A 57,671-nucleotide genomic window follows, 5' to 3' on the forward strand; every position below is an offset into this window, starting at 1 on the left:
ACACGACGACTAAATGGACACTACAGACAAGGAAAAACAATTTCAATCCACGCACTCACATGGAGTGCGACGATCAATGATGGACTTTTCTCTCCATTCTTGGTTCGTATTTCAATCCACGCACTCACATGGAGTGCGACATCGTACTCTGGCCGACCTCTAATGTTTCCCGACATTTCAATCCACGCACTCATATGGAGTGCGACGCTGTACGCGCTGTACGCCTCGCTTTTCTCTGCTCCAATTTCAATCCACGCACTCATATGGAGTGCGACAGCGAAAATGCAGTGATTTATACCCTAATGGTATCAATATCATACATTTTCGCAATAAACGATGCCGAAAAGGCTTGAATCAAGCATTGACATTCACCCATCACAACCCATCCAAGCCTTTTTCGACAAATTTCGAGGTGCGAAGGAACCGGGGTTTTTATGTGAGCTTCACATTCGCACTTTATAAAATGTGGTAACTGTTGTCTATCCAGTTGCATCCAACATACATTTAAAGTACGAAGTTTCGCAACCTTTTCCATCCTTTTACCGCCTTCTCTTTCCACCGTACAAGACAAGCTAGACAATCGAAGACCGTTCATCCAGAAACTCGGATGGGGAGCAGCCTGTAAGCCGTTTGAATATCCGATGAAAATAGGAAACATCACTATACCCCACATACTCTGAAATTTCACGAATCGTCAGTCGGGACTCGGTCAGCATGTAGATGGCGGTTTTAATACGTTGCGTATGTACATGCTCGCTGATCGTTTGGCGTGTTACCTCGCGCAGCAGTGTGGCTGCGTAGTTGGGCGTTTTACGGATGGCGTCGCCAAGCTCCTCCTTCGTCACCTTTTCCCGATAATGATTCTGAATATACTGCTTCATATGCTCTACATGTTTCTCTTTATCGCAAGAAACGGCACCCTTGTCCCATTCCTGATTGATATAAATCATCGCTTCGGTCAGCAAGCAGTCAGCCATCAATGCATAGTAGCTCGGACGCTCCGTCCATTGGTAGTACACCGACTTGATCCGTTCATGCAGCATATCGTAGCATCCCAGCTTGATCAGCAACGGCTGGCCTGTATTCAGTAGGGGAAGTGCGTGGTTCGTACATGTTTTGTGGCAATGTATCACATACTTGGTATGAAAAAGTGTAGGAATGCTCTTGCCGTAGTAAGGCAAATGTCCGGGCAGAATCAGCGCTTCTCCCTTGCCGAGAATAAACTTGCAACCGTTCACCCAATATACACATTTTCCAAAGGTAACCAAAATGAACAGTAAGTCATCGTCGCTGCTATTCGGGCCAGCCTTTTCGTACCAGTCTATACCATGGTCCTGTCGCATGTCCGTCATTGTAATCACGAGGCCCACTCTCCGATGTCTTAAAAATGTATTGTACTGTAGTACATTCATCATACTATAGTTCATAGTCTTGGCGCACGGGTGCAAGTAAAATAGAACCATAGAAGTTTAATAGATAGAGAACTGAGGATTTTGCAAAAATTCTGAAGTGAAAGTGGATAGAAACCAAACAGTAAAGACATTCAGGAGGATGACATTACTATGCTTAAAACGAAAATTATCTGTACTATGGGACCTGCCTGCGACTCCATTCATTTGTTAAAAGAAATGATCCAGGCCGGTATGACAGTAGCCCGCTTGAACATGGCTCACGGGGAGCTGGAAGATCACGTTAAACGTATTGAAAATGTGCGGCAGGCTGCGAAGGAACTGAACACCTTTATTCCCGTCATGATGGATATCAAGGGACCGGAAATTCGGATTGGCAAGCTGAAAGAAGCGTCCTGTCTGCTGAAGCCAGGTAGCCAGCTTATTTTGACCACGGAAGAAATTTTGGGGGACGAGCATCGTATTTCGGTCAACTACCCGGATATGCCAAAGGATATCAAAGCTGGCGACCGTATTCTCATTGATGATGGCTTGGTCGATCTGACTGTAGCCTCTATTGAGGGAACCGAAATGATCTGTACCATTGTAAGCGGCGGAATTTTGAAACCGAGAAAAGGTGTGAACCTGCCAGGGATTCATACGACCCTTCCGGGCGTAACAGAGCGCGATGTGAAGCACATCCAATTCGGAGTGGAGCAGCGTATCGAGCTTATTGCGGCTTCTTTTGTGCGTAAAGGCGATGATATCCGTGAGATCCGTGAGATTTTGAAGGGCCACAACGCCGAGCATGTACAAATTTATTCTAAAATTGAAAATGCCGAAGGTATGGAAAACCTCGATGATATTATCAAGGCTTCGGACGGTATTATGGTAGCCCGTGGTGATCTGGGCGTCGAAGTGCCGATTCAAGACGTACCTGTGATGCAAAAGGAAATGATCGACAAGTGCAACCTGGTTGGCAAGCCGGTGATCGTGGCTACACACATGCTGGAATCCATGCAGGTAAACCCGCGTCCGACGAGAGCCGAAGTTAGTGACGTGTTTAACGCTGTTATGCAAGGAGCCGATGTGGTTATGCTGTCGGGCGAATCCGCTGCGGGTAAATACCCTGTCGAGTCCGTGCGGACGATGGCTGCCGTAGCTGCCAGAGCTGAATCTCAATTTGATTATCAAGAGCAGTTCGATAAGCGCAGAGCACGCCAAAGCACGAACATTACCGAGGTCATCAGTCAAGGTGCGGTTAGTTCGTCCCTGGAGCTGGATGCCAAAGCGATTATTACTTCTACGGCCAGCGGCTTCACGGCCCGTATGGTGTCCAAATATCGTCCAAAGGCTCCAATTATTGCAGTTACCCCGAACAATACGGTGTTCGCTAAAATTTGTCTGTTATCCGGGGTATTCCCTGTCAAAGGCGATAAAGTAGTGACGACGGATGAAATGTTCGAATCCTCCATACGCAACGCCCTGAATGCAGGGTATATTCAAAAAGGAGACACCGTTGTCGTGTCGGCAGGCGTTCCTGTTGCCGAGGCCGGTGCCACCAACCTGATTCGAGTACATCAAGTGTAAGCGTAGATACAGACAGCAGAAAGGCGCTGATCCCCAACGGGCTCAGCGCCTTTTTACATGGACTTATTTTTACAGTCCAAACACACTCTTGGCAACGACCTGCGTCAACTCTGCCTTATGGGCTTGGTACTGTTCAGGCGTAATGCTCTTGCTGGCCAGCCGTTGATCCAGCTGCTCTGTCAACTGAGCCACCTGTAAATCAACGACAGCTTGAGCGTCCCGTTCATTATATTGTGCAATATCTGCCAAGGTTTGACCGTTATATAACGCATCATACAATTGCTCATCCGAGGATACACCCAGTGTTTCCAGCAACTCATCATCCTTGGAAGCCTCACTATCCTGTAGCTGAAGGGCTCTCTCTGGAGCCAGTGCAGAAGCATTGGCCCGACTTCCCCATGTAGAGGACTGCCCAATAGACAACGCCAGTAACAAGGTGCAGATAACCATGATTCGTTTTCGATTCATAAGAGTAAAGTCTCCTTTTGATTTCTTTAAAATTCTGACAGGGTGGAACGGTATATGGATATCCAACGGGAGTAATATTCATGCTTTTAGCCCATCTGGCTTTTATGTAGTTACCAGATTCTTAAATACATCATACACGCCCAATCTTAGCGCCAGCTTAATACTCGTTTAAAATAAACTAAAAGTTCACATTGTAAACAGGTAACAGCAAAAAAATTTCACAGATGCTCGTAGGATGGCTCGTACGATGAATAAGGTCTATCCTTCGGACCCTGTTTTTTTTCTGGACCAGAGTTTACGTATCCCGTGAATACAGAGCAGCAGCAGAGGCAGAAAGAGGCCTATAGATAAGACATAAGGTGTCCATATTTTTGCATCCCAGGATTGCTGGTACGGGACATTCGGGTAAATGATCACCGACATAACGATCAGGATCATCCCGATAGGGAAGATCAGCGGACGCTCATCTTTCAGATTAAAGATTTGGCTTATCGCGATCATAATCGAGTGCATATACAGAGCCAGCCTGAAAAAGAGCGAAATAAACCACATGGCGGCCATGATCGCTTCAATACGCTGAAGAAAATTTCCAATGTTTATTTTTTTGGCTAATGAATAGCTCGGATATATATTTCTTGCTGTTAAATCAGGGCCAAAAACCAAAACGGCCAATACAATGAGTACAACAAGCACCAACCCGCCAATCAGGCCTCCTGTTAAAAAAGCTCTACGGGCTTGAACGGGGCGATCTACAAACGGAAAAATCATGAGCAAAACAATATGGCTCAGAAATGCAATACTAATAAAGGACAAGGCAGCAGACCAAATGGGTCCAACTCCCTTCTCCAGCACCGGTTGGACGTTCTCCAGCTTGATATTGGACACGACTAAAACGACAAAAGCCGTATACAGCAGAATGAACAACGGAAACAATAGTTCAGCAGAACGGGCTAACGTTTCCAGTCCAAGGCGTACGCCCATTAATACAATGAGCGCAAAAAGGATGTTGACCGCTTGAATCGGCGTTTCCGGCATCATTTGAGTAGTCAAAAAATTCCCCAAATCATACAACACCGCAGCAGGGCCACCGATAAAAAACGTAATCATAAACAGCAGAGCAATGGATTTCCCCAACCACTTGCCCAAAAGGGTCTCCATGATTTCGATCAGGGTCATCTGCGGATACAGGATGGTGATCGTGTTGTACAGCCATATCAACAGCAGCCCGGCACCCACTCCGACGAGTGCAGCGATCCATGCATCCTGTTTAGCTGTAGCGGCCATAACGGAAGGGATGACGAGAATTGCAGTGCCGATTGTAAATAATATTGTTAAGATCAACAATTGACGTGTGGAGATTTTGACTTGCTTATGCACCATCCTCACCTCTATTTTCACGTTTATCATCCGGCTTGTTATTCTTGTTTGTCCCCAGCCTTTTCAGGGCATGTATACTGAGCAGCAGTAAGGGAAAAAACAACCCCAACGATAATATATAAGGAATCCACGTCTTGGTATCATAGGCTTGTTGATAAGGCACATTGGGATATACGATGGTCGACAAGGCGACTAAAAGAATGCCGAGAGGAAGCACTAGCTGGCGGTCATTTTTCAAGCGAAAGATTTGGGTTATGGCTGTCACAATGGAGTGCATATACAACGTGATCCTGAAAAAGAGCGAAATAAACCACATGGTAGCCATGATCGCTTCGATACGCTGTAGAAAATTTCCAATACTAATTTTTTTGGCTAACGCATAGCTTGGATATATATTTCTTGAGGTTAGATCAGGACCTAGTACCAAAATAGCCAATGAAACGACCACGACCAACATCAATCCGCCAATCAGGCTTCCTGTGAAAATAGCTTTACGGGCTTGGTCGAAACGATTGACAGAAGCCGGGAAGATCATGAGCAGAATGATGTGAGGCAGAAACGCTGTGCTGACAAAGGACAGGGCAGCAGACCCAATAGGCCCGACTCCAGCCTCCAGTACAGGTTGAACATTTTCCAATTTAATATTGGACACTATCAAACCCGTAAAAGAAATATAAAGCAGAATAAATAACGGAAACATCAGTTCGGCAGAACGAGCTATCACTTCCAGTCCCAGGCGGACAGCCAACAATATAATAAGCGCAAAAAGGATGTTGACCGCTTGTATTGGTGTTTCCGGGATCATTTGAGTGGTCATAAAATTCCCCAGATAAAATAAAACGGGAACAGGAGCATTGATGAAAAATGTGGCGAAAAACAGAAGACCGACAGCTTTGCCTAGCCACTTTCCGAGCAGGGCTTCCATAATTCCAATCAGGGTCTTCTGCGGATACAGCGACGCAAGCTTGATGTACAAATACAAGATGAGGAGCCCGGCCACGACCCCGACAAGCGCGGCCATCCACGCATCCTGCTTGGCTACCTCCGCCATGCCTGACGGGATGATGAGGATTGCGCTCCCGACCGTATATAAAGTCGTCAAGATCATAAGTTGACGTGCTGAGATTTTGATCTGCCCGGGCACCAATTTCACCTCGCCTTATTTTATTAAACCGATATGGGTCAGGAAATCGCTGAACGGTCTATACACGGCTGCGATCCAATCCAGAGGAGTAGGAATAAACCCACTTAATGCCTTGGCGCTGCTGATTCCGACCCCAAGAAATAGCAGGATGTAAAACAGCCAAAGCTCTTTTTTTAACCCCTTCTTACGCATATACGGGACCTCAAACAGACTGATTGCAACAGCGACCAGCAGTATGCCCAGCACGTTCATTATTTTAGGCAGCATCTTTTAACACCTTCTTTGGTAGGTTACTCCTTCATATCATTCAGGAATGAGCTGCCAATCGTGCCCAAGCGCCGAATTTTGAAATCGACCTTGATATCTACAGGCAATTCTGCAAAATGCTCACGATCCCAATTTTTTTTCAGTGCATTCCAGGTCTTCGGATCAGCACGGTGAATGGCTTCGCCGAATCCGAAAATGTCAGCTTTGTACGATTTTTGAGCTTTTCTGACGGCTGATTTCATAATCTCTTCGATCTTTTCTTCCAATTTCTTCTCCAGCTCATAAATCGTGCTCACTTTGGTTAGATCCAGGGCCTGACACTCAACTTCTCCCACGTTGGCCTCAACATGCATTTTAATATTGATCCGGGGCTCTCCCCTATGCACGCTTCCTTTTATGGCAGTTTGGGTTCGAATGATCTCTGTAACGACTTTTCCGCCTTCGGGGCAGGCCACAAAGCCGACAGAGCTTTGCACTTTGCCGAGAATGTAGTTGTAGCCCCTGCTTTCCGTTTCGTCTAACCATCCGATTAATTTGTCTTTTCTGAACACTGCAAGTCCCGAGTACTGTAAACGGACAGGTGGGTCGATTTTTTGGACATTGCTGTTCGATTCTCCCATTTCGGTATTGCCAACGATCCGAAGTCCTGTCAAGACAGGCTGCATTCCTTCGCTCGTGAGAGCTGCAATCAATTCATCCAGGGTTACCGTCATACTGGGCGACCAGTTTTTCTCTGATGTTTCCAGGGCGGAGAAAAGATCATTCGCCGGAATCGGGTCCAGGGGTGTCATAATTTTCAATGTGTCCTCCGCACTGGTGCCCTTTGACACCACAATATAAAAGTCGGTGCGGAACTCATGATCTCTGGAGAGTAAATCCAGAGCTTTTGCCATCCCTTCGGTCGCTATCGACTCACCGACTACGCATATGCGCAGGTGAGAAAAATACATTTTTCGGGGACTAAGCGTCGTAATTTTCCGAATGGCTTCAAGCACAGTATCCGCTTCCGTGGTGTACAACGTGGCTGGAGCCCTACTGCCTGATCCTTTTTTGGATGCTGCTTCTCCGGGGTCCACAACCTGGACGGAGACACGGAATTGATCTCCATGTTTATCGATCCCCATACCGACGGCGATAGCAAGCTCATTCAGCTCCCTGCGGTTCCAACAGCCCGTCAGAAGCAAGACGAGTGTAAGCATCAGGAACAGAAATGCCGTCTTCTGTTTCATGCTTGTCTACTCCTTTCCGTCTGTTCCTGTCTTCTCCGCTTTATTCCCGTGGTTTCCGGGGCGGGGTGCTGTTTCGGCGATTCACATTCTTCTGATTAATTAGCCGGGGACGTGTAATCATCATCCAGTGAGGAAGCCGAAAGATGGTATCCTTGGTGTCCGACGGTATTAAAGGGGCAAAAGGAGCCATATAGGGAATGCCAAACGAACGAAGGCTGCACATATGCAGGATGAGAGCAATGCCACCGACGATAATCCCGAATAGTCCAAATGAAGCGGCAAGCCCCATCAAAGGGAATCGCAGCATACGGAAAGCAATGGACATATTATAGGCAGGCAGAACGAAGCTGGAAATCGCAGTAATGGATACGACAATGACCATCGCCGCTGATATGATCCCAGCCTGGACTGCCGCTTGTCCGATGACGAGCGTGCCTACGATGGAGACAGCTGCCCCGATATACTTCGGCATGCGGACGCCGGCTTCCCGTAATATTTCAAAAGTCAATTCCATCATGAGCGCTTCGATAAAGGCGGGAAAAGGAACGGACTCCCGCTGTGCCGCCAGACCGATCAGCAGTGAGGTTGGCAGCATTTCCTGATGAAACGTAGTGATGGCAACATATAAGGACGGACCAAGCAGGGAAATAAAGACTCCGGTGTAACGAAGAACCCGAATGAAGCTACTGATATCGGCACGCTGATAATAATCCTCCGCCGCATGCAGGAAGGAAACAAACAGCGCGGGTACGACAAGCACAAACGGGGTTCCATCCACCAGGATCGCTATCTTTCCTTCCAACAGCTCGGCGGCGATGACATCCGGGCGTTCGGAGTTGTATACTGTTGGAAAAGGGGTAAATGTTTCGTCCTGAATTAACTCCTCGATATACCCGCTTTCAAGAATGCCGTCTACATCAATGCGATTCAGTCGTTCATGCACTTCTTCGACCAATTTATGGTCCACGATTCCCTTGATATACATGACTGCGACATCGGTTTGGGTCACGCGGCCAATTTGTTTTGTTTCCAGCCACAGGTTCGGATCTTTAATCTTACGTCGGATCAAGGCCGTATTCGTGCGCAGTGTTTCAGAAAATCCCTCTCGCGGCCCACGGACGACATTTTCCGAAGCGGGCTCGGTGACCCCGCGATCTTTCCATCCTCGTGCGCTGGCCACGATTCCCTGCGTCTCACCGTCAACCAAAATGATCGCATCCCCGGACAACAGAGCATTATATAAGGTTTCAAAGTTGGTAACATCCCGGATGTCACCGATGGTCAGCGCGTAATCTTTTAAAATCTGAAATACATGGGAGGAGGTTTGGATACTACTCTCCACGTCGCTGGACAAGCTGCTATCCAGCATCATCGACTCCATAATGAAGTCGGAGACTACGTTTTTATCCGCCAAACCGTCGGTATAGAGGATCGCAATGATTTGTTCACCATCCTTGCCGATACGAACTTCTCTTATGATGATGTCGGTGCTGTTACCGAGTGCTTGTCTGATCCGCTGAAGATTTGACCCGATATTTGGACTGAGCTGCGCCTCTGAATGTGCAGGCTTATTCTCGGTGTGCTGGACAGGTGGCTTTTTAAACTTGTTGTGGCTGCTTCTTTTCCGAAAACGCATGAATGTTGCCCTCTCCTTGCGGATGCTTTTTAATCCAGTATGGACGCAGTGGGCTTCTCATAAACTTACTATTGGAATTTCGATGATTGGAGGGGGAATATGAAAAAACCTCTTTCACAAGAGTGAAAGAGGTTCTCAGGCATCTGCACCAATTACAATTTAGGATTTTTTCCATATTTGTTCTCAGCGGGTTGACTGTCTTGGCATAAGAATACAATCAGGATAATAGAACCGACAAGAGGGATTAAACCGATCAAAATCCACCATCCGGTTCTGCCCGTGTCGTGCAGTCTACGGGCTATAACGGCCAGAGACGGCAACAGGACAGCCAAAGAATAAAGGTACGTCAAGATCGGAGTTAAGCCCACAAGACCATCGATCAAACTGATTATAAAAGTCGCGATCATACTGAACAGAACAAACATCCAGTATTCTGTACGTCGTGCTCTACCTTGGAATCCTACATAGTTTTGTAACACTTTTAAATACCATTGCATATATTTTCACCTCCCCATAAAAGTTAAAGGTTTACTTTAAAGTAATTCAAAATTGTTCTTTTAAGTATATCGGCAGGAAGGATATAGAATTTTACTTGTAAAATTATGGTTATGAAAAAGGTGTATACGCAACTAGTTTATTAATGTTAATAATTTAATGAATAAATTTATAAAAATATAAAATTACATATTGAATTTTCCACATTCATTGAATAATATAGAGGTATGGTTAATCGTCAGGTTTGAATCCGCCTTCTTAACGGAAGGTACTTTTATTTTCCGAATGAATTGAAAGCGCTTTAATGAAAGATGGGGGGGATGAACGACATTTAATTCGAGGGTGAAGAAGCTAATAAAAACATAATCCTGACCGCCTTACTTAATATCGTCTTATGTTTAACAATCAGGTATGTTCAAAAACGAGAGGAGATTAGTTTATGAAGCCATTATTTTTTCGCAAGGTAACGGCAGCTTCTCTGGCGGGTGCGCTGCTGCTGCCTGCCTCTTTTGCAGGCGCCGAACAAATGCTCAATCCGGATACAGATGGGATTCAAGCTGCGGGGCAGATTACCCTTCAAGATCAAAACCAAGAGAACATTTCCATTCAAAGCAAAAAGACCGTTTCTTTCAAGGAAACTTCCGTACATGATCCATCCATTCTGAAAGTGAAAGATACATTTTACATTTTTGGTTCCCATCTTGCGGCTGCCAAGTCCAAGGACTTCATGAATTGGGATACGATTGCCACGGGAGTAGCGAATGGTAATGTATTGATCCCCAACGTCAAAGAGGAATTAAAAGAAGCGCTGGATTGGGCCCAGACAGACACGCTGTGGGCAGCGGATGTCATTCAACTGGCCGATGGAAAGTTTTACATGTACTATAACGCCTGCAAGGGTGACTCCCCGCGTTCAGCAATGGGTCTAGCAGTTGCTGATAAAATTGAAGGGCCTTATAAGAATAAAGGCATTTTCCTGAAATCTGGCATGTGGGGTCAACCGGGTGAGGATGGGACGATCTATGACGCAACCAAGCATCCGAATGTCGTGGACCCGGACACTTTTTACGATAAGAGCGGCAAGCTGTGGATGGTATACGGCTCCTACTCAGGAGGCATTTTCATTCTGGAAATGGATGAAAAAACAGGGAAGCCGCTGCCCGGACAAGGCTACGGGAAAAAGCTGACAGGCGGTAACCATGCCCGTATGGAAGGGCCGTACATACAGTACAGTCCGCAAACGGACTATTATTACTTGTTCCTGTCTTATGGGGGCTTATCGGCAGATGGAGGATACAACCTTCGTGTGGCTCGATCCAAAACACCGGATGGTCCTTTTTACGATGCTGAGGGCAACGATATGATCAAGGTCAAGGCGAACCCTGACAAGCCTCTTTTTGATGACGCTTCCATTGAGCCGTACGGTGTCAAGCTGATAGGGAACTATCTGATTCCAAGAGAAATTGGGGACTCGGGTACTGGACTGGGTACAGGCTATGTTTCACCTGGACATAACTCGGCTTATTACGATCCCAAAACGAAAAAGCATTTTCTGATTTTTCACTCCCGTTTCCCGGGCAGAGGCGAACAGTTTGAAGTGCGGGTGCATGAAATGTTCATGAACGCTGACGGTTGGCCCGTAGTTGCTCCTTATCGTTATTCTGGGGATGAGGATTCACTGAAGAAGTTGTCGGAAAAGGATGTCCTCGGTCAATACTCGTATGTAAATCACGGGAAAGAAATCTCGGCCAATATTAAGCAAGCCGTGACCGTCAGTTTGGAAAGCGGCGGCAAACTGTCCGGCGGCGCGAGCGGTACATGGAAGCTTGGTACAGGTAATCAGTTGGAGATTACGGCGGATGGCACGAAGTACAAAGGTGTATTCCTGCGGCATCTTGATCCAGATACGGGCACCAAGACGCTTGCCTTCACTGCTCTGTCCTCCAAGGGTGTTGCGGTCTGGGGCACGTTGAAGCCTGAGCAGAAGGCCAGCAAAATTGTAGCCGCGGTGCAGAAGGATTTGAGCTTGGGCGATACGAGCAACGTTTTTTATAATCTGACGCTTCCTACTCAGGGAACACAAGATACCACCATTTCGTGGGAGTCCTCACGTCCCGGGAACATTTCCGTGACAGGTGAAGTGTACCGTCCAGAAGCGGGCTCCCAGCCTGCAACGGTCACATTGACCGCGACCATAAAAAAAGACAAAGCAACAGCGATGAAAAGCTTTATAGCCACGGTTCCCGAGCAGGCTCAGGGTCCGCAACTCGCGCACTATTCATGGAGTGAGGATCAAGGGACAACGGTCGTGGACAGCACATACAACAACTATGATGGCAAGGCATTTGGGGGAGCCACATGGGACAAGGATGGGAAGTCCGGCGGAGCTCTTGTTTTGAACGGCAAGGATGGTTACGTGCAGCTGCCAGGTATGGTAACGGATGCCGAGGACTTTACTTTTTCCGCGTGGGTAAACTGGAAGGGCGGCGCAGCCTGGCAGCGGATTTTTGACTTTGGAAATGGACAGAGCCGCCATATGTTTCTGACCCCATCCCAAGGAAGCGGTGTGCTACAGTTTACGATCCATGAAGGTACAGATCAAAGCTTGCTTTCCAAAGCACCGCTGCCCTTGAACCAGTGGACGCATGTAGCGGTTACACTGGAGGGGAACACCGGAAAGCTGTATGTAAACGGTGAAGAGGTAGCTGTTAATGACAGCGTTACCTTTAACCCGAGAGAGCTGCTGACAAGCGAGGCTTATATCGGCAAAAGCCGCTTTGCCGCCGATGCCAACTTTAATGGCAGTCTGGATGAGGTTCAATTGTATAACAAAGCGCTGACAACAGATGAAATTAAGGCATTGGCAGGTCTTTGATGCTGGTTAAAAGGTAACGCAACAGAGTGGATGCAGAAGACGGGCATATTTTAGAAAAAAGTTCGTCTTCTGTATAATGTTTTGTATATTTATTTTTCATTTGCTGGTATAATAAGAAGCAGTTGCGGATATACTGTTTTAAGTAGGCGTTGATGATTGACTTTCGCCTGATGAATACAGCTTGGACACATAAATAGAGGACAAGAGCACTCTGCATAATTTAAATTCACCAGTGCTTGCGTTTTCAATACACTTATGGTAATATGAGTATATTGAAATTGTGACCTGAGATTCGCATATTGTAGAGGGCTATTGTTTTAGGTTGAAATAACCTTGTGCAATATGTGAATTTTTATTTGTAAAAAATAAAGGTCATATAAATACATTTTGGAGGTAATTCCATGCAAACAGGTACAGTAAAATGGTTTAACGCAGAAAAAGGTTTTGGTTTCATCGAGGTTGAAGGTGGAAGCGACGTATTCGTACACTTCTCCGCAATCCAAGGCGACGGCTTCAAATCTTTGGACGAAGGCCAACGCGTAGAATTCAACGTAGTTGAAGGAAACCGTGGACCACAAGCTGAGAACGTTGTAAAACTGTAATTTAAAATTACAGCCTACTTCAGATGCCCCGAACATAGCGTTTGGGGCATTTGTTTTTATCTGTTCACAAGGCCGTTTTTGAACTGATTACATCTTATCGCTTTATAAATCATGAAGAAAGAGGGATGTTTATGTACAATTCACGGAAAAAGCCAATGGATGAGATTCCTGAGGAAATTACAACTGTCTGGAATTGCGCCAGCGATACGTGCAACGGATGGATGCGGGATAACTTCGCTTTTTCTGTCGAGCCGACATGCCCCATTTGCGGTTCTGCCATGGTGAAGGGCGAGAAAAAGCTGTCCGTTTTGAATAATACGAGCTTTAATCATACCAAACAATCCTAATTGGATATATGTTTGTAGTGAAGGATGCCCCATAGCCGCTAACGGCGCTGAGGCGTCTTTTTTGTTTTTTTGGAGAACGCACCGCAAGGTGCTATTTTTTTGTACATCAGGATTTTTGAAAAATTCGATTCCAGTCGCTCCAAGGTACAATATATAGACGAATAAAATCATTTCGATCTATATATTCCTGATTACACGTCGCTTTGTGGATTTTTGTAAAATCCTCACATATGAATGTCCTGGGTCTCCGATTATGGCATGGGGGAAGGTTAAGATAGTATGCTCAGTAAGGTGGAATTAAATTCGGGGAGCGCGTCGTAGAATACAGCATGACCGCTTCGTTCAAAAGGAATAAGCCTCGATCCGGCAATTCCTTTTTGGGTTTCGATTGCCAGTGGGAAAGGGCAGACCTGATCAAGCTTCCCGTGTAAAATCCAGGTAGGTACACGGATATATGGCAGATCCGGACGTAAATCAGAATCACGCAGTGAATATAAAGTGAAGGCCATGCTGTGGACAGAGGATGCAAAGCCTTGGTCACGTATCCAATCGCGTAAGCTCTGGCTGACGGGGTTGGCAAACAATAGTTCGCCAAATGAAGTGACCAGTTGCGGTCGATCTGTATAGGCTTGCTTGATGAGCTTATCCACCTCCGTGACCGGAGTGCCTTGAGGAAAGTCGCTGGATGGAGTGAAACGGGGCGTAGCTGCTCCAAGAAGAATAAGCTGAGTGACTCCAAATCCCCGGTGCCTGCTCATATAGCGTACGACAACAGCCCCTCCCATGGAAAAACCAATCAGCCGCACCTGTCTTAGCTGGAGCGACTGAATGACAGCCAGCAGATCGTCCGCAAGCCGATCATAGGTATAGCTTTGCCACGGTCGATCTGACCTGCCGAATCCCCGAAGATCCACCTGAATACAGCGGTACCCGTAAGAAGGCAGCAGGGCCGCCTGATATTCGTACATTCGATGATCCAGCGGCCAGCCGTGCACCATCAGAATGGGGATACCTTCTCCTGTATCTTCTACATACAACTTGACGCCGCGTTCTACCTCAACATAATATCCCATTGCGCTCACCCCTTTAGAGTCACGAAAATTCGTTCTTTCTCACATATATGTACCCGGGGCTTAGCTCATTCGAAAAAGGGATGACAGTAGTCACGATTTGAATGTATTGATTGTTAAAAAATGTATGTCATCCCGCATAGCGATAAGATATAATGATGGGATGAAATAGCAACGGGAGAGTGGAACCATGGCACCATCGAAAACTTTAAAATGGATTACAGGCGGTTTAGAGCTATTTTTAGCTATTCCTGTTTTGGGCGGACTCATCGTCGTAAACTCCGTGTATACCGTGTTGTTTTTTATGATGATTTTCCATATCGTTACATTAGTGCTGTCGGTGATAAACAAGGAGGCCTATTATGGATCTATCTTAGGGATCGTGACCTCTGTTGTCGGATGGATTCCGTTCGTGGGATGGTTAATGCATTTGCTTTCAGGTATATTTTTGATGATTACCGCAGCACAGCAGCCGCGTGATCCGTATCGTCATCGTAATTATTATGATAATTATCGCTACTAGGTTTAATGTGGTGATCCAAAGATAAAAGATCCTGATGAACAGGATCTTTTTTATTATGCACACCCTGTTATTGGAACCGAATCTCACTCCCTAAATCTCCCCATGATGATGGTGTTGTAGTATTTACCGTCAGCAAGAAATTTATCGTTTTTTAATATTCCTTCGATTTCGAAGCCAAACCTTTTATAGAGTTCAATAGCTTTATCATTGGTTTCTAAAACATGTAAGCTTATTTTCTTGATGTCGTTGGAGTCAGCCCAAGCTATAGATTTCTTTAAAAGATTTCTCCCAATCCCGTAACCCCAATAATCCTTTAGAACGCATACTCCAAATTCTACTTTATGAGAGGTTCTGCTCAGAGAATGTCCTTCACATCTTGAAAATCCAACGATTTTATCATGAACTACAGCGACTAAAAAAAGATTTCGGCTATTCCGGGTATCTGTTTCAATGAGCCGTTCAAAACCGGGTGTATCTATGAAGGCCTCGCCTTGTTCTCTGTCTAAATTTTCAGTCTCTCCATCAATCTGCAACCGGATTTCAGACAAACTCTTCGCATCTTTATCCATGGCAGATCTAATAATATAGCTTATTCCCTTCACATCAAATTCCTGTTGGTTGGTTTTCATTACATACTCCTTTGGTTTGAAATTGGATTTAGAAATGCTACCTCTTGACCAAGCTAGTCTACCACATATTGTCTTGGTAAAAGAAAAATAAGCCTGTCCCCTTCTGCCGCAAAGCAGCAGGGGGACAGGCTTATCTACTCCTCTATCCGTACATGGAAGCCGGATGGAGATTTATTTAACATGGGGGTGGCTATGTTTGATTAATAAATAGTTCTATAAATGTGAATTAATGAGCTAAAGTTTTTTAGAAAACTGGAGCCTTGTTAGCTTCAGCCTTAACAGGAGCTTTAGCCGCATCTGTTTTACTTCCGTCTACTGGTGGCTTGGACGGTTTAACGCCGTTCACCATATCTGTAATCATCTGCTTCAGATTAGAGACACGCTGGTTATATTCGGCGGTTGTAATCTTGCCGTTTTGTTTTTCCGTAGACAGCTTTGCTTTCATATCAGAAACCACCACATCAATAACGGAATTCACGCTCACGCCTTGTGCTTTGGCAATCGTTGCAAGGGATTTCCCTGCTTTCAACTGTGTTTCCAACTGGCTGGAGGACAATTTCAATAATTTCAGGAGAGCTTTGTTTTCGGCAAAGTTTCCTCCTGCGATTTTAGGGCCGTTAGCATCGCCGGGATTTCCCTTAGGTGCCTGTGCTTTGTCTGCGGTGGGAGCCTTCTCAGGTGTAGTTGGAGCAGCATGGGCTGCGCCTGTGGAGTACAGTGCACTGCCTCCTAAAAATGCCAATGCCATCGTTCCAGCCAAAATTGCTTTCCTGGTGTTCTTCATCTTCATTTTCCACCTTTCGGTTAGGGTGTGTTTGGTACGAGATTTATCATAAGATATGAACTTGAATGCTGTCTGAGTGCAAGCTGAGCATTTGCTGAATAGGTTTTTTTGGGCGGCATGACTAAAATTTTAACTGAACATTTACTTGTATTATGTGTATTAAGTGATATAATACACTATATGCACGATAGATGCAGCGGATTAGGGGGGGAAACCCATGGAAGAGCAAAGGGTTGGCTCGCTTCGGTTTTTAATTGATTTTAGCCAGCCATTATATGAACAAATATTAAATCAGGTACGAAGCTCCATTGCCAAAGGGGAGATTGAAATGGGAAGCAAAATGCCGTCCGTTCGTGATCTGGCACAGGAATTGCGTATGAATCCGAATACTGTGATGCGGGCGTATCAGGAGCTGGAGCGGGACGGACTGACTGAGAAGCGGCGCGGCTTGGGAACCTATGTTACATCGTCCAGTGAGCGGGTAGACAGCTTTCGGGAACAACTGGCCCTGACGTATATAGATCAGTTCCTGGGACAGATGAGCAGTCTGGGGCTGTCATGGGAGGATGTACAGCGGTATATAGGAAGCAAACAGAACGGGAAAGATGAGGAAGGAGGCGAAGGGGCATGACGGAATCTATTGTGGTTGCGAGTCATCTGACGAAGCAATATGAAAGTAAAAAAGCGCTGGACCACTTGGATGTCGTCATTCCGGCGGGACGCATTGTAGGGGTGCTTGGACCCAATGGTTGCGGGAAGTCAAGCTTGTTTCGGGCGATCACCGGATTGATTCGGCCGGACGGAGGCGAGCTTTACGTGTTGGGGCAAAAGCCCGGTTGGGAAACCAACCGTGGCATATCCTACCTGCCTGACCGGGCCCGCTGGTACCCCAATCATACGGTGCAGCAGACACTGGAGTGGGGACAGTCCTTTTTGCCTGGCTTTAATATGAAGGATGCGCATAAGCTGGCTGATCTTATGGACGTAGAGTTGGAGTTGAAAATGACCGGGTTGAGTCGCGGGCAGGAGGCACGTGTGCTGCTGATTCTGTGTCTGGCGCGTGAGGTTCCGCTTATGATCCTGGATGAACCCTTTGCTGGCATTGATGTCCTCTCCAGAGAAGCAATCGTGACCGGTATTATTGATTATTTGGAGGATCGGCAGCAATCCATACTCATGAGTACACATGATATTCAGGAAGTGGAAGGCTTATTTGATTACACGATTATGATGGACCGCGGACGGGTGATATGGTCCGGTGATTCGGATGATCTACGTGGAGAGCATGGATCACTGAATCAGGTGTTCCGCAATTTGTACAAAAAGGAGTGGAAGGCGTGAATTCATCAGGGCTGTTCAAAGATTTGATACGCCATGAATTTCGAAATAAAGGAAGCTGGAGAAAGCAGAGCCGCAATCGACTGCCCAGATCGTGGAGACTTGTATATTTCTCACTATTTCTAATTGCGGCGTTCGTTATTTCCTTGTATTTCGCGCTTCACAACCAACTCGAATTGACAAGGCTGTGGTATGTCACCTTGGGCTTGCCGTACATGATCATTTTCATGGGTGTGGGAAGTCTGAGAAGAGAATGGGAGAATGACACCTACGGATGGTGGCTGACCCTGCCCTATCCGCGCATGTGGCTGATTAGCGCCAAATGGATTGCCGCTATTTTACAAGCCATGGTCGTGACATTGTTCCTGTTTGTGGTAGGTTCTCTGTACGCGCTGTTCATCTCATCAACCATCCAGCCTTATACGTTTGCGGATGCAGCGTCCTTTATTATAGCTGGATTGAACTGGTTTGTGATGATTATCGCTTTCACACCGTTTGTTATTGCGCTGGGTCTGCTGACGGCCAGTACCAAATACAGCACTTTGCGGCCGATTAGCCCGATACTGTGGATTCTTTTGATGGGTGGCGGGAGTGTCTTTTATTGGTCAGGCGATCAGGGGCTTTATGAGCAGTTTGACCATGTTCAGACAGGACAATGGTTTCCTTTTACTTGGCATTTCCCGGTTGCGGTGTTGATCAGTTGGGTTGCTGCATACGCATTAATCCGCTTGAACGCTTATTTGCTGGAGAAAAGGCTGTCAATCTAGCAAACGATCCAATGACATATATATAGGAAAGGAGTTTCACTATGGCCACGATATTCATCTATGCATTGTTGGCTGTTTTGGTGGGGCTGATGATCTGGTTGAGAACCAAAAGAAGAGGGGGGCCGGTCAAAGGAAACGGAGTTCGTCTTTTGCTTCCCTTGTTTATCGCATTCCCACTCATGATGATGTCTGTGTACCAATTGATGCATATTCCTGGCCAAACGCATGCGCTTCCCGCCTTTTGGGAGCTATTGGCTGCCGGGCTGTTAGGTGCGGTGTTTGGTTACGTCATTCTGCTGCATACGGCATATGAGAGACGGGACGACGGACACATTTATCCCAAGCCGAACCAATATTTTAAATACATTATTATCTCCATTATTTTGCTTCGCGTCGTTTTGACCCAGTATCTTAGTAGCTTGGGTACGACCGAGATTAGTCTACTGGCGATTACGATGGCGGTCGTCTATATCTCCATTTGGCGGATTGGGAGCTTCATTAAGTTTCGGAGAACGTTATCGGTATAAATGGTATAAATCGTGTAAAGAAGCGGGGTTTCTGTTCAAAAGCGTTCATTCGCTTGGTGATAGAACCCGTTTCTTTGTGGCTTCATCATAAATTCATCTATTAGCCCATAAACATACATGGTTACTAACCTCTGTATATTCTAAGGTTGTAGCGTGCTGTTTAATGGGCCACAAGTATAAAAATTTGAAAGGAGGGAGCATTGAGGTTTCAAAAGAATCGATTGGGGTTTAAAGGATAGGAGAGGATGTTGTGAATTATTTTTTTTCGTGGTAATCTGTAACTATGTTTGTTACATAAAGGGGAATCGTTTTCCATATTATTTTATAAGATGAGAGGGGCTTACATTCATGAAAAAACATACGGTTACCGCTGCACTCGCGGGCTTGCTCGTGCTATCTTCTGCTGTACCGGCCTTAGCTGCCGAGGTAAAACCTGCTACAGGTATTCAGGTTTGGGTAGATGGCAAGAAAGAGGCTTATCAGATCGCTCCTATTGTGAGAAATAAGCAGGTCTTAATTCCTTTGAGACAATTGGCCTCCAGTTTGGGAATTCCGCTGGATTCCAAGCATATTACGTTCAACACAGCGCGTCAAAGCACGACAATCCGTTATGGTCAGGCTACCGTTGTCCTGGTATCAGGAAGTCCGGAAGCGCAAATCAATGGAATTAAGGTGCCACTGTCCACTTCGACGATTTTAACCAAACAAGGGGTGACCTATGTTCCGGTGGATGTCGTTAAGGAGGCATGGGGCAAGCAAGTGACTTGGGACCCGGCCAGCCAAACCGTGCAAATCGGGATAAGCAACAAGGATAAGGTTGTTGAGATTCTGAAAAGTTTTGAAACAGGAGATACGAAAGCGGCCGAAACTTGGGTTAGCAAGGATCAATATATCCAGCATAATCTGAGCTTTGCCAACGGTAGAGAGGGTCTGATCGAAGGTATTAAACAAATGAAAGGAGCCAATACACAGGTTGATATCCAAAGAATCATTCAGGATGGAGACTATGTAGCCGTTCATTATAAGGAAACGGATGATGGCAAACCAAGCGTATTGTTTGATATTTTCCGGTTCGACAAGAACGGTAAGATTGTTGAGCATTGGGACAACAGTCAGGAGCTGGCTCCAGCCAATCCGAGCGGCCGTACGATGATTGACGGAACGACAGAAATCTCAGATCTTAACAAAACCGAAGCAAACAAAGCGTTGATTCGTAAGTTTGTGGATGATGTTCTGGTGGGCAAGAACCGCGCTGCATTGGAAAGCTACTTTAACGGTGACCATTACATTCAGCATAATTCCTTTTTCGGCGACGGTGTTTCCGTTATTAAGCAATTATTCCCCGCAGCAGATGGAAACCAGGGAAATTCCTCGGGATACGATAAGGTGCATATGGTCATTGGAGAAGGGAACTTCGTACTGGTTGTGAGCGAAACCAAATCGCCTGAGGGGAACACGACTGCTGTCTATGATATGTGGCGTGTAGAGAACGGCAAAGTCGCAGAGCATTGGGATGTAGTTCAGGACGTTCCGGCTAAAGCAGAGTGGAAAAATACGAACGGCAAGTTTTAAAAACGGCATTCACGCCATGACTGATCCTTAAGGTGATTCCCCAACTACCCTATCCCTGCTAAAATGATGGAAACATGATGAGTGGGGATGGGATGATGGGGAGTTTTAAACAGCGGGTAGGCTGTCTGCATGCGCATCACTCGAACATTGCCTATGTGGAACGGGCTTTTGCCTCTTATGAGGTGGAACTGGAGCATTTTGTGGACCCTGCACTCATGTACAGAGTTTCATCTGATCCAAACTTCTCGGCGGTGGATGCCAGTCGAAAGGTAGAAGAGCAACTGGAATGGATGGCTCAAAGCGGCATAGATGTTATTTTGATTACATGCACGAATTATATAGTCTTCGCGGAAAAGGTTGAATTGACGATGTCTACACCCGTGATAACGCTGGATGAGCCCTTTTTCCATGAGATATGCGATGATCCGTTGCCACAAACCTTGGTATTTACGAATCAGGCTACGGTAGAGGGGACGATGAAACGTCTTTATCATATAGCGGCCCGGTTAGGTAAGCCAGATATCTCTTCGTTGGTAGAGGTCAAGGTGGTGGAGCACGCTTTTGAGCTGATTATGCAAGGTCGCAAAGATGAATATATGGAAGTGCTGGTCCGTTCATTGCATGAACTGAGAGAGGCTGAACCAGACAGAACGCTGGCTGTGGCGCAGTTATCTATGGTTGATGCTGCATTGCAGGTGGAGCTGGAGACGGGTCAGGCGATTGGCAATCCCTTACGGTCGTTGATGAATTTGCTTGAGAATTTGTTAGGTTGAACAATAAGCATGACCAAAAGAACTTCCAACCCGTATTCCGGGGCAGTGGAAGTTCTTTTTTTTGCAGGATAGCGTGTGATTAGGCGTGCTTCTATGGTGTTCGTCATAAGGTATTCTGTTGATCTGGAGTGCTTAATACTGCGCCTGCTGATTCTCTTTGGATGAGCGTAACGTACAGCCGTTCATGCTCCACGTCTTCCCCCGCTATGATTTTGAGAACTTGTTCGGCAGCTACTGCGCCCCATTTACGTTTGGAGTAATCAATGGTCGTCAGACGGGGCTGAATATATTGTGCCAGCTCGATATTATCAAAGCCAACGATATGAATGTCTTGGCCGATTGTAAGTTCCGACTGTGCCATTCGATTGTAAAAGCCTACTGCCATCTCATCATTGAGGCAGAATACCGCGACGGGTTCAGAATCCGGGCTGACATGTTGCTGTAAAATGATCTCGGCCGCCTGTTCGCCGCCCGATTTTTCAAAATCGCCGCCAATCTCGATCATTTCGGCGGTGCCGCTGCGCTCAATCGTCTGTTTGACCGCCTGCATCCGCTGCCATGAATCATAAGAGCCGTCCGGCCCGGTGACAACGTACAGCTTGTGGTGTCCCATTTCCAGCAGATGCTCTACCGCGAGAGCGGCACCTGCTTTGTTATCCAGCAGTACCTGATTAATGTTAGGATGATTCAGCTCACGGTCCAGTACGACCATTTTATGCCCTCGCTCGGCGTAATTCAGCAGTTCCTGACTATCGAACGTCTGATCCAGTATGATGGCTCCATCAATCATGCGCTCCGGCAGCATTCGGTGAGACTGCTTGCCGCTGCATACGATGAGGTCATAGTCTTTTCGGTTCAAAATTTCCTTGATGCCGTACAACAAATCTCCATAAACGTCTCCACGGAAATCGGTCAGGAAGACGCCGATAATTTTGGTTTCCCTTTTTTTGAGATTACGCGCGGCGGCATTCGGCACATAGTTAAGCTCTTTGGCAATAGCTAAAATACGTGCGCAGGTCTCTTCCGTTACCTTATCACTGCCGTTCAATGCGTATGAAACGGTAGATATGGAAACGCCCGCCTGTTTGGCGATATCTTTAATGCTGACCACATCGTTCCCTCCTTTTCGCCAGTTTTATACTTGCTATTGTATATTCATTATTTACCACATATCTATTCCAAATGTCGTATTCCTACACATAAGCAGCAAAGGGCGATCCCGCAAGATCGCCATTGCTTTGTTGCCTGTACCTGATTTAGAATCGCTCTTGGGATTTAAGAAAAATGCTCTTTATAAATTAATCTCCAGACGGTGTACACCGTCATGGTCTGCTAATGCCAGCTCGAAAGTCTTGCGCTTGATGCGCAGGGCACCCGAACGGTAGCGATTGTCATCGACTGGCTCGCTTTCCAGTGGTGTTCCGTTCAATACCGCGCGGCCTTGCTCATCACTGCTATGCTCTTGCGGCATGCGGTAGACGAAGGTAACGGGTTTACCGGCAAAGGAAAATTCGAATTCCAGTCCGTCAAGATCATCCGGCAGTACAGGGTCCAGGATCAGGTCTTCGCCCGACTGACGGATACCAAGGACATTCGATATGAGCTGATTCATATAGATCCCTGGACCACTGGAGTAGATTCTCCAGCCGCCTTTGACTGGAACGGCTCCTTCACGCAGTTCACCAAACCGCTCTTGTGCTTCGTAGCGGGTATTAAATTTGCCGTCCGAGCTGCTAAAATATGCGTTGCTCTGACGCCATTCGGCGTTTGGTACGGACGCTCGAATGCCAACCGGGTTGATGAGCTTCAGGCTGTGCCAGGCGTCATCTTTGCGACCGAGCTTGGCCATGGCTTCCGCGAAGCGGATATGGGCATGCACATATTGCAGCCCGACCTCGCGTCCGAAGTTGGCCGCTTGCTCTGCGCGCTTGAAGTGCGAACTCACACCGCCATCGTACTGTGCAGGGCGGTTCATCAGACGCACGCCATCCGGGCACAGGAATTGCTCGCGGATGAGCTGCTCATGAGCCAATGCTTGCTCCGGCGTGAGCAACTGGCTGATCATGCTGCGTGTCATCGGCAGCAAACGGTAGTGAATCCCCGTCTCCGTATCGGACGGATGGAGCATCAGCTTGGGCTGACCGGGTTCTTCCATATACACGAAGCCCGGGATAATACCGCTCTCCAGCATGTAGCGGTTGAAGTCCTTGCGGATGCCTTCGGCCATCTGGTGCAGCTCCTGTGCGATCTCGGCGGCTTCGCTTATGACGCCTGCCGGGGCTTGCTCCAGTGCAGTAGCAAAGTTGCGAACCACCTGATAGGTGAGTGCAACGGTCCAACTGCTCGCCATGTATTGCTTCAGTTGAGTGTTGGCTGGCTGGAGCGTGTCATCCCAATCGCCGTCGCCGTAGGCGGACAAATGTGTATCATGAAGGAAATTCGCTCGAATATATTCGATTTCCTTCATCGCGTGTTCCATGAGGGTCGCGGTTTGTTTTGTATAATCAAAAGTATGTCGGTTGGTGTAGGGTACATTTTCTTCCAGAATACTGTAATCCCGGGTAGCGGTCAAATAATCTCCCAGTACCTTGAGCGGCCAGACGATAATATCACCGTGGCTCTCTTCTTGTTGAACGCGAGTATAGTTGTCGAACATAAACCATTGCGGCCAGTTTCCGCTATCCTCGTACTGATGGCTGAACACGGTCAGCAGAATGGAACGGACTTCGTCAAACTTTTGTACGGCTGAAAAATATTCCACCGGCCCCTGACATACATCGCGTGTTCCCCAAGCTGCACCACCGTATTGTTCCAAACCATGAGGCACAGAATAGTGGACAAGCATATTGTGGGTATACCACCAGGCCACCGCGTTCACACGGAACAGCTCGCTGGTTTCATGTCCGCTACGCGTCAGATGGAAGCCGTTCATCAGCCCGGAAAAATATTGCCGATAGCGCTCGCGCTCAGCTTCGAAAGAGGCATCTCGTTCCACATGTGCTTGACCTTTTCCGGACGGATTGCCATGCAGCCAGCCTTGTACGGTGCAGGTCCATTCGCTGCTCTCGCCCAGCTCCAGCACGACCAGAGATGCATCGGGGGAGGCTGTACCCTGTAGCAGTGTGTGAGCGTCGCTCACTTGTTGTAGCGGAGCGCCTTGTACCTGCATTCGGTACAACAGGTCCGGGTAGGTTTCAGCGCTCAGGGAAGCCTGGTCTGCGCGGAAGAGCAGGTCCTCACCGTCCCGTTCCATATGAAACGGAAGCTCATATTCGTTCACATGCATGGACATTTGCTGAGTAACAAGGAACGGATAAGCTTTGCCGCTTGCCGAGCGCACGTGAAGCTGTACTTCTGGTGTATCGGCGTTAGTATGGTTTGTAATGATGAGCGTATCGTCAGCAGTTTTGTAATACCAGCGCACATAGTTAAAGCCAATCTCGAACAGGGAAGGCATCGTGAGCAGACGGTATTTCCCACTGATTCCAACATAGATACGCTGACCGGATGTTTTGGGAATATTGAGTGCATTACGCGCGTTTGTGATCATTTTATTGAAATTCGTGTTGCCAATCACAAGCTGGGAATTGAACACTCCGTACATATAGGAGGTGGTTGTAATGGTTTCTTCCTTACCTCCCGCGTAATGCCCGCCCATTAAAATATGCCCATGGGGACGCTCTACACGAAGCTCTTTGGATTTGAGTACGACATGTTCATAGCTGTCCGTGAAAAAGGAAAGCAACGTGTCGCCGTCATGTTCTTCTTCCTGTCGTTTCGGGAAGAGCTGATCCAGCTCGGCTGCGGTCATATCCAGCGTGCGCAGCGGCTCCCCGATGTTCTGGGCTGGAGCCACCCGCCCAGCCTGAAGATGACCTGTGGCGTGCACCGGGATGGCGGTCTCGGAAGCAGTTTCCATAATAGTCGCTACTTCTTCGCGTGCTTTCGTCACCAGTTCCTGGTACTCCAGCTTTGTAACGGCTGCCGGATGATTCGGCTGGAACAGGCCGTAAAAGGTAAAGCGTGCATCCCCGGCGAGCTTTACCCGCTCGGATTGCAGCGCCGCATAAGCAAATTCGTATTGGTACACTTCATTGGCGAGCGAATCGCGGTGCAGTGCTTCCGGCTCGTTCGTTTCTTTGTACGAAAGCCCAAAGAATTGAAATCCGTCCGTCGAATAACCGACGTTGCGGGTCAACGAGCCTTGCTGGATGTAAGGGAACGCTTGACTTTGCGGCTGGTTTTGACGGGAGCAAACCGTATAGCCTCTTTGTTCGTCATGGTAGACGGTATGGTCGATATATTGAGACAGATAAGCTTCATTACTGCGTACAGCCGCTGTATCTGCAATGCCGATATCCTGACCGTATACGATATCAGCTTCCACGTCATCGCCCTGTAGAGTTACATCCCAGAACCATACCCCAAGACGACTTAGCGTGAATGTCACCTGATAGCCGACACCTGATGTAAAGCCTTCCCAAATAATCTGTTGATCCGTTTGTCGTACTACTCCGGGTGAACGGACTCCCAGCAGGGGAGTGATGCTGACACCGGACGGACGGTACAGTCGCAAGTACAGGTTGTTCAGGGAACCGTCGACAGAATTGGTCAGCAGTTGATTGATCATGGTTGAGCCATGGGCGATTTTATATACATCACCGCTGCTCAAGAAGGTAAAGGACAGGTCTCCAACCCGCAGCAAAATATTTTGATCCAGACTTGTATTCATCAAAGGGTACGCCTCACTTTCCTGTTTCTTTCACTAAACGAAAACGTCCTTCGGTAGTATCTCGGCTGTTAGGTCCTGTAAAGACGGCGAATTCACCGCTGTCACTATCAAAGCTCAGGTCTGCATGGTGATAGCGCAGTTGAGGCTCGGCCAATGAAAATTCCACTTCCCGGCTTTCGCCCGGGGCAAGAAGAACCTTGCGGAAATCTTTCAGCTCTTTCATCGGGCGAACCGTATCTCCGCTGATATCACGGACATAGAATTGAACCGTTTCCTCGACAGGACGTGTTCCTGTGTTCGTTACCCGTACCTTCACGGTCAGTGCTTGACCGGGATTGAGGGTGTCGCTGGAAAGCTGTACGCTATCATAGTCTACTTTCGTATAGCTCAAGCCATAGCCAAACGGGAATAAAGGTTCGTTCGGTACGTCCAGGTATTGGGAGACGTAGCGTTCCTTTGTATTTGGATCCAGCTGAGGACGTCCTGTATTAAAATGATTATAGTACACAGGCACCTGCCCCACCGATTGCGGGAAGGACATCGTCAGACGACCCGTTGGTTCGGCATCGCCGTACAGCAGATCGGCAATCGCCGCGCCGCCTTCACCGCCGGGGAACCAGGCTTCCAGTACGGCGTCTGCTTCTTCAATAACACCGTGCAGATCCAGTGGACGACCGTTGAACAGCACGGCTACCATAGGCTTGTTCAGCGTTTTCAGGCGTTTCACCAGCTCCAGTTGGGCTTGTGGCAGGCGAATATCCGAGCGGCTGCCCGCTTCGCCACTCATATCCGAGCGCTCGCCGAGCGCCAGTACGATGACCTCTGCCTGGCTGGCAGCTTGCAGCGCTTTTGCATATTGTTCTTCGGATATTTCGTCTATAGAGCATCCAGTCGCTACCGAGAGCAGCGAGGAGGATATTTTCGATTTGAATCCGTCAATGACTTGAACAGCTTCTTCTTGCGAACCGCTCCACGACCAAGAGCCAAGGATATCACCACTCTCTGCAAAAGGCCCGATCAGTGCGATATGCTGACTGCGATTCAGTGGAAGAACGGAATCGTTTTTGAGCAGTACGCATGATTTGACCGCCAATTCCTTGGCAACCGCACGGTGAGCTTCGCAGAACACGACTTCACGTTCCCGCTCAGGGTCTGCGCCACGCAGCGGATTGTCGAACAAGCCCAGCTTTTGCTTAAGCTTCAACACACGCATGACCGCCTCATCGACGAGCGCTTCATCCAGCTGCCCGCTGCGAACCAGCTCAGGCAGATGCCCGTTATAGCAGGAGGTCATCATTTCAATGTCTACGCCCGCCAGCAGTGCTTTCTGTGCTGCCTCGCGCTCATCCTCGGCAATGCCGTGGGGAATAAGCTCCTTGATGGCGGCCCAATCCGAGATGAGCACACCGTCAAAGCCCCACTCGTCGCGAAGCAAATCGCGCATCAGGCGCTTGTTGCCCGTTGCAGCTACACCTTCTACGGTGTTGAAGGAGGTCATCACCATTTCGCAGCCTTCATCTAGCGCAGCTTTGTAGGAGGGGAGATAATATTCCCGCAACTGCCATGCGGACAGATCGACGGTATTGTAATCCCGTCCGCCTTCGCCTGCCCCGTATGCGGCAAAATGCTTCACGCACGCCGCCACCCGGTCTGTATCGTTCGTCAGGTCTTTGCCTTGAAAGCCGCGTACGAAAGCGCGAGCAAATACACTGTTGAGGTAAGGGTCTTCCCCTGTAGATTCCATTATACGGCCCCAACGTGGGTCACGTACCAAGTCCACCATCGGGGCAAAGGTGACATGAACACCGGACACAGAAGCTTCTCTGGCAGCAATGGTAGCGCTCTCTTCTGCGAGCTGCACATTCCATGAACAGCCAATAGCCAACGGTATGGGAAAAATCGTTTTGAAGCCATGTACAATGTCTGCCATAATGAGAAGCGGAATGCCCAGACGGTTTTTGCTTAGATGTGCTTGTTGAACACGAATAGCTTCCTCGGCTCCTGCGATGCCTAGCACCGATCCGACGTTACGGACCGTTTTTTCTGTGATCCCTAGAGATTCCATAGGTCCGGTAATTTGGCCGTCCGTTTCCGCATCCTCAAAAAAGACTCCCACGAGTTGGAGCAGTTGATCGACTTTTTCTTCAAGCGTCATATTTTGCAGATAGGAATTCAGTTGTTGTTGCATCATATAATCCTCCGTAAGCTGCTATGGTTGCAGCTTTCTTTTTCAGATCCATGAGATTTTTTGGTTAAGAATGATTCAAAGAAGCGACGAATAGGCTAATACTTTACATAAAGCTTAGTATCCTGTCGTATTATTAATCGAAACGTTTCTATTGTTGAACTCAGTTGGATTATATACGCTTTCAAATAGAGAGTCAAATCGAAATGGAGGGTCATTTTACCGAGAAAATAACGATTTATAGATGAAATGAAAGAAAATTGGGCATAATTCTAGACGAATAAAAAATAATATCCCTATTGAATACGGTTTCAATTTGTTTTATAATGACTATCGAAACGTTTCTATTGATGAGTATGGTCCTTACGCTTTCCGCATATTTTCTATATCTGGCAGGCTTTAGTTGGCTTTAAACACTGTATACTTTAACGTGTGTAATCGAATCGGCTATCATATTTGAATGATCGGTGAGCCGGTCATCTCGGGAGGAATTTGTATGATGAAAAGAACGTTAGGGATCATTTTGGCAAGCACCTTATTACTGGGGGGCGCGTTGGCAGGCTGTTCGTCCAAGGATGAATCATCCGGCAAGGATGCAAATGGAAAAACGACGATTACCCTATGGGGCATGGGGGCGGAAGGTAAGTTGCTGCCTGAGATTGCAAAGGATTTTGAAAAGGAAAATCCTGATATTCATGTAGATGTGCAGGCACTGCCTTGGGATAACGCTCACGATAAGCTGCTGACAGCAGTTGCTTCCAAATCCGGTCCGGATGTGGTTCAGTTGGGTACATCATGGGTTCCGGAACTTGCATCTGCGGGTGCATTGACGGACATCACCCCTTATATCAGCAAATATCCTGAGCTGGAATCGAAGAATTTCTTCCCGGGTGCTGTGGATACGGCAAAATTTGAGGGAAAACCTGTAGGCGTTCCTTGGTATACTGAAACGAAAGTTTTGTTCTACCGTTCAGATCTATTGAAGCAAGTTGGATATAATGAAGCACCTAAAACGTGGGAAGAACTTTCTGACGCTGCTCAAAAGCTGGCGGCGCGTGGCAAAGGGAAATATGGTATTGCCATTAATGCGAAGGAGCAGTCTCTGGGCTTTATGTTCGCTCTTCAGAACGGCTCCAAGCTGATCGATGAGCAGGGCAATCCGCTGTTCAACCAGCCACCGTTTGTTGAAGCTGTGAAGTATTTGAACACCTTTTTCCAAAACGGCTCCAATGCCCTAGATCTTGGGATAGATTCCGTTCAGGGATTGCAAGGTGATGGTATCGTTCCTATGTTTATCAGCGGTCCTTTCATGATTAGAGAAATCAAGAGCAAAGCACCTGAGCTGGATGGAAAATGGAATATAGCCGAGCTTCCTGGCAAAGTAAACAATCTGTCTGTTTTGGGAGGGTCGAACCTTTCGATTATGCAGTTTAGCAAGCACCCGGAGGAATCGGCCAAATTCCTGGCTTACATGAGTAAACCGGAAACGCAGCTGAAGTGGATGGAGCTGTCCAGTACCTTGCCTGCCGCTACCAAGTCATGGGAAGATGCAAAACTGAAGAATGATCCGATGCTTCAAACGATTCGTAAGCAGCTCGATCATTCCGCAGCATTACCGCAACTGGCAGCATGGGAAGAGGTTTCTCAGCAATTCATCAAGAGCTTCGAACGCATTTACCGTGGTCAAGCCGATGCACAGAAGGAAATGGATGGCTTTAACCAGCAAGCTGCAAGTATTATGAAAAAATAATGATCCGTATCCGTCATTGTCAAAGGGAGTGAAGGCATGAAAGGAAGCTCGCAGAAGCTTGCGCCATACTTGTTTATCGGTCCCTCCATCATTCTGCTGACGCTGTTTTCGCTGTTGCCGATTTTACTGGCACTCGTGATCAGCTTCACAGATATGGATCTGTCAGGACTCGTTAATTATGATAATATTCGCTTTATAGGACTGGAAAATTACAAGAATGTGCTAATAGACCCTTCTTTTCTAAAGTCCATTGGGAACACTCTATTTTTCGTCATCATCGGGGTTCCTTTAGTGCTGTTGTTTTCACTCAGCATTGCAATCCTGATTAACATGGGTAAATCACGTGCTTTCAAAGTTTTCCGCGTGGTGTTCTATCTGCCGTCCGTAACGAACGTGGTGGCGGTAGCGGTGGTCTGGAGTTATTTGTATAATCCGACCCTCGGGCTTTTCAACTATGTACTGGGCATGATGAATCTGGATCCTGTTCCATGGCTGACCGATCCTACAATGGCGAAAATTTCGCTTATTTTATTGGCTGTTTGGCGGGGAATAGGCTTAAATATGATTATTTTCATTGCTGCCATTAAAGGGATTCCGGGTTCTTACTATGAGGCGGCTCAGCTTGACGGGGCCAACACATGGCAACAAATTCGTTATATTACCCTTCCGCAGCTCCGCTACGCTATTTTCTTCGTGTCCATTACAACGATGATCGGCTGGCTGCAATTTTTCGAGGAACCGTTCGTCATGACCAAAGGGAAACCGCTTGACGGCACACTATCAGCATCCCTGTTTATATACAATAACGGTTTCCAATTTAGTAAATTCGGTTATGCCGCGGCGGGATCGTTCATTCTGTTCTTTGCGATCATCGCGGTGACGCTGATTCAGTTCCGTTTGCAAAATAAAACGGAGTCCTGATAGAGAGAGGTGATGAACGTGAAAACAGCTGTTCAGCAAGCCCGCGCCAATTCGCGCAGTGGAGAAAAAACATTTCAATGGTTCGTGGCGATTCTCCTGACCGTGGGAGGTCTGTTGATGGTGCTGCCTTTTGCGTGGATGATTTTATCCTCCTTTAAGACGGAGAGCGAGGTAACCCAGATTCCTCCAACCATCTGGCCGCAGCATTTCACATTGGACAATTTTAAAACACTATTTGATAGCATGGCTTTTGGCACCTATCTGACGAATACACTGGTGATTGTATTAGCTTCCTTTTTTGGATTATTCCTGAACGCCATGGCAGGCTACGGCTTTGCCAAATTCAAATTTAAAGGTAAAGGTTTCCTGTTCTATTTGGTGCTGGCCACGATGATGGTTCCGGGGCAGGTGACGATGATTCCTGTGTATTTGATTTTGAACCAGATGGGATTAACCAACACCATGATGGGGATTGTACTTCCTGGCTTGGTAGGCGCCTTCGCCATCTTCCTGTTCCGACAGTTCATGTCCGATATTCCGGAAGAACTGCTGGAGGCAACGCGCCTTGATGGTGCAGGGGAGTTTCGTACTTTCCTGCAAATCGTACTGCCTATCTCAACACCGATTTTGGCAGTACAGGCCATTCTGACCTTTATCGGCGGTTGGAACAGCTTCCTGTGGCCGCTCATTATTGCGAACGATGAGAAGCTGTATACGTTGTCCGTGGGACTGTCGTTGCTCAAAGGTCAAAATGAGAGCCAGTTCGCGCTCCAGATGGCAGGTTCGACCTTCATGGTCGTACCGATCATGATCATATTCATTGTTTTCCAAAAGTATATTATCGAAAATTATACGATTTCAGGCATTAAGTAGTAGTTGTAGCGGTGGGTTATAGGCTACACATAGCAACGGCGGAGTTTCTTGGTTTAATACCGAGGAACTCCGCCGTTTTGTTGTGTCATATAAAATCTGGTTTCTTGTTTGGTTCATCCGAAGTGCTGGTATGTTTGCACAGGGGCCTGTATTTACATATGAGTCAAATAATATTGATGTGACAGGGTGCGGATCGTCAATATTTTGTGAAAATCCTGAATAAATAGTAAACAATGGATGATATAATAATGGAAATAACTTTTTTTAGGATATGAATGTATGAATTGGAGGTTTCGGGATGAATGTATCCATTGCGTCATCTCATCGAGCGTCGTCTTTTACGGCAAATCACAATCGTTCGGGATCCGCTCAGAATGATCGAACAGAAGGGAATAGTATAGCAAGACCGCAGAACAAGGTGCTTGAACGACTAATGGAGCAAAAACAAAATCTGATTGAGAGGCGTTCTGATTACTTGAGTAATGCGGTCAAGCGAGGAGCCAGTGCGGAGAATATAAAAGCTGACCTTGAGGAAATGGATAAGCAGATTCAGCAGATGGACGAGGCTATTCAGAAGCAGACACTTGAAGAGCGACGCAAGGTTTCAGGTACAGACGAGGAGAGCAAAAAAGAGATTGAAAAGGGGCTGACAGAGAAAGCAGAGAAATATAATCCCAAGACAGCTGAAGAGCAAAAACAGAGTTTTTTCACATACACGATGAATGGTGTTGTCTCTGCAAACAATGAGCTGAAGATGGCGAAAGTAACCAAAATGGCTCAAATCACATTGCAAAGCGAGGCGAAGGGGTGGGAGAACAGCGACCCTGCAAAATCTGCGGCCTTACGAGAGAAGGCAGAGGGGCTTAACAGCAAAATCCTGGATATGGCCGGAGCTGTCAATGAGCATATTACCGAGGCGGTGCAGAAGGAACAACCGATTACCCGTAAAGATGATCAAAGTGATGAGAAAGAACAGCGTGTAGAGGCTGGGGGAGTGTGGACTGAGCAAGAGCTCAATGATTGCCGGTTCATTTCCAAACATCTCAAAGTGCTGCCCAAGACAAGCCCTCGGGAGACGAACGAGAGAATACGTACATGATAAATCATGGGACATTATGTGCAGGTATTGTACAAACGTATTTTCCGGATGCGATGATAAGCAGTGTTAAAATATTGAACCACAGGAAAGGAAATGCTGTTCAACTTTGTGCTGCTCTGCGTTGGTGTGTAAAGCACAGGGTGCAGGTAGCCAATATCAGTCTGGGAAGTACAGATTTTCGAGATCGAGGCATGTTGCGGGAAGTGGTGAATGAGTTTGCGGCCGCAGGGCTTATTATGGTATGTGCCGCACACAACGGTGGTCTTCTCACTTATCCTGCCTCCTTCACCAATGTGATTGGAGTACAATGTGGCCGAAGCGAGAACCTTGCAGCAGGTCAATACAGGTATGACCATGAAGATGCCTTCGTTGGTGGAACTGAATTCACGGAAATACATAGAGCAAACGCAGAGTATAACCGATACTCTCATTTTATTGGGGCACATGGATGCGGTTACCCTTCGGCAGGCGAGGCAGTTGGCTATTCAGTACGGTAAGCATGTGGTTTATGCAGGAGAAAGGCAGTACAGTATTCCCACGCCAGGCTTTTTCTCCCGTCATTTGCGCTTATGGCATGGAAAGATCGACCTACAGGGAGAACTGGAAAAGTTTAAGGAAGGGAAATCTCTTGAGCTTCCGTTTGTAGCCATTTATTATGACGGGGAAATGGACATATTTTATTTTCTACATTTGCTGAAATTGTCTTTTGTCCGGGATGGATATCATTGTTGGGTTGCAGTGGATCAGTCCAGAGCTGTATTGCATGATATGGAATACATTTGCTTTTCTCGTACTGTAAATAGAATGGAGGAGCTTGTATGCTATTGTGATAGGATCGCCTCCATGGCTCATACGGATGTTGTTATTCTTTGTCTGGAGGCCCGTCAGGGTTTGGATGGGTTGAGGAAACAGAACTCACCGGATACAGAGCTGGAGCTTTGGTTGCAAACAACTGAAGGATCAGAAGATATCCGAATTTCTATAGGAAGTAATAATAAACTTTTGGAGAAAAGGACGCTCCAAGGTTTAAATGTGGAGGCTATAGACGCTCTGTATAAATATATAGAGTATTTGCTGGTCAATTAATATATTTTTATTAGAATTAAGGGGATGTTATCTCATTTTAAAATAACTACAGGTTAAATAAAAAGAGAGCACCAACCTAAAGGTACTCTCATTCAATTAACATTCCTATTATTTGGATAATATTTTCTATAATTGAATCGTTTTAATTTCTTGTTCAGTTAATCCAGTAGCCTTTGCGATGGTACTTATGTCCAGACCCATGGAAAGCATATTTTTGGCGATATTCTTTTTCTCATCTTCCTTACCTTTGGTTAATCCTTTCTCCAATCCTTTTGCCATACCGATAGATTCTGCTCTATCGATCATTGAGGCTTCATCGTGCAGGTATTTCTGCCGGGCTTCATACAGTCGTCTTGCTTCCGAATCCTGACTCAAGAATTGCAGCGTGTCCATGGCTTTTTCCAATCCTGGTTCATTCATTTTTAAAACCTCCCATTTGGATGGATCTGCGCCTTTGAGAAACAATAGCCAGTTGACAAGCCCTCCTTCTTCGAAGGATTCGGTTTGCTCATCCAGCTTCAACAGTTCCAGAAAATGTACTTCAATATCATCAATAAGTGATATCCCTGTGCGATCCTCACGTAAATGAAACACATTGTGGTATTCATCGTTAGGTAAAAAAGAATAGTTGAGGATGTTAATGGTCACACATTTTTTTAGTTCCTGGTATTTTTCGCCCTCATGAAGCTGTCCCGCGTATCGCTTACTCCAATAGAACAACGTCCGCTTCTCAATATCGTATTTGTTGAAAAGCTGCATTTCGATATCAATTAGTTTGCCCTCTGCGGTCTTGGCATAGACATCAAAAATAGACTGCTTGTCGAGCGGATCGTCCTTATCCGTATAGGGATTCATTAAAATAATTTCGGTTAATTGAGCTTCTCCAGCTTCCATGAATATACGATTGAGAAACGCCAGCAAAACGTCTTTATTATTCTCACTACCGAAAATCCTTTTAAACACAAAGTCTACTCGCGGATCAAGTAATTCCATGATGACCAGCTCCCGTTTAGTATTAATTATATCATCTTTTTTAAGATATCAGAATGTCTGAACTTCTTTTCCGAATGATACTGTTTCGGCGCTTTACAACATAATCTTAGGGTAAAAACCAACCTAGGATGTGTATTACATGAACGATAGCTCATTTTCACCCCGACCCTTTGAAAAACCTAACTTTCTGATACTCCTTGTGGATGAGGAACGGTATCCTGCGGTTTATGAAAACCGGGAAATCAAAGAATGGAGCAGACAAAATCTTATTACACAAGGACTCTTGCGGTCTCACGGGCTGGAGTTTCACAGGCATTATATTGGAAGTGCTGCATGTAGCCCCAGCAGGACAACCTTGTTTACCGGCCATTATCCGTCACTCCATGGTGTAACTCAGACAGATGGGGTGGCCAAGGGAGCATTCGACTCCGATATGTTCTGGCTGGATAGAAATACGGTGCCTACGATGGGGGATTATTTTCGCGCAGCCGGATACCAAACTTATTATAAAGGAAAATGGCATATATCCGATGAGGATATTATCATCCCGGGTACGCACAAAGCCCTCCCTAGCTATCGTCCTCTGACGGGTGTACCCGACAGAAAACGGGAAGCCATATATGAGCAAGCCGATCGCTTGGATAACTTTGGCTTTTCGGGGTGGATCGGTCCGGAGCCGCATGGGAGAAACCCACGAAATTCCGGTTCCTCTGCCGCTGTTGGTTTAAGTGGGAGAGATGAGGTGTATGCCGCAGAAACCGTTGAGCTAATCGAAGCCCTCGACCGCCAGAAAGAACATGACAACCATACAAAGCCTTGGTTAATCGTAGCTTCATTTGTGAACCCGCATGATATTGTTTTATATGGTGCTATTACTGCACGGTTGCCCATGTTTGGATTTGAGGTGGAGCCGATGCCAGTGGTCGCTCCTCCACCGACGATCAACGAATGGCTGGCTACAAAGCCGCGCTGTCAGGCAAGCTACAGGGATATTTACCCTAGAGCGTTACAGCCCATTATTGATCAGCCCTTTTACCGAAAGCTGTACTACCAGTTGCAAAAAAATGCAGACCGTCAGATGCTGAAGGTATTTGAGGCACTGACCCGTTCTTCTTTCTACGATAATACCATTGTTATTTTTACATCCGATCATGGAGATTTGCTAGGCGCTCACGGCAATCTTCATCAAAAATTTTACTGTTCCTACGAAGAGATTGTGCATGTACCTTTAGTTATCCATAACAAACATCTGTTTCCTCAATATAAAAGCGAGCATACCCTGACAAACCACGTGGATCTCCTGCCTACCATGCTTGGACTAGCGAATGTTGATATTACTGCGATCCAGAGCCGCCTGCAAAACAGCTTCAGCGAAGCCCGTCCCTTGGTCGGACGTAATCTTACTCCTGTTATCCGAGGACAGAACCAAAGTGAAATAGCTGACCAGCCGGTTTATTTTATGACCGACGACGATGTGACCCGAGGCCAGCAGCAGATCAATATACTGGGAGAGGCATTTCCGTCTGTTGTTCAGCCCAATCATATCGAGACTGTCATTACGACCCTGCAGAGAGAGGGTGTGAAGGAGTTGTGGAAGTTTACCCGCTATTTTGACAGTACTCAATTCTGGAGCCAACCGGGGGTGAAGGATGTTACTATGCGACCCGTGGGTGATCATACATGCGGACAATACTCTCAATGGGCTACACAGGTCAAAACAAAACCGGATCGTGACGAATTTGAATTGTATAACCTAACCAACGACCCTTTGGAAGCATGTAACCTTGCCCATCCCGCATTTGCAACGCAGCAGACCAGAAGCGTTCAACAACAGATGATGCACTTACTGGAGGAACAACGTAAACAAAAGCGTTTATATCCCGCTCAATCAGGCATATGGTGAAAACTACGCGTTTCCCCTTTTGTATCTGGCTACAATGTCACAATACGAACAGCGGAGCTTCTCTTTGAAAGAGGGGCTCCGCTTTTTTGGGTTCACATGGACATGTTTATATATGGGTTAGACAATATTGATGGGATCATATACGAAGATAGAGCGTGTATTCATTTTTTGAAAGCTGCATCCAACGTATACAAGGGCAGATTTTCCGGCAAAGCTGCCGGGCGCAGGCATGTGCTCTGCATCGGATAGAACGTCTGTTCATCGGAGGAATCATGGAACGCCCACATCGCCTCCAGCACATGGTAGGCCAGTTCACCGCTGGCGCGGTGAGGCCGTCCGCTGCGGATAGCGTAGGCCATATCGGCAACGCCGATGCCCCGTGTATTCTCCTGGTAGCCCGGCAGCAGCGGCGACTCTGTCCATTCCTGCTCGCCCAGCAGCCTGTAGCGAACCGGCCCTCCGAACGTGTTCGGGTCAGGCACCTGCAGCGTGCCAAGAGTACCATATACCTCGATCGGTGGCAGGGAGCTTCCACCAAAGATGTCAAAGCTGGTAATCAGCGTGCCGACAGCCCCCTGCTCGAAGCGCAGCAATCCGGCCACATGGGTCGGAATGTCGACCGGGATGGTCTGGCCTTTCTTTTTCTCGCTTGTAATCATTCGCTGGTCCAGCGCCTTGCCTGTCATACCGGAGATGGTGGCAATCGGACCAAGCAATTGTACCAGAGCCGTCAAATAATAAGGCCCCATATCAAACATCGGGCCGCCGCCCATAGCATAATAAAATTCAGGATCGGGATGCCAATGTTCATGTCCACGGCTCATCATGAAGGCCGTAGCGGCTACCGGCCTGCCAATGAGCCCGTCCTCAATCAGCTTCAATGACGTCTGTATGCCAGAGCCGAAGAAGGTCTCCGGTGCGCAGCCGACAAGCAGTCCCTTGCGGCGGGCCAGCTCCAAGACTGCCTGGCCCTGCTCACGGGTGACCGCAAGCGGCTTCTCTACATAGACATGTTTGCCTGTCTCAAGAGCTCTGAGGCACACGTCGGCGTGAACGGCCGGAATGGTCAGATTAATGATGAGTTCGATCTCCGGATCAGCCAGGATCTCATCTACCGAATATACGTTCGGAACGTTATACGCTGCAGCCTGCTCCTTTGCCCGGCCCTGGTCCAGATCCGCTACTGCCGACAGCTCCAGAATATCGAAGCGCTGGCAATTTTCCATGTAAATTCCGCTGATTTTGCCACAACCGATAATGCCCACCTTCATTTTGTTCATGCCTGGACTCCCTTCACCTTCAAAAAATGGATAATGGCATTCCCTTACTGCATCCGATACCATCCTGTCGCCTGAATAGTGCTTGTGAATTAGCACCAATTCATTCTTGTGCGGCCGTCTTGCCTGCTGTACTCCGTCCCTTTCCGACCATGGAGGATACAGGCCGTCAAAAACTCTGCCAGAGGCGCTGCTGCTTTATCCTGTCCACGCTACTGCTGCTGGTTGTCTGCCATGCCAGTATAAGCATCTGCCAGGGAGCTGCCCCGGGCAGCCGCCGTCTGTTTGCCTGCTGCCGCCCACAGGAACCCGCTGCGCATCATCTCGGTCACTTGAGGCATATCTATGATATCCGCGTGATGTCCCAGCGAATTGTAGAAGATGCGGCCGTTCCCCCAGCGCTTCGTCCATACAACGGGCATATCCACCGGCCCGTTGGCTGAATGTGGTCCCGGTACGACCGGGAAGCGTGTGGTTGCCAGCACTTCAACCGCCGGGTCTACGTGGAGGTAGTACTGCTCGCTTTTGACCTGAAAATCCTCAATATGGTCCAGCAGCGGGCTGGAGCCGCGCTTCATGTTCACCATATACTCCACCCCGTCATTGCCGGGATGTGCAACCCATTGCCCGCCTGTCATGAACTGCCAGTCCACATTGTTCCGGAAGGCATCACACATGCCGCCATGGCAGCCTGTCAGACCAACGCCGCTTTGAACCGCTGCTGAGACATTATTGACCAGTTCCTGCTCAATCTGTCCCATGGTCCACAGCGGAACGATCAGGTCCAGGCCAAGCAGTTTCTCCGCATCCTGATAGGCTTCAAGGGTATTAGACACCTCCACCTCGAATCGTTCTTCCTTCAGAATGCGTTCAAAAATGGCCGCCACCTGTTCCGGCTCATGTCCGTCCCATCCGCCCCATACAATCAGTGCCTTGCTCATCTGTAATCCACTCACCTTTCGGAATGTGATAGTTATATTACATTTCTTCAATGGATACCCAGCGGCGCTCCTCTATGGATCGTTCCACTGCTTCAAGCACGGCCTGACAAGCGACCCCGTCGTGGAAGTTCGGCACAGGCTGCCGTCCCTCGGAGATGGCGCTCATCAGCTCAAGCATCTCGTGGGTGAAGGTATGCTCGAATCCGATCGTATGTCCCGCAGGCCACCAGGCCTCGGAGTACTTGTGTGCCGGATCGGTGGCGAGCACGCGGCGGAAGCCCTGAACGTCCTCCTCATCTTGCGTGAAATACACTTCCAGTTCGTTCATCCGTTCAAAGTCAAACCGCACACTGCCCAGACTACCGTTGATCTCGAATGAATTGGTGCTCCGGTGTCCGGCCGCAAACCGTGTGGCCTCGAAGCTGCCCAGCGCACCTCCGGCGAAGCGTGCCAGGAACAGCGTGGCATCATCGACCGTCACTTCTCCCATCGGCGCATTCGCCCCGGCGCTGCTCTTGGCGCTCAATCCGGTCATCTCCGAAGCCAGCGGGCGCTGCTTAATGAACGTCTCGCTCATACCGATCACTTCATGGAACTCGCCGACCAGGAACCGGGCGAGATCAATCAGATGGGCGCCAAGATCACCATGAGAGCCAGAACCGGCCACTTCCTTTTGCAGCCGCCACACCAGCGGGAAGGACGGGTCCATGATCCAGTCCTGAAGGAAAAAGGCCCGGAAATGATAGATTTTGCCCAGGCGACCGCTCTCGACTAGCTGTTTCGCCAGCTGGACAGCCGGAGAGAAGCGGTAGTTGAAGCCGATCATATGTCTGACACCCGCTTCCTCCGCTGCCTGTAGCATGTCACGGGAATCCGCCAGTGAGAGCGCAAGCGGCTTTTCACAGAACAGATGCTTGCCATGGAGGGCAGCCTCAACGACAATTTCCTTATGGGCATTACTCGGCGCATTGATGTCAATGAGATCAATATCGTCACGTTTCACCAGATCACGCCAATTGGTAACGCTTTCGGTCCAGCCGAACTGGCGGGCAGCCGCCTGAACCCCCTGTTCATTGCGTCCACAGATGACGGACATCTCCGGCTGCAGCGGGGCACCCGGGAAGAACATGGGCAAGCTACGGTAAGCGTTGCTGTGAGCCTTGCCCATAAATTTGTAGCCAACCATTCCGATACGAAGCCGATTAGACATGTCGTTATCCTCCTTATGGGTCTGAGCTCCAGCGAATTGTTGACGAATGCGGCTATTGACGAATGGATGATGCCCTGATAATCAACTCCGTGGACAGAAGCTCTCTTATCGAGGCGCACCCGGTCAGTTCCAAGGCTGAAATGCGTTCCAGAGGATCCGGTATAAGCTTCGAGGTCGCAAGCACCCCCATCTCATAAAAAGGAACGCGGACACTGCTCAGCGGTGGAACGGCCATCTCGGCCACATCCGAATCGTCATAGCCAATGAACGCCGGGAACTGGTCAACTCCCAGTCCGAGTTCGCGCAGACCCTGCATCACCCCGATGGCCATTCGGTCGTTCGCCGCAAATACGGCGTCAATATCATTCAGCCTGCCTGCGATTGTAGCCGACGCTTCGAGCCCGCTTCGACGGCTATAATTGCCCTCCAGAAGCAGCTCGCGATCATATTCAATACCGGCATCCTGAAGCGCGGTGCGGTATCCCTTCAATCGCTCTGTACTGTTGGAATAGATATCCGGGCCGTTGAGAAAGGCAATCCGCTTGCATCCCTGCTCAATGAGGTGACTTACAGCCGTCCGGCTTCCCTCCACATGGTCTGCATCCACTTCACAGAACGATTGTCCTGCAAAATGGTGATTCATGACGCAGAAGGGACGCCCTTCTTCCTGAAGTCTCTTCAGCGCTTCCAACTCATCGTGGTCATCCCTGGCTCCAAGGATGATACAGGCATCGATCTTTTGCTGGCGGAAAAGACCGCTGTAATCCATCTTTTCCCCAGGCTTCCGGAACAATAGTAGCAGATCGAGCCCGCTGTCCCTGGCCTTGCTTCCGATGCCGCTCAGCATCTCGGAGAAAAAATAGGCTGAGAACAGGTGCGCCTTCGGTACATAAGGCATAACCACGCCAAGATGGCCGCTCTTGCTTCGGGCAAAGTTGCGGGCCAGCGCGCTGGGAACATATCCAAGCTGATTGGCGGCGTCCTGGACCCTTCTCCGGGTCTCTTCCTTGATGGGACCTGCCGCGTTCAATACCCGCGACACCGTCGCTTCAGACACGCCAGCGAGCTTTGCTACTTCCTTGCGCGATACGATATTGCCCACCTCCAGTCATTTTGTGTACGCGCGTACATTTTCTCATGCAACCCTGCCTCTGTCAATCCCACTTTCTTTAGTAAAATTTCGATCGCAGCTGTACAACTATAGCTACTTCGGGATTTTACAAAATTCAATTCCAGCCGCTTCAAAGTGCAATATTGTCGATTACAGGTCGCTTCCCGGATTTTTGCAAAATCCTTACTTAAGAAAGAAGTTATTTGCTAAACGTAACCAATTGCTTATCGTTTATTAATATAGTTAATAAATACATTAAGTATTTAATAATAATATTGACCATGATATTTATGGTGTGTTATATTAAATTCGTAAATGAGCATTTTGCAACAATCCCAAGAGCGATTTCAAATCACCAATATAGAGATCGAAACGGTTTAGTTCGTCTATCTATTGTACTTTCGAGCGTTGGGAATCGAATGATGCAAAATGCTGAAATAAAACGGCTTGTTAGTTTTAGAGGTACAACGGATTTTATTTTCGCATTCAGAGAGGATGGTTTAGGTGGCAGCAGCTGTAAAAGCAAAAATGATTGTAGACAAGTCATTTCGTATTGCTGAAGTCGATAAACGCATTTATGGTTCTTTTGTAGAGCATCTCGGGCGTGCTGTATATGGCGGTATTTATGAGCCTACTCATTCAACTAGTGATGAAAGCGGTTTCCGTAATGATGTAAAAGAGCTGGTGAAACAGCTTGATGTTCCTATTATACGTTATCCGGGCGGCAATTTTGTATCGGGTTACAATTGGGAAGATGGTGTCGGTCCTGTCGCGTCCAGACCTAGACAGCTAGAGCTGGCGTGGAGAACGGTCGAGCCGAATGAAGTGGGTACGAACGAATTTTTCAAATGGGCGAAAGATATCGGTTCAGAGGTCATGATGGCGGTTAACCTGGGTACACGCGGTATTGATGCGGCACGTAATTTGGTGGAATATTGCAACCATCCGGGCGGTTCCTACTGGAGTGATCTACGCCGCAGTCACGGTGTAGAGCAACCGCACAAGATTAAAACCTGGTGTCTCGGCAACGAAATGGATGGCCCATGGCAGATCGGACACAAGACAGCGGAAGAGTATGGTCGCCTTGCGGTAGAGTCCGCAAAAGCGATGAAGCTGATTGACCCTGACATTGAGCTTGTAACCTGCGGCAGTTCCAGTTCGACAATGCCGACGTTCCCTGAATGGGAAGCGACGACGCTGGATCATACCTATGAGGTAGCCGATTATATTTCTCTGCATCAATACTATGGCAACCACGACAATGATACGGCCAATTATTTGGCACGTTCCATGGATATGGACCATTTTATTCATACAGTTATTTCGACCTGTGACTATATCAAAGCGAAGAAGCGCAGCAAGAAAAAAATGATGCTCAGCTTCGACGAATGGAATGTGTGGTACCACTCCAACGATGCGGACAGCAAAATTGATCCGTGGTCTGTGGCGCCGCCGCAGCTTGAGGATATTTACAACTTCGAGGATGCGCTGCTGGTGGGCAGCATGCTCATTACGTTCCTGCGTCATGCTGACCGTGTGAAAATGGCTTGCCTTGCCCAATTAGTCAACGTTATTGCGCCAATCATGACTGAAAATAATGGAAAGGCATGGAAACAGACTATTTTCTATCCGTATCTGCATGCATCCCGTTATGGTCGCGGTGTATCGTTGATGCCCGTGGTGGACTCGGAAAAATACGATTCCAAGGATTTCACAGACATTCCTTATCTGGATAGCGCTGTGGTCTATGATGAAGAGGGAGACGCTCTGACCGTTTTTGCGGTAAACCGTCACTTGTCCGAGTCGCTGGAGTTGACGGTGGATGTGCGCAGCTTTGAAGGCTATCGCATTGTGGAGCATACGGTGCTGGAGCATGACGATCTCAAAGCAACTAACAGTCCGGCAGGAGAAAAGGTTTCGCCTCACAACGGCGGTAATGCCAAGCTCGACGATGGCATTGTCAAAGCTCATTTGGGCAAAGCCTCCTGGAACGTAATCCGTCTCGCCAAGTCTCAATAATCCGTGTTCTGCAAAAGGTACAGTCCCGGCTGTACCTGAAAAAGCCCGCATTCTCTCTTGTATGGGCATACAGGAGCAGCCATGCGGGCTTTTTGTATAAAATGAGCCATTTGTCCCTCAGCAGATATAGCGATACTAGAACAGGCTGATTTTTAAATAAAAATTATGTTAATTACTAAATTTAACTAAGCGAAGATAATACTTATTAACTATACTCTCATATTACATACATTTTTATGAAGTTAATTAGACCCAGTTCCGATCAGCCAAGGTGAAAAAAGACCCTGTTATAGCGTTGTCAACGTATTGATATCTGAAATGCAGGTGTGCAATCCGTCTGTAATCCACGTTATAATTTACATGATGGTTTATTCAAAAGCCAAGGACTGTCGTAGCATTTATAGAAAGGAATGATCTGTATGAGTCAAACGGACGAGTATCGTTTTCAGGTGAACTTGGGCGGGATGATTGATATTTTGGCCAATCATTTATATAGCAGTCCGCGCGTGTTTATACGTGAGGTACTGCAAAATGCAACAGACGCAATTACGGCTCGCAAGGAGCTGGGGGAGACTGCTGCTGAAGGCAAGGTAACCGTGGAGTTGTCCGGTTCCGGGGAGCAACAGGTTTTGATGATTCAGGATAACGGCATTGGACTGACGGAAGAGGATATTCACCGCTTTCTGTCGATCATTGGCCAGTCTTCGAAGAAGGGGACGGATTTACTGGCTTCGGAGACATCATTTATCGGGCGATTTGGGATTGGCTTGCTGTCTTGCTTTATGGTGAGCGACGAAATCGTGGTGCTGACGCGCTCGGTAAAGGAAGGCGTCTCCATGGAATGGAGAGGGAAACCGGACGGAACGTATACGATCCGTCGATTGGAGACTGAACTGCCTGTAGGCACGCAAATTTATTTGCGCTGCAAGCCGGGGAGCGAGTTTTATTATGAGCCAGCGCAGGTGGAGGAGTCTCTATTTTATTATGGGGCGTTGCTGCCATATCCGGTCATGCTGTCTGTAGCTGGGGAGACCAAGCGCGTCAATCTTCCATCTACACGTTGGATGCAGGACCCGGAACAATTGCGCAGTCGTCGCGATGAGGTGCTGGACTTGGGCTATCGCCTGATGGGTGAGCGCTTTGGCGATTTTATTCCACTGCGGACGGCATCGGGCAGAACAGGCGGGATTGCATTCATTTTGCCGCGTAGCATTAATCTCAACAGCAAGCGGCTGCATCGGGTGTATCTGAAGCATATGCTGGTGTCTGACAAAGCAGAGAATGTACTGCCGGAGTGGGCTTTTTTCATTAAAAGTCTGATCTGGACAGATGAATTGCAGCCGACGGCATCACGTGAGTATTTTTATGAAAATGAGCAGCTTGACGCTGTTCGTTCTGAACTGGGAACCTGTATTCGGCAAGAGCTGCTACGCATGGCGGAGTATGAGCCAGACCGCTTGCAGCATTGGATTCGTTTGCATGAGCTTTCCATGAAGGCGCTCGCGGTGGAGGATGATGAATTTCTGCGGATTATGCACCGCTGGTTTTCCTTTGAAAGTACATTTGGACGGCGAGAGCTGAGTGAACTGATCCGCGAGGCGGGCGGGCGTCCGCTCCATTACACATCGACGGTTGATGAGTATCGCCAGATTACCCATGTGGCGGCGGCGCAATCCATGCTGGTGATCAATGGCGGCTATATTTACGATACGGAAATTTTGGAAAAGCTGCATTGGATCGACCCTGCTCTGCAAGCCGAGCGGCTTAGTCCCGAGGATGTATCTCTTTCATTTACCGGACTGACGCAGGAAGAGCGCGAGCAGTATTACAGTGTGCTGCGCGTCATGGATGCTGCTTTGCAACCGATGCGCTGCCGTACGGAGTTGAAGCGTTTTGAGCCTGCGAGCTTGCCTGTGCTATATACCATTTCGCAGGATGCGCTAACCTTGCGTTCAATGGAAAACACCGTCGAAGAAACAACGGCGCTTTTTTCCAATGTACTCGATAGTCTGAAAGCCGGGGTCCAGCAGAATGCGGGCTACTCGACCTTATATTTTAATCTGAACAATCCGGTGGTGGCGCGTATTTTTGAGGCTACCGATACACAGATGATTACGGCTGCAACGGAAATGATGTATGTGAATGCACTTATGATGGGCCATTATCCGATGAATCGGAGTGAGTTGGGGCTGATGAACCGGAGTGTGCTGCATTTTATCAATTGGGGATTAGGGAACGGACAAAACACGTAATTGCGTAATTACAGGAGGCTAGTCGAATGGAAGATACGATATATGATTTGATGGAACAGGCGCAGGATCTACCCGGAGGGGCGGCCAAGTTGGCGATTTTGGAGGAAGCGGCCCGCTTGGCGGATGCTTCTGGTTTGAAAGAAATCGCCTACGAAGTCCGGGGGGAAATTGTGGACTGCGCTATTTTTAATGGATATCCGTTGAAGGCGCTGATCGCTTTTTCGTGGCAACTGGGTCAATTTGATCAAAACCCGGAGGAGTACGAGCCAGATGAGCTGCTGTGGAATTATAAATGGATACTCGGCAAAGTGTGCAGCTTTCCTAATATACCGAAAACCCAGGTGGAGGATCTTGTGGAGGATATGCGCAAACGCTATGCCGAATACGGGTATAATGAGCGTCCATATCATTATTACAAGTTCCGTATCGCGATGGATATGGGAAAGCTGGAGGAAGCACGTCAGCATCTTGATACCTTCCGTTCGATTGAACGGGATAGCATGAGTGATTGTGAAGCCTGCGAGCAGAGCCAGATCGTGCGGTTTTACTATTTGACCGGAGAGGACGAGCAGGCGCTTGCCGTGGCCAAACCGATTTTGTCAGGACGAATGACATGCGCTGAAGTCCCACATGTGACGCTCTCTCAGTTATTATTACCGCTTTATCGTCAGGGAGAAGTGGACAAGGCGAAGGAAAATCATCGTAAGGGATATCGTCTGATTCGGGATGACCGCGATTTTCTGAAAACGATAGCCGAGCATATCGAGTATTTGACGGTCGCGGACCCGGTTAAGGGTATTGAAGTGGCAGAGCGCCATTTGCATATGGCGTTGGACTATGAGAGCGAACTGGAGCAAATGTATTTCTACGCTGCAATGGTGGGTCTGCTGCAAAAGCTGGATACTTCGGGAGAAAATCGGCTGATCCGTCTGCCTGCTTCTTTGGAGTGGGGCAAAGAGGAGCGTACGCTAACAGAAATCATTGGGTATTTCAGACCACTGGCAGAGTCGGCGGCAGCAGCATTTGATCGACGGAACGGGAATACATTTTATACCGATTGGATCGGGAAAATTGTTCAAACCGCGTAGAGAAGAAGAGACCCTTGTGACGAATATTTTATACAGCCCAAACAATGAGCAGGTATAATGTTCCTGTGAAATGACAGGAGGGGTTATGTTGTGACTGTAACCGAGAAAGTTATTAATTTTGCACATCGTGGTGCTTCGGGTGTATGCCCTGAAAATACGATGGCGGCGTTTCGCCATGCTTTGGAGCTGGGGGCCACCGGCATAGAGACGGATGTGCAGCGTACCCGGGATGGGCATTTGGTGCTCATTCACGATGAATCACTGGAACGCACGACAGGTTCCCTGCTGGATGTACGCGATATTACGCTGGAAGAACTGAATGGGTTAGATGCAGGCGGCTGGTTTGATGAGAAATTCCGGAGTGAGCGGGTGCCGTTGCTGGATGAGCTGCTGGAGCTGGCGAAGTCTTCGGATGCAATCATTAATCTGGAATTAAAAAATAGCATTTACCTCTATCCTGGTATGGAGGAAGAGGTGATTGCCGCTGTACGACGTTTCGGTTTAGAGGAGCGGGTGATTATCTCCAGCTTCAATCATGAATCGCTGGCGCTCTGTGCGCAATTGGCCCCTGAGATCAGGACGGGAGCGCTGTATATCGAGATTATGGTTCGTCCGGCGGAGTATGCAAGTCGATTCGGGGTCACAGCACTGCATGCTTACAAGCATTCCGTCACACCGGAGGGAGTATCTGAGGCACTGGCAGCAGGTGTAGTCTATCACCCGTGGACAGTGAATGAGCCGGAAGAAATGAAGCGGCTGCTGGAGGCGGGGGTGAGCGGTATTATCACCGACTACCCTGATCGCTTGGCATCTCTATTGGCTGTCCGCTCTTCCTAAGCCGAAGCCGAAGATACCACGGAACTGCGACTAAGATTCGCAGGGACATGAGTGTGGCTATTTTTTTGAAGCCAAAAGACTCTCCTGTACGCACTCGTTTTTACGAGGCGAAGGAGAGTCTTTTTTGGGCTTGAGCTGAAGAATATATCATCACGATAATCTTGTTTCCTTTCTATTTGACGCCAAGCCGCATACGATAGCTGAACAGGATATCCAATGTTCTGTCCTGAAAATGATCTTCTACGAGCTTCACAAAGCGGGCCAAATCTTCATCAAGCGCTCGATTGCCGAGTTTGAATAACGTCTGTATACCGCCTTGACTAAGAACAAGCCCTATATAACGAGCTGCGTCACACTGCTCATGGTTATGGAAGACAATCTCCCGAGTATATCGGAATTGTCCGCTGCGCTGTAGATTAGGCAAATGCTGTTCCTTGCTCCATTTATGGGCTTGCTGCTCTACAGGTGCTTCCCGATTCAGAATCTCATCTGCTTTGGCGATCAGCTGTACATAAGCTTGGTCTATCTCCCATTGCAGCACCGGAGGCCAATCGCAGTCAAAGGCGGCCAATACCCCGCCTTGAGCCAAGACTCTGCCCGCTTCCCTGAGCGTGCTGTCGGGGTCCATCCAGTGAAAGGATTGAGAGCAGGTGATGACGTCTACAGTTCCATCCTCAAAGGGCAGGTTGTTGGAGAACCCGCTTTTGAAGGAGATGGTGTCTGCCGTTGTTGCTCCTGCTGTCTCCAGCTTGCGCTGTGCTTTTCCTCTCATGTCCGGGTTGGGTTCGATGCCGACAATTTCCCGGGCCGCGTCTTTCCAAATGAAAGTCGAAAGCCCTGTTCCACAGCCAATATCGGCCACAAGCTCCACTTTTCGTTCCAGATAACGGGTAATAATCTCGACAACGAGCGACGGTGCTTCTGGCCGGTGTTGGTCGTAGTCATCGGCAAAGCCGTTGAAACGGTCTACATTACTTTGCAAATTCCCCTCAGGTATCATATGGACTTTTTCCTCCCTGATTTCGGCGGACAGCCGAGCATATTCCCATGGTACTGTACTTTTACATTGTACAGGTTTATGTGTTTATCCTTCCACTCTCGTGGTTCCACAACATGGATCAGATATCAGAATATGCACAGGAGGAGGGGATAGGTGCAATCGTGTGTGCCTATTTTATCGTGAAGCCAGCGCCCACTCGCGCATCATGGAGTCAAGCATTGGACGAAGATCCTCGCGCTGCATACCCATGTGAAGTACGGCTTCCAGGTATCCTGCTTTATCACCGATATCATAACGTGTGCCTTCCAGTTCTAGTGCCAGAAGTTGGTTCTGCAATGCTACCTGATGAAGGGCGTCAGTCAGTTGATATTCGCCGCCCGCACCCGTGGACAGATTCTCCAATATTGAGAAAATGGAAGGCTCCAATACATACCGCCCAATGACTGCCTGCCGTGAAGGGGCTTCCGCAGGAGATGGTTTTTCAACAAGTCCGCCAACTTCGTGAATAAGACCGTTCTGATGGATGGAGTCAATAATGCCGTATTTACTTACATCCTGTTCTTCCACTGTGCGTACGCCGACCACTTGCTTGCCAGTCGCTTCGTAGACATCCATCATTTGGCGAATCGCCGGAGTGGAGGAATTCATAATATCATCACCCAGCAACACTGCGAATGGCTCATCCCCAATAAACTGACGGGCACAACGTACCGCATGTCCCAAACCGAGGGGTTCTTTTTGGCGGATATAGTGAATGACTGCTTTGCCCCCGATGCTTTGGACCTCGCGCAGAAGATCGTACTTGCCTTTGCTTTCCAGTACTTGCTCCAGTTCTACCGACTTGTCAAAATGGTCCTCGATGGCTTTTTTATTACGCCCAGTCACGATAATGATGCTTTCAATCCCGGATTTGATGGCCTCTTCTACAATATATTGAATAGCTGGCTTGTCGACAATCGGAAGCATCTCTTTAGGTAAAGCTTTCGTAGCAGGTAAAAAACGAGTTCCTAATCCAGCGGCTGGAATAACGGCTTTTGTAATTTTTCTCATAGAGATTCACTTTCCTTTCGAGATGGGGAACCGAATACCCAGTATCGGCTCCCGATATAATTGATGATCATTCCGGATGCGGTGGCGATCAGCTTGCATACGGCAAGCGGCAGCCCGGTTCCGCTGTGAAGCATTTGCAATAATAAGGAGGTCAGTCCCAATACGATCAGGTTGATGACGATAAATTTAGGCAATTGACGTTTGTGAGTATCGGGTGCTGGTTGTTTGTTGAATGTCCATTTGCTGTTCAAAATGTAACTGTTGGCTGTGCCGCAGCTATATGAAATGATCTGCGACAACACAACCGGGACTCCGGCCCAAACCAGCAGCATGAAAATGATATAATCTACGCCCGTATTCACCAGTCCTACCATGCCAAAACGGATCATAGGGAGTATCTGGGCCATGCGGCTTTTCATGGACTATGCTCCGTGACCGGATTTAGGTCCGGTATATACCGCGCTGTTGCCGCGTACGGTGCGGCTGGTTGATATTAGGCTGTCACGGGAACCTTGCATGTACAGGGATTCACGTTGTTCAGGGGCCTTCATGGCATGGGTAGGGCCGTTTTCGTATTGTCCACCCAGGTGTTCACGGACAATGTAGAGCGGGCGGGCTTTGGTTTCGTCATAAATCCGTCCAACATATTCACCCATGATACCGAGAATGATCAGGATCACTCCGTCAAAAATCAGGCTGATGCTAATCATGGACGACCAGCCCTTCATGACATAGGAATCGGTGAAAAAGTTGAGAAACAATACGTACATCAAATACAGGAAGCCGGACATGGACAGGAGTGCGCCGATATAGCCTGCCAGCTTGAGCGGTTTAATGGAAAAGGATGTGATTCCGTCCAGACTGAGCTTGATCATGCGTTTCAGCGGATACTTGGTTTCACCTGCGAGCCGCTCATCGCGCTCATATTCAACAGCCGTCTGCTTGAAGCCGATCCAGCTAACGAGTCCACGGACAAACCGATTATTTTCCGGCAGCCGTTTCAATTCGTCAATTACCTTGCGATCCATCAGGCGGAAATCGCCGGTGTCTACCGGGATATTAATATCCGTCGATGCTTTCAATACACGGTAGAAGAGACTGGCAGACCACTTTTTGAAGCGGGTTTCGCCATTGCGTTTCAGCCGTTTGGCGTAGACTACCTCATAGCCTTCCTTCCACTTGTTGGCCATCTCAACGATCAGTTCCGGCGGGTCCTGGAGGTCGGCGTCAATAACGACGACCGCCTCTCCAACCGCATAATCCATCCCGGCGGTAATCGCTAGCTGATGACCAAAATTACGGGAGAAATCAATCAATACTATGGTATCGTCTCTGAGACTGAATTCCTTGATCAACTGGACGCTGCAGTCCGAACTGCCGTCATTTACGAATATCAGCTCGTAGGGCTCGCCCATCGAGCCCATGACTTGTTTCAGCCGCCGATAGGTTTCGGTAATGACGGCTTCCTCGTTGTACATCGGAATAACTATGGAATAACGGATTTGTTCACTCATTAGTAGTTCCTCCTTATTTATAATGTGATTTCGTATAAAGTACCGCTTCCGCCACGTTCGTCTCCGCCAGGTCCGCCTTGACCATCCTGAGCGTTCGAGTTGCTGTTCGTGATGTCGCTTCCGCTGTCGGATGCTTCAGCATTGGTACTGGTTTCGCCAGTTGTTGTTTTCCATTCATCTATAGGAATCACTTTGCCATGTTCTTTGATCCATGCAGTGACTTCGGAGTTACCGCTATCCGGTCCACCGCCTCCTCCACCAGAAATCATGAAGTACTTCACTTGACCGCTTTCCACCAGCGCCTTGATCTTATCGACGGTATACACCGGATCGGAGGATACAAAGCCGTTCATAATAATCACTTTTTGCCCGGCTTCAATCATGTAAGGAGCGGCTGTTGAATAATTGCTTGCTGCGAAAAGGTAGGTTTCACCTGTGTTATGCTTTTGCAAATAGCTCAGCGTTTTGCTGTCCAAGCTTTGACTACCGTTTGGTCCACCCATTCCTCTGGAGCGGGTAGAAGATCTCTGTTCTCTGTCTGTGCTTGTTCCTGTGCTTGAAGTAATACCATCAGAGCTGGATTGCTCTGCATTATTGGTTTGGTTATTCGTTTGAGTTCCTTCAGCTTTTTGCCCATTTGCACCCTGGCCTCGGTTGCCAAAATTACCTCCCGGCATTCCGCCACCGCCTCCACCGCCGCCAAATTGTGTCGGTCCGGCTTGTGGAATCATGCTGTTCCCCCCGTAGGTAATTGGCGTCAACGCCCAGTACACAGGGCCGATGAACATTGCGAGTACACTTGCAATGATGGCATATCTCGTGAACTTCTCGGATTTCAATCGTGCTACTACCAGTAGCGCCGTGCCGATGATACCGAGGATCAATACGGCGATGGACCAGCCACTGCCAATGGTGTCGTTGTAATTTTGCAGGACGAACCAGCTAAATACCGAGGTTGCCAGTACCGCTGCGGGTAACAGCCAGGAGAGCCAGCCGGAACGCTCACGATATTGCTCCCATAATTCCACGAATCCGGCTCCGAAGAGCGCTGCAATTGGTGGTGCGAGCATAATCAGGTAATAATGATGGAAGAAACCGGCTACGCTGAAAAATGCAGCTACGGGAATCAGCCAGGCCAGCCAGAAGATGACCTCTTTGTGTTTTTGCGTGATATTACGGCGTCGAATGCTTGCAAGCAGACCAATTGAAGCAATCAATGCGAATGGGAGCAGCCAGCTGGCCTGACCTGACAGGGCAGATTGGAACAACCGTAAAGGTCCCTTTTCACCAGTGCCGAACATGCCGCCACCAGAATTTCCACCAGGTCCACCACCAGGTCCACCCTGACCACCGCCTTGACCGCCTTGACCGTTACCGCCAAATCCGCCCGGCGGCATTTGGCCACCAGCGCCGTTGCCGTATGATGATGTGTCATCGGTACTGGAAGCGCCTGTTGTAGTGCTATCCGTTGATGTAGTTGCTTGAGCTTGATCCGAATTGGTATTGCTGCTGGTTGAAGCGTTTTGTTTCCACTCCGAGCGTTGACTGCCACCAGCGCCCCCGCCTGTTCCTCGTTCTCCCGTCAGACGGGATAGGCCGTTGTAGCCAAAGGCCAAATTCAGCACGGAGTTCGTACCGCTGCTTCCCATATAAGGGCGCTGGTCTGCCGGAGTGGAGTCGACCACGACTGCCCAAGAGAGCGACACGGCCACGAGAACGACTGCCGATGCTGCCAGTGTTATCGCTTTTCGCTTCCAGTTAAACTTGGAGGCCAGCAGGTAGAAGAGTCCCAAAGCGGGAACAATCATATAGGCTTGAAGCATTTTTTCGTTAAAGGCGATCCCTACGACTGCGAAAGCCCAGAGGATCGGTCCCATTTTGTGGTTTCTAATGCCTCTGAACAGCAACCATGTTGCGAGCAGCAGTGTGAAAACCAGCATCGCATCAATGTTATTGGTGCGGCTGACCGCTACTGCAATTGGTGTAGTTGCCATAGCGAAGGCGGCCAATCGAGCGGCCATCGTACCGAAGCTCGGCTTGACGAGCAGGTAAACGAGCAATACCGACCCGACCTGAGCGAGCGCTTGCGGCAAAATAACGCTCCAGCCGTGAAGCCCGAATATATAGGCGCTCGCGGTCTGAATCCAGAACACGACGGGCGGTTTGTCTACCGTTACCGATCCGGCCGAATCGAGTGAGGCAAAGAAGAAGTTGCGAAAGTTTTCTAGCATGCTTGCTACGGCCGTCGTGTAGTAGGTGTTAACATATTTGTCTTGCCAGATGTTGTATCCGTTCAAAATCGCAGATATCAGCATGATGATGATGAGGGGGACGTCCGCCCTGCTCTTGAACCATTTCTTAATCATGTACATTCCACTCCCTGTGAAATTTCTTTGTATTTTCCGTTGTTCTAGCCGCTATCTTCAGGACTGTGGAATGATCAGCCACTTCCGATCTTGGGCCCGGTGAACTACCGGCTTGCTATTATCATGCCTGACGTAGCTGAAATGGTTATGAGCGCTCCCTGAATGTTAGCTGAAAGCTGGATAGGGATGCTTTTTTTACGTAAATATTCAGTTATATTAGATACAGGTGAAAATGAATCGATCTTTTATTAAGAAAAAAAGTGGTTTCATGAAAGGGAAGATAACCGATGAATCCGATACACGGGGTTAAAATTATGCTAGCGGACGATGAGCCGCACATTTTGCAATTTTTGGAGCTTGGGCTGATTAATGAAGGCTATGAGGTTAAAACAGCTGAAAACGGCAGTGATGCACTGGATTTAGCAAAAGAGTTTCGCCCGCATGTTGCGGTGCTGGATGTTATGATGCCTGAAATGAATGGCTTTGAGGTATGCCAAAGTCTCAAGGAAACAGAGGATAACATTGCAGTCATTATGCTGACAGCCAAGGATGATGTGGATGATCGGGTAAAAGGATTAAAACTGGGCGCGGACGATTATGTCGTGAAGCCCTTTAGTTTTAATGAACTGCTGGCCCGGATTGAAGCACGTCTGCGCAATCAGTTTCCCGATCTGCTTGGAGAAGTGGTTCACGGGCCCTTTCAGGTGGATGATCGACGAAAGGAAATTCGCTACCAAAATCAGGTGCTGGAGCTGTCGCCTACCGAATATGAGCTATTGAAGTTTTTGGTGTTGAATCACGGGATTGTTCTTAGTAAAAGTCGAATCCTGGATCGAGTATGGGGGTACGATTTTGGGGGCGAGGACAATATTGTCGAGGTGTATATTCGCTCCTTACGTGAAAAGCTCAAAGACAAGGAGCATCGGGTCATTCGTACGCTGCGTGGTGTTGGGTACCGGGTGGACTTGCTATGATGGCGGCGGGGAAAAGTCGGAGAAGAACTGCGCTCCGTTCTCTCCGCTCCCAGCTTTTGGCCAGAACGTTGCTTATTTTGGCGCTGCTGCTCGTCTTGATCGGATTTTTACAATATTTCCTAATGAAGGATTTTCTGTATCGCAGTCGGGCGGATGCGATGGGTGCGCAGTTAGGTTCAATTCCTGCCGATTTATTGATTAAGGATTCGCAGGAGAAGAGGGGAAGCTCCACACCCCAAGAAGGAAGCAATCGGAGGGATGATCGACCGGGGCCGTTTCTATTTTGGCCGGATATGTCGCTCGCTTCCATAGGTAAAGACGGAACCTTCTTGAGCTTGTCCAGCGAAAATGGACTTACGCCACCGCGTCTCACCACTCAGCAGTATAATTCGATGCAGCAGAACAGGCGCATGCGTCATGGCTATCAATTGCTCACGGATGCCCAAGGGAACGAGCAACTGGTCGTATTCCGTCCGCTCGGTCCACCTGACCGTTCGTCAGGTTTACTTCAAATGGGTGTATCCACAACTTCCATGCAAGAGCAGCTGATTAACCAGTTGCGTACCTTCATTTTGCTATCTCTGATTGCACTTGCAATTGGTCTGGCACTCATGCTTCCAGTGCTGCGGCGCACGTTGGTGCCTCTTTCGAGGATGGTTGAGGCGGTCAAACGCATTGATGCGGGTAATCTGGCTGAACGCTTTGACGCAGAGCAGGGGCAGTATGAGGTGGACCGTTTGGCGGTATCCTTTAACGGGATGCTGGAACGGCTGGAGCATTCTTTTGCTGCTGAGCGTGAGTTGCAGATGCAGATGAGACGGTTTATTGCGGATGCTTCCCATGAACTGCGCACCCCGCTTACGTCAATTCACGGTTTTTTGGAAGTGCTGCTTCGTGGAGCGGCATCTAATCCGAAGCAGCTTCAATCTGCCTTGGAGAGTATGTATGGTGAATCCAAGCGGATGAATAAGCTTGTCTCCGATTTACTGCTGTTGGCTAAGCTGGACCGGACGCCCGAATTGAAGCTGGAAGATATGTCGCTGGATACGTTGCTGCTGGCAATGAAGCCGCAGCTTCTTATGCTGGCGGGCAAGCGAAGAGTGATTTTTGATATGACAGCGGGTGTGCGAGTGCTGGCTGAAGGGGATAAAATCAAGCAGGTCATGCTCAACCTGTTCCATAATGCTGTTCAGCATACGGATATGGAAAGAGGGGTGATCCATGTAAACTTGTCTGCCGGGAAAAAGCTGGCGGATATTCAGATTCGTGATAACGGGCCAGGTATGAGCAAAGAGCAGTTGGAGCGGATTTTTGAACGCTTTTACCGTGGAGATGAGTCACGTACGCGCAGCTCGGGCGGAGCTGGTCTTGGTCTGGCGATTACACAGTCTATTGTGGAAGCACACGGCGGAAAAATCACCGCTGCAAGTACGAAGGGAGAAGGTAGTGTATTCAAGGTCGCGCTACCGTTAGCGGGGGCCGTATAACATTGTAAATTATGGTATAACATAAAAAAAGCCCCCCGAACGGCAACGTTATTTATAACGCGGCTCGGGAGGATTTTTGGATTAGTTAATCAATGCAGCCTTTTGTAAAAGCACGTGCAGCACCTTGGCAGATGCTTCACGCGTTGTAGGCGCGTTCGGCTGGAAGTAGGAGGAGCCCTTGATGGTTTCCCCGTTGATAATGCCTGCTGCACTTACTTTTTCAATGCTATCCTTGGCATAGCCTGCAAAAGATGAAGCATCATGATACGGTGTGCGCGCAGGGCCATCGACAGATGCTTTGATCTGAAGCAGGTCTACTGCTTTACTCAACACGACTGCAATTTCCTGCCGACTGATGTTAGCGTTCGGATCGAACTTGTCGCCGCTGCGACCTGTGATCAATCCGGCCTCGTAAGCGGCTGCCACATCGCCGGAATACCAGCTACCTGCTGGAATATCGCCGAATGGTGCGGCAGTACCCGGTGTCAGGCCAAGAGCCCGAGTTACCAAGGCTGCAAATTCCGCACGTGTCACGTTCTTCTTCGGTGAGAAGGCCGTGTCTGTGGTGCCGTTGATCAGCAGCTTGTTCGCAAGCGACTGAATCTCGGATTGAGCATACGACGATGAAATATCTTCAAAGCTAACGGGACGAGTCGCCGCTGCATACGTCGAGAAGCCCGGACGGCTTACCTTAACGACTGTTGATCCATCTGCCTGCTTGGTAAAGACGGATGGAACCGGGTAGACATTTCCGTTAGCTGTATAGAGAACACCGGCTGTATTCGACTCAATTTGGCCAGGTACGGTAAAGGAGCGGCTAATGAACTGTCCTGGCGCAACCTTAAGCGGCTCGCTCTTGCCGGCAGTGACAACGTTAGCTTCAAACCCTACAGGGGTGCCAATCACAGTCGACCCTTTCAGCTTGCTCGTAAATGTGTTGCTTTCCTGTGCCTGGCTGCTGATTACCACTTCAATGCCTGCACCGGCAGGAGCATTTTTCAATGCAGATATCGGCAAAGCCAGGGAAGATCCTGTGTTGCTCACAATCAGACTACTTCCTGCCGCAGCCTTGCCCAGTGTTGTCAGTTGGGCGGAAGTCAGTGCTGCTTTGGTCGTTTGACCCGCTTGGCTGCTAGCCGACAGGACGATGGCTATTGGGCTGGAGCCTGCTGCCGTCACAGTAGCCTGCAAATCTGCATCTGTTACAGTCAGTGACTGTACGTTATTATTCACCGAGACAGTTGTAGCTACTGCTTTTACCGCCTGTCCTTGCTTCACTACGGATTGAAGTGAAGGTGCAGATGTAGCGACAGGGGTGGATGTGGTGGTTGAAGCGGAAGGTGTAGTATTACTTCTGCCGCCACCTCCACCACTGCCTCCACCGCTACTGCTGCCGGAAGCGGCACTATTGTCGACGCGAATGGCCTTCATAGCGGTGAAAAATTTAAGACCGTTAGTATTGGTCTCGACTTCGCCTTTCGCATTCAGTTCCGGCGAATTAACCTCCAGCTTATACACACCGTCCTTCAAATGCTGAATAACGGGCTGACCGCTGGCATCCAGAACAGGCTTTCCGTTAGCATCGTATTCGACATAGCTTCC

General features: G+C 48.3%; 50 protein-coding genes (1 of these 50 running past the window's edge). 24 read left to right on the top strand and 26 right to left on the bottom strand.

Features of this window, described 5'->3' with window-relative positions; translation table 11 throughout:
• Nucleotides 1-20 precede the first annotated feature (20 nt).
• Both QD47_RS12550 and QD47_RS12560 read right to left on the bottom strand, forming a co-directional pair.
• The gene (locus QD47_RS12550) at nt 21-263 is read right to left on the bottom strand and encodes a hypothetical protein (RefSeq protein ID WP_044646449.1); all 243 of its coding nucleotides are present in this window, start codon (nt 261-263) and stop codon (nt 21-23) included.
• Between the two features lie 309 nt (nt 264-572).
• Nucleotides 573-1,361: a helix-turn-helix transcriptional regulator gene (locus tag QD47_RS12560; RefSeq protein ID WP_044646451.1), complete on the bottom strand. Its 789-nt coding sequence runs from the start codon at nt 1,359-1,361 to the stop codon at nt 573-575.
• Between the two features lie 201 nt (nt 1,362-1,562).
• Between QD47_RS12560 and pyk the strand changes: the two genes are divergently transcribed.
• Nucleotides 1,563-2,978: a pyruvate kinase gene (gene pyk / locus QD47_RS12565; protein ID WP_044646452.1), complete on the top strand. Its 1,416-nt coding sequence runs from the start codon at nt 1,563-1,565 to the stop codon at nt 2,976-2,978.
• A gap of 69 nt (nt 2,979-3,047) precedes the next feature.
• Here pyk and QD47_RS12570 read toward each other — a convergent pair whose 3' ends face one another.
• The 7 genes from QD47_RS12570 to QD47_RS12600 form a co-directional block, all read right to left on the bottom strand.
• Nucleotides 3,048-3,446 carry a hypothetical protein gene (locus QD47_RS12570; RefSeq protein ID WP_044646453.1) on the bottom strand — a complete coding sequence of 133 codons (399 nt, stop codon included), beginning with the start codon at nt 3,444-3,446 and terminating at the stop codon, nt 3,048-3,050.
• 258 nt (nt 3,447-3,704) lie between these two features.
• On the bottom strand, nt 3,705-4,826 hold the full coding sequence (locus QD47_RS12575) for a GerAB/ArcD/ProY family transporter (RefSeq protein ID WP_052646767.1): 1,122 nt from the start codon (nt 4,824-4,826) through the stop codon (nt 3,705-3,707).
• On the bottom strand, nt 4,816-5,967 hold the full coding sequence (locus tag QD47_RS12580) for a GerAB/ArcD/ProY family transporter (protein ID WP_052646768.1): 1,152 nt from the start codon (nt 5,965-5,967) through the stop codon (nt 4,816-4,818). The genes QD47_RS12575 and QD47_RS12580 overlap by 11 nt, the downstream gene beginning before the upstream one ends.
• A gap of 15 nt (nt 5,968-5,982) precedes the next feature.
• Nucleotides 5,983-6,234, bottom strand: a complete 252-nt coding sequence (locus QD47_RS12585; protein ID WP_044646454.1) for a hypothetical protein — start codon at nt 6,232-6,234, stop codon at nt 5,983-5,985.
• Nucleotides 6,235-6,257: 23 nt separating this feature from the next.
• Nucleotides 6,258-7,463, bottom strand: coding sequence for a Ger(x)C family spore germination protein (locus QD47_RS12590; RefSeq protein ID WP_044646455.1), 1,206 nt, complete (start codon nt 7,461-7,463; stop codon nt 6,258-6,260).
• Nucleotides 7,464-7,503: 40 nt separating this feature from the next.
• Nucleotides 7,504-9,099 (bottom strand): spore germination protein, encoded by a 1,596-nt coding sequence (locus tag QD47_RS12595; protein WP_044646456.1) that lies wholly within the window; start codon nt 9,097-9,099, stop codon nt 7,504-7,506.
• Between the two features lie 152 nt (nt 9,100-9,251).
• Complete coding sequence (locus QD47_RS12600; RefSeq protein ID WP_044646457.1) at nt 9,252-9,596, bottom strand: DUF805 domain-containing protein; 345 nt, start codon at nt 9,594-9,596, stop codon at nt 9,252-9,254.
• Nucleotides 9,597-10,033: 437 nt separating this feature from the next.
• Here QD47_RS12600 and QD47_RS12605 point away from each other — a divergent pair, with 437 nt between their 5' ends.
• The 3 genes from QD47_RS12605 (at nt 10,034) to QD47_RS12615 (ending at nt 13,418) form a co-directional block, all read left to right on the top strand.
• The gene (locus QD47_RS12605; protein WP_044646458.1) at nt 10,034-12,469 is read left to right on the top strand and encodes a LamG-like jellyroll fold domain-containing protein; all 2,436 of its coding nucleotides are present in this window, start codon (nt 10,034-10,036) and stop codon (nt 12,467-12,469) included.
• 401 nt (nt 12,470-12,870) lie between these two features.
• Nucleotides 12,871-13,071, top strand: coding sequence for a cold-shock protein CspD (gene cspD / locus QD47_RS12610; RefSeq protein WP_013308356.1), 201 nt, complete (start codon nt 12,871-12,873; stop codon nt 13,069-13,071).
• A gap of 131 nt (nt 13,072-13,202) precedes the next feature.
• The gene (locus QD47_RS12615) at nt 13,203-13,418 is read left to right on the top strand and encodes a cold-shock protein (protein WP_044646459.1); all 216 of its coding nucleotides are present in this window, start codon (nt 13,203-13,205) and stop codon (nt 13,416-13,418) included.
• Nucleotides 13,419-13,687: 269 nt separating this feature from the next.
• Here QD47_RS12615 and QD47_RS12620 read toward each other — a convergent pair whose 3' ends face one another.
• Nucleotides 13,688-14,491, bottom strand: a complete 804-nt coding sequence (locus QD47_RS12620) for an alpha/beta fold hydrolase (RefSeq protein WP_044646460.1) — start codon at nt 14,489-14,491, stop codon at nt 13,688-13,690.
• A gap of 187 nt (nt 14,492-14,678) precedes the next feature.
• Between QD47_RS12620 and QD47_RS12625 the strand changes: the two genes are divergently transcribed.
• Entirely contained in the window at nt 14,679-15,011 is a 333-nt protein-coding gene (locus QD47_RS12625; protein WP_044646461.1) for a hypothetical protein, read from the top strand.
• A gap of 83 nt (nt 15,012-15,094) precedes the next feature.
• On the opposite strand, the gene QD47_RS12630 is transcribed toward QD47_RS12625, so the two are convergent.
• Complete coding sequence (locus QD47_RS12630) at nt 15,095-15,640, bottom strand: GNAT family N-acetyltransferase (RefSeq protein WP_044646462.1); 546 nt, start codon at nt 15,638-15,640, stop codon at nt 15,095-15,097.
• A 244-nt stretch (nt 15,641-15,884) separates the two neighbouring features.
• Complete coding sequence (locus QD47_RS12635) at nt 15,885-16,424, bottom strand: hypothetical protein (protein ID WP_044646463.1); 540 nt, start codon at nt 16,422-16,424, stop codon at nt 15,885-15,887.
• A gap of 217 nt (nt 16,425-16,641) precedes the next feature.
• Here QD47_RS12635 and QD47_RS12640 point away from each other — a divergent pair, with 217 nt between their 5' ends.
• The 6 genes from QD47_RS12640 to QD47_RS12665 all read left to right on the top strand — a co-directional run bounded on the left by QD47_RS12640 (nt 16,642) and on the right by QD47_RS12665 (nt 21,401).
• Nucleotides 16,642-17,055 (top strand): GntR family transcriptional regulator, encoded by a 414-nt coding sequence (locus tag QD47_RS12640; RefSeq protein WP_044646464.1) that lies wholly within the window; start codon nt 16,642-16,644, stop codon nt 17,053-17,055.
• Nucleotides 17,052-17,765: an ABC transporter ATP-binding protein gene (locus QD47_RS12645; RefSeq protein ID WP_044646465.1), complete on the top strand. Its 714-nt coding sequence runs from the start codon at nt 17,052-17,054 to the stop codon at nt 17,763-17,765. The genes QD47_RS12640 and QD47_RS12645 overlap by 4 nt, the downstream gene beginning before the upstream one ends.
• Complete coding sequence (locus QD47_RS12650; protein WP_044646466.1) at nt 17,762-18,529, top strand: ABC-2 transporter permease; 768 nt, start codon at nt 17,762-17,764, stop codon at nt 18,527-18,529. The genes QD47_RS12645 and QD47_RS12650 overlap by 4 nt, the downstream gene beginning before the upstream one ends.
• Nucleotides 18,530-18,570: 41 nt before the next feature.
• Nucleotides 18,571-19,056 (top strand): cytochrome c biogenesis protein CcdC, encoded by a 486-nt coding sequence (locus QD47_RS12655; RefSeq protein ID WP_044646467.1) that lies wholly within the window; start codon nt 18,571-18,573, stop codon nt 19,054-19,056.
• 348 nt (nt 19,057-19,404) lie between these two features.
• Nucleotides 19,405-20,628, top strand: a complete 1,224-nt coding sequence (locus QD47_RS12660) for a stalk domain-containing protein (protein ID WP_044646468.1) — start codon at nt 19,405-19,407, stop codon at nt 20,626-20,628.
• 95 nt (nt 20,629-20,723) lie between these two features.
• The gene (locus QD47_RS12665) at nt 20,724-21,401 is read left to right on the top strand and encodes a hypothetical protein (protein WP_044646469.1); all 678 of its coding nucleotides are present in this window, start codon (nt 20,724-20,726) and stop codon (nt 21,399-21,401) included.
• Nucleotides 21,402-21,504: 103 nt separating this feature from the next.
• Here the strand turns inward: QD47_RS12665 and QD47_RS12670 are convergent, their stop codons facing one another.
• The 3 genes from QD47_RS12670 to QD47_RS12680 form a co-directional block, all read right to left on the bottom strand.
• Nucleotides 21,505-22,512: a LacI family DNA-binding transcriptional regulator gene (locus tag QD47_RS12670; protein ID WP_044646470.1), complete on the bottom strand. Its 1,008-nt coding sequence runs from the start codon at nt 22,510-22,512 to the stop codon at nt 21,505-21,507.
• Nucleotides 22,513-22,692: 180 nt separating this feature from the next.
• Entirely contained in the window at nt 22,693-26,133 is a 3,441-nt protein-coding gene (locus QD47_RS12675) for a GH36-type glycosyl hydrolase domain-containing protein (protein ID WP_044646471.1), read from the bottom strand.
• A gap of 13 nt (nt 26,134-26,146) precedes the next feature.
• Nucleotides 26,147-28,321, bottom strand: coding sequence for a glycoside hydrolase family 3 N-terminal domain-containing protein (locus tag QD47_RS12680; RefSeq protein ID WP_082067173.1), 2,175 nt, complete (start codon nt 28,319-28,321; stop codon nt 26,147-26,149).
• A 493-nt stretch (nt 28,322-28,814) separates the two neighbouring features.
• On the opposite strand from QD47_RS12680, the gene QD47_RS12685 reads away from it, so the two are divergent.
• From QD47_RS12685 to QD47_RS12710, 6 genes are all read left to right on the top strand, one after another.
• Nucleotides 28,815-30,068, top strand: a complete 1,254-nt coding sequence (locus tag QD47_RS12685; protein WP_044646473.1) for an extracellular solute-binding protein — start codon at nt 28,815-28,817, stop codon at nt 30,066-30,068.
• 36 nt (nt 30,069-30,104) lie between these two features.
• Nucleotides 30,105-30,989: a carbohydrate ABC transporter permease gene (locus tag QD47_RS12690; protein WP_044646474.1), complete on the top strand. Its 885-nt coding sequence runs from the start codon at nt 30,105-30,107 to the stop codon at nt 30,987-30,989.
• 18 nt (nt 30,990-31,007) lie between these two features.
• Nucleotides 31,008-31,862 (top strand): carbohydrate ABC transporter permease, encoded by an 855-nt coding sequence (locus QD47_RS12695; RefSeq protein WP_044646507.1) that lies wholly within the window; start codon nt 31,008-31,010, stop codon nt 31,860-31,862.
• A gap of 298 nt (nt 31,863-32,160) precedes the next feature.
• Nucleotides 32,161-32,961 carry a hypothetical protein gene (locus QD47_RS12700; RefSeq protein WP_044646475.1) on the top strand — a complete coding sequence of 267 codons (801 nt, stop codon included), beginning with the start codon at nt 32,161-32,163 and terminating at the stop codon, nt 32,959-32,961.
• On the top strand, nt 32,958-33,458 hold the full coding sequence (locus tag QD47_RS12705) for a S8 family serine peptidase (protein ID WP_044646476.1): 501 nt from the start codon (nt 32,958-32,960) through the stop codon (nt 33,456-33,458). The genes QD47_RS12700 and QD47_RS12705 overlap by 4 nt, the downstream gene beginning before the upstream one ends.
• On the top strand, nt 33,439-34,047 hold the full coding sequence (locus tag QD47_RS12710; protein WP_044646477.1) for a hypothetical protein: 609 nt from the start codon (nt 33,439-33,441) through the stop codon (nt 34,045-34,047). The genes QD47_RS12705 and QD47_RS12710 overlap by 20 nt, the downstream gene beginning before the upstream one ends.
• A 126-nt stretch (nt 34,048-34,173) precedes the next feature.
• Here the strand turns inward: QD47_RS12710 and QD47_RS12715 are convergent, their stop codons facing one another.
• Complete coding sequence (locus tag QD47_RS12715; protein WP_082067174.1) at nt 34,174-35,043, bottom strand: Rpn family recombination-promoting nuclease/putative transposase; 870 nt, start codon at nt 35,041-35,043, stop codon at nt 34,174-34,176.
• A 136-nt stretch (nt 35,044-35,179) separates the two neighbouring features.
• Between QD47_RS12715 and QD47_RS12720 the strand changes: the two genes are divergently transcribed.
• On the top strand, nt 35,180-36,943 hold the full coding sequence (locus QD47_RS12720) for a sulfatase-like hydrolase/transferase (protein ID WP_044646479.1): 1,764 nt from the start codon (nt 35,180-35,182) through the stop codon (nt 36,941-36,943).
• Between the two features lie 161 nt (nt 36,944-37,104).
• Here QD47_RS12720 and QD47_RS12725 read toward each other — a convergent pair whose 3' ends face one another.
• The 4 genes from QD47_RS12725 to QD47_RS12740 all read right to left on the bottom strand — a co-directional run bounded on the left by QD47_RS12725 (nt 37,105) and on the right by QD47_RS12740 (nt 41,479).
• Nucleotides 37,105-38,223 (bottom strand): Gfo/Idh/MocA family protein, encoded by a 1,119-nt coding sequence (locus tag QD47_RS12725; protein WP_044646480.1) that lies wholly within the window; start codon nt 38,221-38,223, stop codon nt 37,105-37,107.
• 209 nt (nt 38,224-38,432) lie between these two features.
• Entirely contained in the window at nt 38,433-39,161 is a 729-nt protein-coding gene (locus tag QD47_RS12730) for a ThuA domain-containing protein (protein WP_044646481.1), read from the bottom strand.
• Between the two features lie 37 nt (nt 39,162-39,198).
• Nucleotides 39,199-40,371, bottom strand: coding sequence for a Gfo/Idh/MocA family protein (locus QD47_RS12735; RefSeq protein WP_044646482.1), 1,173 nt, complete (start codon nt 40,369-40,371; stop codon nt 39,199-39,201).
• A gap of 52 nt (nt 40,372-40,423) precedes the next feature.
• On the bottom strand, nt 40,424-41,479 hold the full coding sequence (locus QD47_RS12740; RefSeq protein ID WP_412177977.1) for a LacI family DNA-binding transcriptional regulator: 1,056 nt from the start codon (nt 41,477-41,479) through the stop codon (nt 40,424-40,426).
• Nucleotides 41,480-41,986: 507 nt separating this feature from the next.
• On the opposite strand from QD47_RS12740, the gene arfA reads away from it, so the two are divergent.
• From arfA to QD47_RS12760, 4 genes are all read left to right on the top strand, one after another.
• Nucleotides 41,987-43,501: an arabinosylfuranosidase ArfA gene (gene arfA, locus QD47_RS12745; protein WP_044646483.1), complete on the top strand. Its 1,515-nt coding sequence runs from the start codon at nt 41,987-41,989 to the stop codon at nt 43,499-43,501.
• Nucleotides 43,502-43,920: 419 nt separating this feature from the next.
• Nucleotides 43,921-45,753: an HSP90 family protein gene (locus QD47_RS12750; RefSeq protein ID WP_044646484.1), complete on the top strand. Its 1,833-nt coding sequence runs from the start codon at nt 43,921-43,923 to the stop codon at nt 45,751-45,753.
• Nucleotides 45,754-45,779: 26 nt separating this feature from the next.
• On the top strand, nt 45,780-46,841 hold the full coding sequence (locus QD47_RS12755) for a hypothetical protein (protein ID WP_044646485.1): 1,062 nt from the start codon (nt 45,780-45,782) through the stop codon (nt 46,839-46,841).
• A gap of 90 nt (nt 46,842-46,931) precedes the next feature.
• Nucleotides 46,932-47,678 carry a glycerophosphodiester phosphodiesterase gene (locus tag QD47_RS12760; RefSeq protein WP_044646486.1) on the top strand — a complete coding sequence of 249 codons (747 nt, stop codon included), beginning with the start codon at nt 46,932-46,934 and terminating at the stop codon, nt 47,676-47,678.
• A gap of 172 nt (nt 47,679-47,850) precedes the next feature.
• Here the strand turns inward: QD47_RS12760 and QD47_RS12765 are convergent, their stop codons facing one another.
• From QD47_RS12765 to QD47_RS12785, 5 genes are all read right to left on the bottom strand, one after another.
• Nucleotides 47,851-48,678: a class I SAM-dependent methyltransferase gene (locus QD47_RS12765; RefSeq protein ID WP_044646487.1), complete on the bottom strand. Its 828-nt coding sequence runs from the start codon at nt 48,676-48,678 to the stop codon at nt 47,851-47,853.
• 174 nt (nt 48,679-48,852) lie between these two features.
• Nucleotides 48,853-49,728 carry a UTP--glucose-1-phosphate uridylyltransferase GalU gene (gene galU / locus QD47_RS12770; protein ID WP_044646488.1) on the bottom strand — a complete coding sequence of 292 codons (876 nt, stop codon included), beginning with the start codon at nt 49,726-49,728 and terminating at the stop codon, nt 48,853-48,855.
• Nucleotides 49,725-50,147: a GtrA family protein gene (locus QD47_RS12775; RefSeq protein WP_044646489.1), complete on the bottom strand. Its 423-nt coding sequence runs from the start codon at nt 50,145-50,147 to the stop codon at nt 49,725-49,727. Before QD47_RS12775 ends, galU begins: the two co-directional genes overlap by 4 nt.
• A 3-nt stretch (nt 50,148-50,150) precedes the next feature.
• On the bottom strand, nt 50,151-51,242 hold the full coding sequence (locus QD47_RS12780) for a glycosyltransferase family 2 protein (RefSeq protein ID WP_044646490.1): 1,092 nt from the start codon (nt 51,240-51,242) through the stop codon (nt 50,151-50,153).
• A 17-nt stretch (nt 51,243-51,259) separates the two neighbouring features.
• Entirely contained in the window at nt 51,260-53,608 is a 2,349-nt protein-coding gene (locus QD47_RS12785; protein ID WP_052646769.1) for a glycosyltransferase family 39 protein, read from the bottom strand.
• Nucleotides 53,609-53,895: 287 nt separating this feature from the next.
• Here QD47_RS12785 and QD47_RS12790 point away from each other — a divergent pair, with 287 nt between their 5' ends.
• The gene (locus QD47_RS12790) at nt 53,896-54,582 is read left to right on the top strand and encodes a response regulator transcription factor (RefSeq protein WP_014279365.1); all 687 of its coding nucleotides are present in this window, start codon (nt 53,896-53,898) and stop codon (nt 54,580-54,582) included.
• Nucleotides 54,579-56,069, top strand: a complete 1,491-nt coding sequence (locus QD47_RS12795; RefSeq protein ID WP_082067176.1) for a sensor histidine kinase — start codon at nt 54,579-54,581, stop codon at nt 56,067-56,069. The genes QD47_RS12790 and QD47_RS12795 overlap by 4 nt, the downstream gene beginning before the upstream one ends.
• An 81-nt stretch (nt 56,070-56,150) precedes the next feature.
• Here QD47_RS12795 and QD47_RS12800 read toward each other — a convergent pair whose 3' ends face one another.
• Nucleotides 56,151-57,671: the 3' portion of a S8 family serine peptidase gene (locus tag QD47_RS12800; protein WP_044646492.1), read on the bottom strand. The gene runs 2,772 nt beyond the window's last position; the window shows 1,521 of its 4,293 coding nt (coding positions 2,773-4,293); its start codon lies beyond the right edge, outside the window; it ends in the stop codon at nt 56,151-56,153.

The organism is Paenibacillus terrae, assembly GCF_000943545.1.
GTDB classification, from domain to species: Bacteria; Bacillota; Bacilli; order Paenibacillales; family Paenibacillaceae; genus Paenibacillus; species Paenibacillus terrae_A.

Coding starts and splice junctions, on each gene's coding strand:
- QD47_RS12640 (WP_044646464.1), top strand. CDS start 16,642: ATGGAAGAGCAAAGGGTTGGCTCGCTTCGGTTTTTAATTGATTTTAGC.
- QD47_RS12615 (WP_044646459.1), top strand. CDS start 13,203: ATGTACAATTCACGGAAAAAGCCAATGGATGAGATTCCTGAGGAAATT.
- QD47_RS12725 (WP_044646480.1), bottom strand. CDS start 38,223: ATGAACAAAATGAAGGTGGGCATTATCGGTTGTGGCAAAATCAGCGGA.
- QD47_RS12690 (WP_044646474.1), top strand. CDS start 30,105: ATGAAAGGAAGCTCGCAGAAGCTTGCGCCATACTTGTTTATCGGTCCC.
- QD47_RS12755 (WP_044646485.1), top strand. CDS start 45,780: ATGGAAGATACGATATATGATTTGATGGAACAGGCGCAGGATCTACCC.
- QD47_RS12655 (WP_044646467.1), top strand. CDS start 18,571: ATGGCCACGATATTCATCTATGCATTGTTGGCTGTTTTGGTGGGGCTG.
- QD47_RS12585 (WP_044646454.1), bottom strand. CDS start 6,234: ATGCTGCCTAAAATAATGAACGTGCTGGGCATACTGCTGGTCGCTGTT.
- QD47_RS12720 (WP_044646479.1), top strand. CDS start 35,180: ATGAACGATAGCTCATTTTCACCCCGACCCTTTGAAAAACCTAACTTT.
- QD47_RS12550 (WP_044646449.1), bottom strand. CDS start 263: ATGAGTGCGTGGATTGAAATTGGAGCAGAGAAAAGCGAGGCGTACAGC.
- QD47_RS12620 (WP_044646460.1), bottom strand. CDS start 14,491: ATGGGATATTATGTTGAGGTAGAACGCGGCGTCAAGTTGTATGTAGAA.
- QD47_RS12775 (WP_044646489.1), bottom strand. CDS start 50,147: ATGAAAAGCCGCATGGCCCAGATACTCCCTATGATCCGTTTTGGCATG.
- QD47_RS12705 (WP_044646476.1), top strand. CDS start 32,958: ATGATAAATCATGGGACATTATGTGCAGGTATTGTACAAACGTATTTT.
- QD47_RS12635 (WP_044646463.1), bottom strand. CDS start 16,424: ATGAAGAACACCAGGAAAGCAATTTTGGCTGGAACGATGGCATTGGCA.
- QD47_RS12630 (WP_044646462.1), bottom strand. CDS start 15,640: ATGAAAACCAACCAACAGGAATTTGATGTGAAGGGAATAAGCTATATT.
- QD47_RS12785 (WP_052646769.1), bottom strand. CDS start 53,608: ATGATTAAGAAATGGTTCAAGAGCAGGGCGGACGTCCCCCTCATCATC.
- galU (WP_044646488.1), bottom strand. CDS start 49,728: ATGAGAAAAATTACAAAAGCCGTTATTCCAGCCGCTGGATTAGGAACT.
- QD47_RS12765 (WP_044646487.1), bottom strand. CDS start 48,678: ATGATACCTGAGGGGAATTTGCAAAGTAATGTAGACCGTTTCAACGGC.
- QD47_RS12595 (WP_044646456.1), bottom strand. CDS start 9,099: ATGCGTTTTCGGAAAAGAAGCAGCCACAACAAGTTTAAAAAGCCACCT.
- QD47_RS12645 (WP_044646465.1), top strand. CDS start 17,052: ATGACGGAATCTATTGTGGTTGCGAGTCATCTGACGAAGCAATATGAA.
- QD47_RS12675 (WP_044646471.1), bottom strand. CDS start 26,133: ATGAATACAAGTCTGGATCAAAATATTTTGCTGCGGGTTGGAGACCTG.
- QD47_RS12660 (WP_044646468.1), top strand. CDS start 19,405: ATGAAAAAACATACGGTTACCGCTGCACTCGCGGGCTTGCTCGTGCTA.
- QD47_RS12665 (WP_044646469.1), top strand. CDS start 20,724: ATGGGGAGTTTTAAACAGCGGGTAGGCTGTCTGCATGCGCATCACTCG.
- cspD (WP_013308356.1), top strand. CDS start 12,871: ATGCAAACAGGTACAGTAAAATGGTTTAACGCAGAAAAAGGTTTTGGT.
- QD47_RS12590 (WP_044646455.1), bottom strand. CDS start 7,463: ATGAAACAGAAGACGGCATTTCTGTTCCTGATGCTTACACTCGTCTTG.
- QD47_RS12680 (WP_082067173.1), bottom strand. CDS start 28,321: ATGCAACAACAACTGAATTCCTATCTGCAAAATATGACGCTTGAAGAA.
- QD47_RS12780 (WP_044646490.1), bottom strand. CDS start 51,242: ATGAGTGAACAAATCCGTTATTCCATAGTTATTCCGATGTACAACGAG.
- QD47_RS12605 (WP_044646458.1), top strand. CDS start 10,034: ATGAAGCCATTATTTTTTCGCAAGGTAACGGCAGCTTCTCTGGCGGGT.
- QD47_RS12700 (WP_044646475.1), top strand. CDS start 32,161: ATGAATGTATCCATTGCGTCATCTCATCGAGCGTCGTCTTTTACGGCA.
- QD47_RS12625 (WP_044646461.1), top strand. CDS start 14,679: ATGGCACCATCGAAAACTTTAAAATGGATTACAGGCGGTTTAGAGCTA.
- QD47_RS12795 (WP_082067176.1), top strand. CDS start 54,579: ATGATGGCGGCGGGGAAAAGTCGGAGAAGAACTGCGCTCCGTTCTCTC.
- QD47_RS12600 (WP_044646457.1), bottom strand. CDS start 9,596: ATGCAATGGTATTTAAAAGTGTTACAAAACTATGTAGGATTCCAAGGT.
- QD47_RS12735 (WP_044646482.1), bottom strand. CDS start 40,371: ATGTCTAATCGGCTTCGTATCGGAATGGTTGGCTACAAATTTATGGGC.
- QD47_RS12575 (WP_052646767.1), bottom strand. CDS start 4,826: ATGGTGCATAAGCAAGTCAAAATCTCCACACGTCAATTGTTGATCTTA.
- QD47_RS12570 (WP_044646453.1), bottom strand. CDS start 3,446: ATGAATCGAAAACGAATCATGGTTATCTGCACCTTGTTACTGGCGTTG.
- QD47_RS12685 (WP_044646473.1), top strand. CDS start 28,815: ATGATGAAAAGAACGTTAGGGATCATTTTGGCAAGCACCTTATTACTG.
- QD47_RS12730 (WP_044646481.1), bottom strand. CDS start 39,161: ATGAGCAAGGCACTGATTGTATGGGGCGGATGGGACGGACATGAGCCG.
- QD47_RS12790 (WP_014279365.1), top strand. CDS start 53,896: ATGAATCCGATACACGGGGTTAAAATTATGCTAGCGGACGATGAGCCG.
- pyk (WP_044646452.1), top strand. CDS start 1,563: ATGCTTAAAACGAAAATTATCTGTACTATGGGACCTGCCTGCGACTCC.
- QD47_RS12750 (WP_044646484.1), top strand. CDS start 43,921: ATGAGTCAAACGGACGAGTATCGTTTTCAGGTGAACTTGGGCGGGATG.